54 protein-coding genes (1 of these 54 cut by a window edge) are annotated in these 57,433 nt (G+C 44.7%); 27 read left to right on the top strand and 27 right to left on the bottom strand.

The annotated features are described in order from the left end of the window. The 6 genes from TH606_RS01445 to TH606_RS01420 form a co-directional block, all read left to right on the top strand. A protein-coding gene (locus TH606_RS01445) for a phosphatidylserine decarboxylase (RefSeq protein ID WP_068540891.1) crosses the window boundary here: on the top strand, positions 1-442 show its 3' portion. The gene continues 206 nt to the left of window position 1, outside the view; only the last 442 of its 648 coding nucleotides appear in the window; its start codon lies beyond the left edge, outside the window; its stop codon occupies positions 440-442. Beyond that, positions 435-1,181 carry a CDP-diacylglycerol--serine O-phosphatidyltransferase gene (pssA, locus tag TH606_RS01440; RefSeq protein WP_157627830.1) on the top strand — a complete coding sequence of 249 codons (747 nt, stop codon included), beginning with the start codon at positions 435-437 and terminating at the stop codon, positions 1,179-1,181. The genes TH606_RS01445 and pssA overlap by 8 nt, the downstream gene beginning before the upstream one ends. A gap of 64 nt (positions 1,182-1,245) precedes the next feature. After that, a complete protein-coding gene (locus tag TH606_RS01435; protein WP_068540889.1) occupies positions 1,246-2,898 on the top strand; it encodes a 2-isopropylmalate synthase in 1,653 nt (550 codons plus the stop codon). Beyond that, the gene (locus TH606_RS01430) at positions 2,895-3,254 is read left to right on the top strand and encodes a response regulator (protein WP_068540887.1); all 360 of its coding nucleotides are present in this window, start codon (positions 2,895-2,897) and stop codon (positions 3,252-3,254) included. The genes TH606_RS01435 and TH606_RS01430 overlap by 4 nt, the downstream gene beginning before the upstream one ends. After that, entirely contained in the window at positions 3,255-6,005 is a 2,751-nt protein-coding gene (locus TH606_RS01425) for an Hsp70 family protein (protein ID WP_068540884.1), read from the top strand. It abuts the gene before it with no gap. After that, on the top strand, positions 5,998-6,282 hold the full coding sequence (locus TH606_RS01420) for an HU family DNA-binding protein (protein WP_068540881.1): 285 nt from the start codon (positions 5,998-6,000) through the stop codon (positions 6,280-6,282). The genes TH606_RS01425 and TH606_RS01420 overlap by 8 nt, the downstream gene beginning before the upstream one ends. On the opposite strand, the gene TH606_RS01415 is transcribed toward TH606_RS01420, so the two are convergent. From TH606_RS01415 to TH606_RS11460, 5 genes are all read right to left on the bottom strand, one after another. Then, positions 6,279-6,629, bottom strand: coding sequence for an Mth938-like domain-containing protein (locus TH606_RS01415; RefSeq protein ID WP_068540879.1), 351 nt, complete (start codon positions 6,627-6,629; stop codon positions 6,279-6,281). The genes TH606_RS01420 and TH606_RS01415 overlap by 4 nt on opposite strands. After that, on the bottom strand, positions 6,629-7,729 hold the full coding sequence (prfA, locus tag TH606_RS01410) for a peptide chain release factor 1 (protein WP_068540877.1): 1,101 nt from the start codon (positions 7,727-7,729) through the stop codon (positions 6,629-6,631). Before prfA ends, TH606_RS01415 begins: the two co-directional genes overlap by 1 nt. A gap of 3 nt (positions 7,730-7,732) precedes the next feature. Beyond that, positions 7,733-7,963, bottom strand: a complete 231-nt coding sequence (gene rpmE / locus TH606_RS01405; RefSeq protein ID WP_068540874.1) for a 50S ribosomal protein L31 — start codon at positions 7,961-7,963, stop codon at positions 7,733-7,735. A 59-nt stretch (positions 7,964-8,022) separates the two neighbouring features. Then, positions 8,023-9,420 carry a transcription termination factor Rho gene (gene rho, locus TH606_RS01400; RefSeq protein WP_082863454.1) on the bottom strand — a complete coding sequence of 466 codons (1,398 nt, stop codon included), beginning with the start codon at positions 9,418-9,420 and terminating at the stop codon, positions 8,023-8,025. Positions 9,421-9,491: 71 nt separating this feature from the next. Then, on the bottom strand, positions 9,492-9,644 hold the full coding sequence (locus tag TH606_RS11460) for a hypothetical protein (RefSeq protein ID WP_157627829.1): 153 nt from the start codon (positions 9,642-9,644) through the stop codon (positions 9,492-9,494). 97 nt (positions 9,645-9,741) lie between these two features. On the opposite strand from TH606_RS11460, the gene TH606_RS01395 reads away from it, so the two are divergent. From TH606_RS01395 to TH606_RS01380, 4 genes are read left to right on the top strand one after another with little or no spacing between them, the layout of a single operon-like run. Beyond that, positions 9,742-10,758 (top strand): Lcl C-terminal domain-containing protein, encoded by a 1,017-nt coding sequence (locus tag TH606_RS01395; RefSeq protein WP_068540872.1) that lies wholly within the window; start codon positions 9,742-9,744, stop codon positions 10,756-10,758. Further along, positions 10,755-11,453: a hypothetical protein gene (locus TH606_RS01390; RefSeq protein WP_068540869.1), complete on the top strand. Its 699-nt coding sequence runs from the start codon at positions 10,755-10,757 to the stop codon at positions 11,451-11,453. The genes TH606_RS01395 and TH606_RS01390 overlap by 4 nt, the downstream gene beginning before the upstream one ends. A 37-nt stretch (positions 11,454-11,490) precedes the next feature. Continuing rightward, the gene (locus TH606_RS01385; RefSeq protein ID WP_068540866.1) at positions 11,491-11,697 is read left to right on the top strand and encodes a heavy-metal-associated domain-containing protein; all 207 of its coding nucleotides are present in this window, start codon (positions 11,491-11,493) and stop codon (positions 11,695-11,697) included. 40 nt (positions 11,698-11,737) lie between these two features. Further along, positions 11,738-13,960, top strand: coding sequence for a heavy metal translocating P-type ATPase (locus TH606_RS01380; protein ID WP_068540864.1), 2,223 nt, complete (start codon positions 11,738-11,740; stop codon positions 13,958-13,960). Here the strand turns inward: TH606_RS01380 and TH606_RS01375 are convergent. From TH606_RS01375 to TH606_RS01365, 3 genes are read right to left on the bottom strand one after another with little or no spacing between them, the layout of a single operon-like run. After that, a complete protein-coding gene (locus TH606_RS01375; RefSeq protein WP_068540862.1) occupies positions 13,950-14,861 on the bottom strand; it encodes a dihydroorotate dehydrogenase in 912 nt (303 codons plus the stop codon). The two genes, TH606_RS01380 and TH606_RS01375, sit on opposite strands and share 11 nt — an antisense overlap. A gap of 52 nt (positions 14,862-14,913) precedes the next feature. Next, the gene (gene fsa / locus TH606_RS01370; protein WP_068540859.1) at positions 14,914-15,573 is read right to left on the bottom strand and encodes a fructose-6-phosphate aldolase; all 660 of its coding nucleotides are present in this window, start codon (positions 15,571-15,573) and stop codon (positions 14,914-14,916) included. A 12-nt stretch (positions 15,574-15,585) separates the two neighbouring features. Then, complete coding sequence (locus TH606_RS01365; protein WP_068540857.1) at positions 15,586-16,791, bottom strand: argininosuccinate synthase; 1,206 nt, start codon at positions 16,789-16,791, stop codon at positions 15,586-15,588. Positions 16,792-16,886: 95 nt separating this feature from the next. Between TH606_RS01365 and TH606_RS01360 the strand changes: the two genes are divergently transcribed. The 4 genes from TH606_RS01360 to TH606_RS01345 all read left to right on the top strand — a co-directional run bounded on the left by TH606_RS01360 (position 16,887) and on the right by TH606_RS01345 (position 21,173). Continuing rightward, a complete protein-coding gene (locus TH606_RS01360) occupies positions 16,887-17,870 on the top strand; it encodes a polyprenyl synthetase family protein (protein WP_068540855.1) in 984 nt (327 codons plus the stop codon). A gap of 12 nt (positions 17,871-17,882) precedes the next feature. Further along, a complete protein-coding gene (locus TH606_RS01355; protein ID WP_068540853.1) occupies positions 17,883-19,052 on the top strand; it encodes an ABC transporter substrate-binding protein in 1,170 nt (389 codons plus the stop codon). After that, complete coding sequence (locus TH606_RS01350; RefSeq protein ID WP_068540850.1) at positions 19,031-19,669, top strand: HAD family hydrolase; 639 nt, start codon at positions 19,031-19,033, stop codon at positions 19,667-19,669. Before TH606_RS01355 ends, TH606_RS01350 begins: the two co-directional genes overlap by 22 nt. 133 nt (positions 19,670-19,802) lie before the next feature. After that, positions 19,803-21,173: a sensor histidine kinase gene (locus TH606_RS01345; RefSeq protein WP_068540848.1), complete on the top strand. Its 1,371-nt coding sequence runs from the start codon at positions 19,803-19,805 to the stop codon at positions 21,171-21,173. On the opposite strand, the gene TH606_RS01340 is transcribed toward TH606_RS01345, so the two are convergent. From TH606_RS01340 to TH606_RS01330, 3 genes are all read right to left on the bottom strand, one after another. Further along, positions 21,139-22,263 (bottom strand): M20/M25/M40 family metallo-hydrolase, encoded by a 1,125-nt coding sequence (locus tag TH606_RS01340; RefSeq protein WP_068540846.1) that lies wholly within the window; start codon positions 22,261-22,263, stop codon positions 21,139-21,141. The genes TH606_RS01345 and TH606_RS01340 overlap by 35 nt on opposite strands. A 2-nt stretch (positions 22,264-22,265) precedes the next feature. Further along, entirely contained in the window at positions 22,266-22,544 is a 279-nt protein-coding gene (locus TH606_RS01335) for an acylphosphatase (RefSeq protein WP_068540843.1), read from the bottom strand. Positions 22,545-22,686: 142 nt separating this feature from the next. Then, positions 22,687-23,559: a transposase gene (locus TH606_RS01330; RefSeq protein ID WP_082863452.1), complete on the bottom strand. Its 873-nt coding sequence runs from the start codon at positions 23,557-23,559 to the stop codon at positions 22,687-22,689. 129 nt (positions 23,560-23,688) lie between these two features. Here TH606_RS01330 and TH606_RS01325 point away from each other — a divergent pair, with 129 nt between their 5' ends. Genes TH606_RS01325 through TH606_RS01315 form a run of 3 tightly spaced genes read left to right on the top strand, consistent with a single transcriptional unit; the run spans position 23,689 to position 28,130 of the window. After that, positions 23,689-25,122: a DUF4139 domain-containing protein gene (locus TH606_RS01325; protein ID WP_068540839.1), complete on the top strand. Its 1,434-nt coding sequence runs from the start codon at positions 23,689-23,691 to the stop codon at positions 25,120-25,122. Next, entirely contained in the window at positions 25,115-27,589 is a 2,475-nt protein-coding gene (locus tag TH606_RS01320) for a UvrD-helicase domain-containing protein (protein WP_068540837.1), read from the top strand. The genes TH606_RS01325 and TH606_RS01320 overlap by 8 nt, the downstream gene beginning before the upstream one ends. Continuing rightward, positions 27,579-28,130, top strand: coding sequence for a PD-(D/E)XK nuclease family protein (locus tag TH606_RS01315; protein ID WP_068540835.1), 552 nt, complete (start codon positions 27,579-27,581; stop codon positions 28,128-28,130). Before TH606_RS01320 ends, TH606_RS01315 begins: the two co-directional genes overlap by 11 nt. On the opposite strand, the gene TH606_RS01310 is transcribed toward TH606_RS01315, so the two are convergent. Next, entirely contained in the window at positions 28,127-28,747 is a 621-nt protein-coding gene (locus TH606_RS01310) for a DedA family protein (protein ID WP_068540833.1), read from the bottom strand. The two genes, TH606_RS01315 and TH606_RS01310, sit on opposite strands and share 4 nt — an antisense overlap. Positions 28,748-28,778: 31 nt before the next feature. Next, positions 28,779-28,997, bottom strand: a complete 219-nt coding sequence (locus TH606_RS11290) for an FmdB family zinc ribbon protein (protein ID WP_082863451.1) — start codon at positions 28,995-28,997, stop codon at positions 28,779-28,781. Between the two features lie 42 nt (positions 28,998-29,039). Here TH606_RS11290 and TH606_RS01305 point away from each other — a divergent pair, with 42 nt between their 5' ends. The 7 genes from TH606_RS01305 (at position 29,040) to TH606_RS01275 (ending at position 38,751) form a co-directional block, all read left to right on the top strand. Next, positions 29,040-29,516 (top strand): DUF488 domain-containing protein, encoded by a 477-nt coding sequence (locus TH606_RS01305; RefSeq protein WP_068540831.1) that lies wholly within the window; start codon positions 29,040-29,042, stop codon positions 29,514-29,516. A 219-nt stretch (positions 29,517-29,735) separates the two neighbouring features. Next, complete coding sequence (locus tag TH606_RS01300; RefSeq protein WP_068540829.1) at positions 29,736-30,653, top strand: HDOD domain-containing protein; 918 nt, start codon at positions 29,736-29,738, stop codon at positions 30,651-30,653. Positions 30,654-31,030: 377 nt separating this feature from the next. Beyond that, positions 31,031-32,524 carry a lysine--tRNA ligase gene (gene lysS / locus TH606_RS01295; RefSeq protein WP_068540827.1) on the top strand — a complete coding sequence of 498 codons (1,494 nt, stop codon included), beginning with the start codon at positions 31,031-31,033 and terminating at the stop codon, positions 32,522-32,524. After that, positions 32,521-33,795: a lipoprotein-releasing ABC transporter permease subunit gene (locus TH606_RS01290; RefSeq protein ID WP_068540824.1), complete on the top strand. Its 1,275-nt coding sequence runs from the start codon at positions 32,521-32,523 to the stop codon at positions 33,793-33,795. The genes lysS and TH606_RS01290 overlap by 4 nt, the downstream gene beginning before the upstream one ends. Beyond that, on the top strand, positions 33,788-34,510 hold the full coding sequence (locus tag TH606_RS01285; RefSeq protein WP_068540822.1) for an ABC transporter ATP-binding protein: 723 nt from the start codon (positions 33,788-33,790) through the stop codon (positions 34,508-34,510). Before TH606_RS01290 ends, TH606_RS01285 begins: the two co-directional genes overlap by 8 nt. Next, positions 34,480-37,134: an outer membrane protein assembly factor BamA gene (gene bamA, locus TH606_RS01280; protein ID WP_082863450.1), complete on the top strand. Its 2,655-nt coding sequence runs from the start codon at positions 34,480-34,482 to the stop codon at positions 37,132-37,134. Before TH606_RS01285 ends, bamA begins: the two co-directional genes overlap by 31 nt. 213 nt (positions 37,135-37,347) lie before the next feature. Beyond that, entirely contained in the window at positions 37,348-38,751 is a 1,404-nt protein-coding gene (locus tag TH606_RS01275; protein ID WP_068540820.1) for a FapA family protein, read from the top strand. Here TH606_RS01275 and TH606_RS01270 read toward each other — a convergent pair. From TH606_RS01270 to ispF, 13 genes are all read right to left on the bottom strand, one after another. After that, the gene (locus TH606_RS01270; protein WP_068540817.1) at positions 38,735-39,049 is read right to left on the bottom strand and encodes a DUF190 domain-containing protein; all 315 of its coding nucleotides are present in this window, start codon (positions 39,047-39,049) and stop codon (positions 38,735-38,737) included. The two genes, TH606_RS01275 and TH606_RS01270, sit on opposite strands and share 17 nt — an antisense overlap. 4 nt (positions 39,050-39,053) lie before the next feature. After that, entirely contained in the window at positions 39,054-39,431 is a 378-nt protein-coding gene (gene crcB / locus TH606_RS01265) for a fluoride efflux transporter CrcB (protein ID WP_068540815.1), read from the bottom strand. After that, positions 39,428-40,912, bottom strand: coding sequence for an ArnT family glycosyltransferase (locus TH606_RS01260; RefSeq protein WP_068540813.1), 1,485 nt, complete (start codon positions 40,910-40,912; stop codon positions 39,428-39,430). Before TH606_RS01260 ends, crcB begins: the two co-directional genes overlap by 4 nt. Then, positions 40,909-41,505, bottom strand: a complete 597-nt coding sequence (locus TH606_RS01255; RefSeq protein WP_197460479.1) for a phosphatase PAP2 family protein — start codon at positions 41,503-41,505, stop codon at positions 40,909-40,911. The genes TH606_RS01260 and TH606_RS01255 overlap by 4 nt, the downstream gene beginning before the upstream one ends. A 438-nt stretch (positions 41,506-41,943) precedes the next feature. Beyond that, complete coding sequence (locus tag TH606_RS01250; protein WP_157627828.1) at positions 41,944-43,302, bottom strand: hypothetical protein; 1,359 nt, start codon at positions 43,300-43,302, stop codon at positions 41,944-41,946. Between the two features lie 589 nt (positions 43,303-43,891). Then, complete coding sequence (locus TH606_RS01245) at positions 43,892-44,749, bottom strand: S66 peptidase family protein (protein WP_157627827.1); 858 nt, start codon at positions 44,747-44,749, stop codon at positions 43,892-43,894. Continuing rightward, positions 44,742-45,509, bottom strand: a complete 768-nt coding sequence (locus TH606_RS01240) for a type III pantothenate kinase (RefSeq protein WP_068540804.1) — start codon at positions 45,507-45,509, stop codon at positions 44,742-44,744. The genes TH606_RS01245 and TH606_RS01240 overlap by 8 nt, the downstream gene beginning before the upstream one ends. Before the next feature lies 1 nt (position 45,510). Continuing rightward, on the bottom strand, positions 45,511-46,317 hold the full coding sequence (locus tag TH606_RS01235; protein WP_068540802.1) for a 50S ribosomal protein L11 methyltransferase: 807 nt from the start codon (positions 46,315-46,317) through the stop codon (positions 45,511-45,513). Next, a complete protein-coding gene (locus TH606_RS01230) occupies positions 46,298-48,076 on the bottom strand; it encodes a M48 family metallopeptidase (RefSeq protein ID WP_068540800.1) in 1,779 nt (592 codons plus the stop codon). The genes TH606_RS01235 and TH606_RS01230 overlap by 20 nt, the downstream gene beginning before the upstream one ends. A gap of 97 nt (positions 48,077-48,173) precedes the next feature. Continuing rightward, positions 48,174-49,685: an ATP-dependent helicase gene (locus tag TH606_RS01225; protein WP_068540797.1), complete on the bottom strand. Its 1,512-nt coding sequence runs from the start codon at positions 49,683-49,685 to the stop codon at positions 48,174-48,176. Positions 49,686-49,726: 41 nt separating this feature from the next. Beyond that, on the bottom strand, positions 49,727-50,575 hold the full coding sequence (locus tag TH606_RS01220) for a transposase (protein ID WP_068540794.1): 849 nt from the start codon (positions 50,573-50,575) through the stop codon (positions 49,727-49,729). A gap of 64 nt (positions 50,576-50,639) precedes the next feature. Further along, positions 50,640-52,448: an excinuclease ABC subunit UvrC gene (gene uvrC, locus TH606_RS01215; protein ID WP_068540792.1), complete on the bottom strand. Its 1,809-nt coding sequence runs from the start codon at positions 52,446-52,448 to the stop codon at positions 50,640-50,642. Further along, positions 52,441-52,914, bottom strand: a complete 474-nt coding sequence (gene ispF / locus TH606_RS01210) for a 2-C-methyl-D-erythritol 2,4-cyclodiphosphate synthase (protein WP_068540922.1) — start codon at positions 52,912-52,914, stop codon at positions 52,441-52,443. Before ispF ends, uvrC begins: the two co-directional genes overlap by 8 nt. A 97-nt stretch (positions 52,915-53,011) precedes the next feature. Here ispF and TH606_RS01205 point away from each other — a divergent pair, with 97 nt between their 5' ends. From TH606_RS01205 to rpmB, 3 genes are all read left to right on the top strand, one after another. Beyond that, positions 53,012-53,260 (top strand): hypothetical protein, encoded by a 249-nt coding sequence (locus TH606_RS01205; protein WP_068540789.1) that lies wholly within the window; start codon positions 53,012-53,014, stop codon positions 53,258-53,260. Between the two features lie 238 nt (positions 53,261-53,498). Beyond that, complete coding sequence (gene dnaB / locus TH606_RS01200; protein WP_068540919.1) at positions 53,499-54,875, top strand: replicative DNA helicase; 1,377 nt, start codon at positions 53,499-53,501, stop codon at positions 54,873-54,875. Positions 54,876-54,955: 80 nt separating this feature from the next. Beyond that, positions 54,956-55,153, top strand: a complete 198-nt coding sequence (gene rpmB, locus TH606_RS01195) for a 50S ribosomal protein L28 (RefSeq protein ID WP_068540787.1) — start codon at positions 54,956-54,958, stop codon at positions 55,151-55,153. Here rpmB and TH606_RS01190 read toward each other — a convergent pair. Beyond that, positions 55,150-57,333 carry a RelA/SpoT family protein gene (locus tag TH606_RS01190; RefSeq protein WP_157627826.1) on the bottom strand — a complete coding sequence of 728 codons (2,184 nt, stop codon included), beginning with the start codon at positions 57,331-57,333 and terminating at the stop codon, positions 55,150-55,152. The genes rpmB and TH606_RS01190 overlap by 4 nt on opposite strands. Positions 57,334-57,433: the final 100 nt, after the last annotated feature.

The following is a 57,433-nucleotide window of genomic DNA, read 5'->3' as shown; positions in this document are numbered from 1 at the left end:
CAAAAAAGTAAAAGAAGATAAATTTTTGAATACCGAGGCCTACCAGATAGGTATCTTTATGAACGTGTGTGATGTCCATGTTAACCGCGCTCCAGCCACCTGCCGGGTAGTTGATATATGGCACGAGCTGGGGAAGTATCTTCCAGCTGACAAAGAAGAAGCCTTTGAAAAAAACGAAAAACGGTATTATGCTCTGGAACGTTTAGATGGAGTTCCCCTTTTGCTGGTCCAGGTAGCCGGACTCCTTGCCAGGCGCACGGTGCCTTTTGTCAAAAAAGGAGATGAACTCCTGGCCAGCGAAAGAATTGGCATGATAAAGTTTGGTTCAAGAGTTGAACTTTTTATCCCGGTAGAAAAAGCCAAAATATTAGTTAATATGGGGCATAAAGTGAGAGCCGGGGAATCTCCCCTGGTGTTATATCCCTGGGCAAGCAATGAGTAGAAAAAAGCGGAAAAATAAAAATCGTATCTATCTTCTGCCAAATCTTTTTACCACGGGTAATTTGTTTTGTGGTTTTTATGGTCTGGTGGCCGCCATTCAGGGAGACTTTTTTAAAGCCGCGGTAGCTATTCTGGTAGCCATGATTTTTGACATTTTAGACGGCCGTGTGGCCCGTTATACGGGGAGTACCAGCCGTTTTGGCATTGAATATGATTCCCTTTGCGATTTAGTTTCCTTTGGCGTTGCACCGGCTATCCTGGTTTACACCTTTGCCCTTCAGACTTATGGCCGTTACGGGTGGCTGGCGGCCTTTCTCTACGTAGCCTGTGCGGCTTTACGGCTGGCCAAATTCAACGTCCAGGCTGCTAAGGAAAGCAGTTATTTCTCCGGGCTTCCAAGCCCTGGAGCAGCAGGCCTTATGGCGTCAACCGTGCTTTTTTCCCTGTGGTTTGGTCTGGAACAACCGGTTAAACATATAGCCATTTTGATAATGGTCTATATGATTTCCTATTTGATGGTAAGCAATGCCCCTTATTTTTCATTTAAAAAGTTAACTTTTGCCGAAAAACATCCTTTTTATGCCCTGGTATTTTTCGTCTTGATTTTAACGGTCATGGCCGCTGAACCACCACTGACTCTATTTATCGGCTTTTTGCTCTACGCCCTTTCAGGGCCACTCCTTCTTGCCCTCCGCGCCAGGCGGGGGGAAGCTGTCCAGGTCTCATCTGAAATCCAGTAAATTTGACTCAACTCATTGCCTTTAACTAAATACACCGTTAATCTTGCGAACAAAGGAGGCGTATATGATTTCACGTGTTTATATTTTTGACACCACTTTAAGAGACGGGGAACAATCTCCAGGGGTCTCTCTTACCGTTGAAGAAAAAAAAGAAATTGCGAGAGCCCTTGAAAGGCTCAAGGTTGACGTAATAGAAGCAGGCTTTCCCGTAGCTTCTCCTGGTGACTTTGAAGGAGTAAAGGCCATTGCTGAAACCGTAAAAGACGTCCAGGTAGCAGCCCTAGCCCGAGCCAACCAGAAAGATATAGACACAGCCTGGGAGGCGATAAAAGGGGCTAAGGCTCCTCGCATACATACTTTTATCGCCACCTCTGACATTCATTTGCAATATAAGTTGCGCAAAAGCCGTGAAGAAGTACTGGAACTTGCGGTAGAAGCCGTCAAGTACGCCAAAAAATATACTCCTCTGGTGGAGTTTTCCGCTGAAGACGCCACCCGTAGTGATTGGGATTACCTGGCCCGGGTGGTAGTTGAAGTGATAAAGGCTGGAGCTATTACCGTAAATATTCCTGATACCGTGGGCTATACCGTTCCTCAAGAATATTATGAATTGATTAGCCATTTGGTAGAAGCCCTGAAAAAGGCCGACCTTTATGACCTCTTTGCCGAGGGCAAAGTTTGCTTTAGCGTGCACTGTCACAATGACCTGGGTCTCGCTGTGGCTAACTCTCTGTCAGCCCTTCTGGCTGGAGCAAGACAGATAGAATGTACGGTAAACGGCATAGGGGAGCGGGCTGGAAACGCCGCTCTGGAAGAGATTGTGATGGCCCTTAAAACCAGGCAGGACTTCTTTGAAAAAACTCTGGGTTATCCTCTTGAAACCCGCATTGATACTACTCAAATTGTGCCCACCAGCCAGCTGGTATCAAAATTAACTGGTATGATGGTTCAGCCAAACAAGGCCATCGTAGGGGCTAATGCCTTTGCCCACGAATCAGGTATCCATCAGCATGGAGTTATTATGCATCGTGGCACATACGAAATCATGGACCCCAAAGAAGTCGGCTGGACAGGAAGTGCCATTGTACTTGGCAAACACTCTGGGCGCCATGCGGTAAAATTTAAGCTTGAAAGCCGTGGCTGGAAGCTTTCATCTGAAGACTTAGCCAAAGTCTTTGAACGCTTCCGCCAGGAAGTTAAAGATGTCCTGCGCACGGTTCATGATGAATATCTTGAAGGCGTCTTACTTGACGAATTCTTAGAAAATGAATACCGCTATGAAGTTCAGGCCGCTTACGTATCAAGCCTTTATGGAGCTCCTTTGAAACCTCTGGCTCAGGTGGAAATTTTAGATAACAAACAGGAAAAGCGAGTAGCCTTTGAAGTAGGTGTAGGTTCTATAGACGCTGCTTTTAAAGCCGTAGCTAAAGCCCTGGGATATAACTTCATGGGAACCGCGGAAAAAGCCCTTTCATCTGAGAAAGACTTACGTCTGGTTGACTTCCACATAGACGCTGTAGGTAAAGGCACAGAGTCTTTAGGGGTGTGCGGAGTGGTAATTGAAGACTTTCAAGGGAAAAGGGTAGCTGGCCTTGGCAAAGATTACGACATTGTAGCCGCGGGCCTAAAAGCCTTGGTAAATGCGTTAAATAGGCTTGAAGCCTATCGCACCAAAGGCGAGGAATTAAAACAAAAACTGGCGCAAAAAGTAAAGTGAGTAAAAAAGAAATTCTAATAATTGAAGACGAAAAATTGATAGCAGAAATGCTTGAAGAGTTTTTTTCTATCATGGCGCCAAATTTTAAGCTCACTTTCGCCAGGACTTTGAAAGAGGCCCGCGAAATACTTTCTCAAAAAAAATTTGATTTTCACGTAGTTGATTGTCAGCTACCAGATGGCACTGCCTGTGATTTATTTGAAGAAAATCTTATAAAAGGCCCCACTTTGATAACTACCGGATACGTTGATAAAGAAACGCTAGCTAAATCCCTTAAAAGAAATGATTTTGAGATTTTACATAAGCCCTACTTACCCCAGGACTTATTAAGAAAAATAAAGGAGATTCTCAAGTAGATGCCGCGTTACGTAGTAGGCATAGACCTGGGTACTACTAATTGTGCTCTGGCTTACGCTGACCTTAAAGAAACCGGGCCAGAACTTAAAGTAAAGGTTTTCCAAATCCCGCAATTGGTAGGAGCCGGGCGTATTGGGAAAAGAGAAACGCTGCCGTCTTTTCTTTATCTCCCCGGGGAGATTGAGGCTGAAGAAGACCTCGGGCTTCCCTGGGATAGTTCACGCCGTTTTGTTGTGGGGACGTATGCCAGGGACCACGGCGCCCTTGTGCCTTCACGCCTGGTATCTTCGGCCAAAAGCTGGCTATGCCACGGAGGAGTTGACCGCACGGCCAAAATTCTTCCCTGGGGCTCAGGAGAAGACGTAGAAAAAGTTTCTCCTGTTGAGGCCTCAGCGCGCTACCTGGAGCACCTTAAAGAGGCCTGGAATTACGAAATAGCCAAAGACGACCCTGAAAAACGGCTGGAAAACCAGGTGGTAATTCTCACTGTGCCGGCCTCATTTGACGAAGTAGCCCGCGAGCTCACCCTTAAAGCCGCAGAAATAGCCGGGCTTCAAGTGGTTTTACTGGAAGAGCCAACAGCCGCCCTTTACGCCTGGCTTTCTCAAAATGAAAAAGACTGGCATGAAAAACTTAAGCCTGGTGAGCATGTACTCATCTGTGATATAGGTGGGGGCACCAGTGACTTTACCGTGGTGGAAGTGCGCGAAGGGCAAGAAGGCCCTTATCTTGAGCGCATTGCCGTAGGAGACCACATTCTCCTTGGCGGAGATAACATTGACCTGGCTTTGGCCAAGCTGGCAGAGAAAAAACTTCCTACCAAACGGCTTGACTTTGCCAGATTTCAGACTCTTACTTTTCTCTGTCGGGAACTGAAAGAACGCCTGCTTTCCCCTGACGGCCCGGAGGAAGATGCCGTAAGGCTAACTGGCCGTGGCCGAGCCCTTATAGCTGACACTTTAGTGGCAAGAATCACCCGCGAAGAAGTGCTCTCTCTTATCCTCAAAGACTTTTTTCCGGAAGTAGCCTTTAACCAGACGTTAGCCAGAGTAGAATCAGTGCCAAGAGGTATGCGTGATTGGGGGCTTCCTTACGCCCGCGAACAGGCCATCACCAGGCACCTGGGAGCCTTTCTTTACAAAAATAAAATTGAAAAAATAGATGTAATCCTCTTTAATGGCGGGGCCTTAAAACCGCCGATTTTAAGAGAACGCCTTAAAGGAGAAGTGGCCCGCTGGTTCAATCTTTCCTCATTAAAAGTCCTTGAAACCACCTCTTTAGATTTGGCAGTGGCCATAGGCGCAGCTTACTACGGTTTAGTAAGAGAGGGCCTTGGCATAAGAGTAGGCGGGGGCCTCCCCAGGGCCTATTATCTGGGAGTAGAAGAAGGGGATAAAACAAAGGCCGTCTGCCTGGCTCCTAAGGGCCTTAAAGAAGGTGAAAAGATTGAACTTCCAAAGACTTTTAAGGTTTTGACCAATCGTCCGGTAAAATTTCCCCTTTACACTTCTTCCACCAGAAAGGACTCTTTGGGAGATGTGGTTGAACTTGACGAAAGCTTTGCCGAACTTCCTCCTCTTTCCACTACCCTTAAATTTGGCCGCAAAACCGGCCTTAAAGAAATTCCGGTACGCATAGAAGTTTTCCTTTCAGAAGTAGGGGTGCTTGAAATCTACTGTTGCTCTCTTGAGACGCCTCATCGCTGGCGGCTTCAGTTTAACCTGAGGAGCCAGGAGAAAAAAGTTGCCCAAGAACCAGAGGGCGTAATTGTAGCCAAAAAGGCCGAAACCGAACCTCCTCCTGTAGAAAAAGAAAAAATAGAAATGGCCAGGCACCTGATAAAAACGGCCTTTGAAAAAGACGCCCAAATATTATCCCAGATAATGAACCTCTTAGAAGAAGCCTTTGAAATGGAACGTGACCGCTGGCCAACTGTTTTAATAAGGGAGCTGGCGGATTTCTTAATTGAAAATAAACACTGGCGCCCCAAATCAGCAGCCCATGAAGCCCGCTGGTTTAATCTTTTGGGCTTCTTTTTGAGGCCGGGTTATGGTGATGTTTCTGACCCCTTTCGCCTGAGAAAAATCTGGGGGCTTTATTTTGAAGGAGTAAATCATAAAAGAGACAAAGCCGTCCAGCTTGAATGGTGGATATTCTGGCGCCGGGTGGCTGGAGGCTTGAGTCGTGGTAAACAGGAACAACTCTTTGCTAAAATTAAGCCTTTTGTATTACCAAGCCAGGGAAAAAAGGCCCCCAGCATCTCTCCTCAGGAAAGGCGAGAAATCTGGCTTTGCGTAGCCAACCTTGAAAGGCTCTCCCCTGAAGTCAAATATGAACTGGCCCAAAAAGTGTTACCTCAGGTCCTCAAAAAAAATGACAGGCTTTTCATCTTTGTTCTTTCAAGACTTCTCGCGCGAATTCTTCTTTACGGCCCGGCTGATGCCGTGGTACCACCAGGAAAGGCCAAGCCACTGGTAGAAGAAATTCTCTCACGCCTTAAAAAACAAAAAACTTCAGAAAAAATAACCAGGCTCTGGGCAGAAGCGTTAATTAATATAGGGCGTTTGAGTGGAGATAGAGCCCTTGATTTACCAGAAGAAACCAGGCTGGCTATCAAAGAATTACTTGCTTCCTGGGATGTGCCTATGGAAAATTATCTTCCGTTAGAAAAAGTAGTGGAAATAGAAGAAACTCAACGCACTAAATTATTCGGTGAAGCCCTTCCCCTTGGCCTAAAAGTTCATGACTAAGCACGAGTTAATAACGCTTCTTTCCAAAAGGTTACGTATAAGTAAACGAGAAGCCTCTATTTGGGTTGAGGCCTTTTTTGAAACGCTTAAGTATGAACTCAAAAATGACGGCAAGGTAGTTTTTCAGGGTTTTGGCAGTTTCAAAGTCTACACCACCAGGACTAAAAATCTATATAACCCCAAACTCAAAAAGAAAATAAGCGTTTCTTCCAGAAAAAAGATTCGTTTTAAGCCAAGCCGCAAGTTAATTGAAAAGCTCAATGCACCCAAAGATTAGCAGGTTAAGTGGAAGGCACCGGCTACTTTTTCACCGCTGGCCATTAATTCATTAAATCTTTTAACAGCCTCGCTGGTTTTATAAGCCTCAAGTTTAAGGCCCTTTTCTTGACAGGCCGCCTCAACGGTTGGGTCAATTTTCATTACTCCATAAGCCCCGGTGCCAACCACCAGCACTTTACAATCTGACTCAAGAATATCGGTAATATCTTCAGGATAGAGACGATGACCTTCTTTCCGCCACCAGTTAGGCTTAACTTCCCCGTTAATAATTTTTACATCACTATTGTAAGAATTACCTTTTATGACGATGTTACCAAAGCTATAGCTTTCTATAAAAGCGCTCATCAAGCAGCCTCTTCTACCTGTTCGTGTTCTTTCAAGGCCTCGGTTTGATAATATGTAATGAGACTGTCAATGATATCGTCAAGGTCGCCGTCAAGTACTTGTTCAAGCTTATAAAGAGTCAAACCAATGCGGTGGTCAGTAATACGATTCTGGGGGAAATTATAGGTTCTTATGCGTTCACTGCGGTCTCCACTTCCTACCTGGCTACGGCGTTCGGCCTGAATCTTTTCTTCCTGCTCGCGAAGTTTTATCTCGTAAAGACGGGTGCGCAAAATTTGCATGGCCTTGGCCCGGTTCTGATGCTGAGAACGCTCGTTAGCACAGTAAACAACAATACCAGTAGGAATATGAGTAATACGCACGGCACTTTCAGTTTTGTTAACATGCTGACCGCCTGCACCGCTGGCACGCATGGTGTCAATCTTTAAGTCCTCAGGGCGAATTTCCACGTCAACCTCTTCGGCCTCAGGAAGCACCGCCACTGTAACCGCTGAAGTATGGATACGACCGCCGCTTTCGGTTTCAGGGATACGCTGGACCCGGTGAACCCCACTTTCGTATTTAAGGCGGCTATAAGCGCCCTTCCCTTTTATCATCGCTACTATCTCTTTGAAGCCGCCAAGCCCGGTGGGGTTCACGTCAAGGATTTCCACTTCCCAACCTTTACGCTCAGCATAACGGCTATACATACGAAAAAGGTCTGCGGCGAAAAGAGCTGCTTCTTCACCGCCTGTACCTGCCCTTATCTCAAGCATGATATTCTTTTCGTCGTTTGGGTCTTTAGGAACCAGCAGAAGCATAAGACGCTTCTCAAGGGCTTCCCGCTCAGCTTCAAGTTCTTTTAGCTCTTCACGCGCCAGTTTGGCTATTTCTTCGTCAGCGTCTTCTAAAAGCTCTTTGTTATCTTCAATATCTTTTAAAATTTTTTTATAGCGGCGGTAAGTTTCTACTATTTCAGAGAGCTCAGAATGTTCTCTGGCAATCTGGGTGTACTTCTCCCTATCGTTTACCACCGCTGGGTCTCCCAGTTGAGCGGTAAGCTCTTCAAAACGTTTTTCAACTTCGTCTAACTTTTTGAGATAATGAGCGGCGAAACTCATAGTTTACTTGTTTTCTTTTTCCATATTTTTGTAAAAATCAGCATATTTTTTCTTAAATTTTTCCACTCGCCCAGAAGTGTCAAGTATGCGCTGTTCTCCGGTATAAAACGGATGGCACTTAGCGCAAACTTCCACCCTTATCTCAGGAACGGTAGTACCTACAATAATTTCATTACCACAAGCACAGCGTACCACTGCCTTTGGATAATACTCAGGATGAATTCCCTTTTTCATTTCCTAACCTCCTAGCTTTTATGCCCTTAATTTAAAAAGGTTATTGGGATTTTAGCAAGCTAACGGTTCATAGCTGCCAGGAATTCGGCATTATTTTTGGTGTCTTTCATCTTGTCAAGGAGAAACTCCATGCAATCCACCGGGTTAAGAGGAGAAAGCAGCTTTCGTAAAATCCATACCCGGTTAAGCACCTCTTGTGGCACCAGGAGTTCTTCTTTACGCGTACCACTTTTGTGAATATCAATAGCTGGCCAGATGCGACGGTCAGCCAGTTTGCGGTCGAGATGAATTTCCATGTTACCGGTGCCTTTAAATTCTTCAAATATTACCTCGTCCATGCGGCTACCAGTATCCACCAGGCAGGTGGCAATAATAGTTAAGCTTCCCCCTTCTTCTATATTACGGGCTGCCCCGAAGAACCTCTTGGGCTTGTGCAGGGCATTGGCATCAATACCACCAGAAAGAAGCTTACCACTTGAGGGGACTACCGTATTGTAAGCCCGGGCAAGTCTGGTTAAGCTGTCAAGCAAAATGACCACGTCACGGCCGTGTTCCACCAGCCTTTTGGCCTTTTCCACTACCATTTCAGCTACCTGGGTGTGACGCTGGGGTGGCTCATCAAAAGTAGAGCTAATTACTTCGGCGTTAGGAACACTTCTTTCCATGTCGGTAACTTCTTCTGGACGTTCGTCAATGAGAAGAATAATCAAATATACCTCAGGATGATTACGGACAATGCCATTGGCAATATTTTGAAGTAGCATGGTTTTCCCCGTCCTGGGAGGCGCCACAATTAGCCCACGCTGACCCTTCCCAATAGGAACAAACAGATCTATTATCCTGGTTGAAAAGTTATCAGGGTCTGTTTCCAGACGCAGCCATTCGTTGGGATAAATAGGGGTTAAGTTATCAAAAGGGATTTTATAACGAGCTTTTTCAGGGTTTTCAAAGTTGATTTTCTCAACCTTAAGCAAGGCAAAATAGCGCTCACCCTCTTTAGGCGGCCTAATCAGGCCAAAAATGGTATCTCCTGTGCGTAAGTTAAAACGCCTTATCTGAGAAGGAGAAACATAAATGTCATCTGGCCCGGGAAGATAGCTGTAATCCGGGAAACGCAAAAAACCAAAGCCTTCTGGCAGGACCTCAAGAACACCTTCGCCACGAACTTCGCCGCCAAGTTCCAGATGGGCCTGAATGATAGCGTAAATTATCTCCTGCTTACGCATGGAAAGAGGGCCTTGAAGGCCATATTGTTGAGCCAGTTCCTGTAATTCAGAAAGAGACTTTTTACGTAACTCTGTAAGGCTTAACGGAGGAGGCACTTCCTTCTTTTCTTCCGATTCTTCAGTTTCTTCTGGCTTTTCTTGTGCTTCAGATTGGGTGTCCGAGAGAACTTCCTGTGATTCTTCTTTTTCGGTATTTTCTGCCTCTTTTAAAGTTTCCTGTGTTTCAGACATTGCTGACCACCTCTATTAATCTGGAATTTTCTGTTTTGATGCCTGCCTAAAAGGAAGGCTCACTGGGAGAGCTAAAATAACTTTTTTTTGGCAGGCATATAAAGCATAAAACCTTCTCCACCAATGTCAATCCCCGGCAAAAATAATTCTGTGGAAGGCTTCGCCACTTTAGTAGCTCTCAAATAACGCAAAAGAAAGTGCCCGCTATCTTCTTTTTGCCGCAATTAGTCTCGCCTGGATAGCACCTCATAAACTATACTACTCTTAACAAGAACTAATTTTGATATTAACTTAGATTAGAAATATTCTTGACAAAGATCAATGATAATTTCTTCCGGGCAAAAAAATTGTTATAATCTGGTGGGAGACATTATCCCTTGCAAAGGAACTGGCCAGGACGGGGAGTTTCGTTTCGGAGAAAACCTCTCGCCTAGATTCAAAGTAAAAGGCGAGCTAGTTAAAGACTTATTGACAGGCCTTATCTGGCCAAAAGATGCTTTGCTTTTTCCCTTTCCTATGTCCTGGGAAGAGACCCTTTTGCAGGTGAAAGAACTTTCTCGCCAAAAATTTTTAGGCCGAACGGACTGGCGACTCCCTAATCGCCGCGAACTAAGAAGTCTTCTTTATTTAGAAGCCAAAAATCCAGTTTTAGAGCCTGAACATCCTTTTGAAAATGTCTTTCACGGCTGGTACTGGACTTCTACCACTGCCGCCATTAATCCCCGCTATGCCTGGAATATTCACTTTGGCGGCGGACGCATGTTTTATAGCCGAAAAGACGAAGAACGCCTGCTCTGGCCAGTAGCTGGCAAAAACTTAAAACTCTTTGCCACCGGCCAGAAAACCTGTTTCAATGTGGATGGAAAGAAAATTTCCTGTAAGAACACAGGGCAAGACGGCGAATACCAAGCTGGCCTCTCGTGGCCTGTCCCCCGCTTTGAAAAGCAAGGCCAGGTAGTTCTGGACCGTTTAACAGGCCTTATGTGGACAGAGCTGGCTGACCTTGCTCAGGGCCTGGTAACCTGGGAAGAAGCCTTTAAAATTGTTGAAGACTTAAACAAAAAGCATTTTGCGGGATTTTCTGATTGGCGTCTTCCAAATATAAACGAACTTGAATCCCTGGTTGATTGTGCCCATTTTGACCCGGCCCTTCCCCAAGGGCATCCCTTTAAACAGGTAAAAGAATTCTACTGGTCTTCTACCACCAGTTTTTATGAGCCTACCTGGGCCTGGGCTTTATATCTTACCAAAGGAGCTACTGGGGTGGGTTTAAAGGAAGGAAAACATTTTTACGTTTGGGCGGTTAGAAGAAAACCTGGGAAAGGAGGTCTCAAATGAAAACAAAAGTGGTCATCAGGGCCAAGGCTAAAGACGCCAAGTTTATTGGCACTACCATGGGTGGAGCCCTGGTAATAGTAAAAGACTATTTAACAGGAGAAATATTAGATAAGGGGATTATCAAAGGTTCCACCGGAGACACCAAACGCATTATGGCTACCCCCTGGCAAAGAGGGGTCCCATTGTCTGATGAGAACACCGCGGGCTTTATAGCCTGGCTTGATCTTGATGAACCACGCCTGGTGGAAATAATAGCTTATGCACCGTATGGCCAGGCCCAGGCCATGGCCAAGGCCTCTATCACCACCTGGATAGTGCCAGGGAAGCACATTGAAGGCGAAGGAATTGTTCTTGACTTCCCCGGGCTGGTGGTAAGGATTTGTGAGCCACCAGCTCCTACTTCGGTGCGTGTTCCTACCGAGGTTCATTTAAAAGTACACGTGGCCCCTATGTGCGGCTGCCCCATTGCCCCTAAAACATACTGGCCCCCTGAAATGTACGAAGTTGCCGCCTTTATAAAAAAGGAAGAAAATATAGTCTCCCGGAAGGAACTTACCTTTTGTGGAAAACGCAACTGTTTTGAAACCTATATAAAACTAGAAGAACCCGGTAATTATGAACTGGTGGCCTACGCCTTTGACTCTAAAACCGGAAACACCGGAGCTGATAAAACAACCATCGTTGCCTCAAAATAGTTATTTAAGATTTAAACATTATTTTGGAGAGTAAATTATGTCAAATTTAGAACTAAAAGTTTCAGGTATGAATTGTATGCATTGTGTAAAAAGGGTTGAAAAAGCCCTTTTAGAACTACCAGGGATAAAAGAAGTCAAGGTGGACTTACAAACCGGTATGGTCTCTCTTGATAAACCAGACGATCTTTCTCTGGATGAGATTAAAGCCGCTATTAAAGAAGCCGGTTATCAGGTGGAAAGTTAAACAGATTGTTTTTCTCATGATGACACTCTAAAAGGTCCGTATGGCTATATCAAAAGAAAAAGAAATAATTTTTAAAGTAAGTGGCATGAACTGTGCTGCCTGTGCCGCTCGTATTGAAAAAGCTCTTTTAAAGCTTAAAGGAATAAAAGAAGCCCAGGTAAACTTTGCTGCCCAAACCGCTAGAGTCCTTTTTGACCCGTCAAAGCTTTCTCTGGCTGAAATTAGAGAAACAATAGAAAAAGAAGGTTATACCTTCGTAGGCCTTGCCAGAGAAGTCACCCCCTCAGAAGAAAAAGACCATCTCCAGAAACTTCGTCTTAAACTCATTTTAAGCCTGATCCTTGTTATACCTATTTTTGTGCTTTCCATGGGCAAATTCTTTCCCTTTGTGCTGGCCATCCCTGAAAAATGGCGCTTTTTGCTTTTATTTGCCCTGACCACGCCGGTTCAGTTTGTTTCAGGTTCTGAATTCCTGATAAAAGCAACCAAAACTTTAAAGCATCGTGCTGCGGACATGAATACTCTAGTTTCCATGGGGACTCTTTCGGCTTATCTCTACTCCACTCTGGTCACCTTTTATCCGAAGCCCCTTTTAGCGGCGGGTATCCCCTTACATGTTTACTACGACTCGGCCGCCATGATCATTACCTTTGTCCTCATTGGCAGATACCTTGAAACCAAGGCCAGGGGCAAAGCCAGCGAAGCCGTTAGAAAACTCCTTGACCTTACCCCTAAAACTGCTCGTTTAGTTCGCCATGACCAGGAAATAGAAGTACCAGTTGAGGCTTTAATACCCGGGGATATTGTAATTGTCCGCCCGGGAGAAAGAATTCCCGCCGATGGAGAAATTATTTCTGGGGAGAGCACCGTAGATGAGTCCATGTTAACTGGTGAAAGCCTTCCGGCTGAAAAAAAGCCAGGAGACAAAGTGATAGGTGGCACCGTCAATCTTCACGGAGTAATTAAGGTAAAAGTGGAAAAAGTAGGCCGGGATACAGTTCTTGCCACCATTGCTCGCCTTGTACAAGAAGCCCAGAGCTCTAAAGCCCGCATCCAGCGTCTGGCTGATAAAGTAGCTGGCATTTTTGTGCCGTCAGTGATAACCATATCCCTGATAACTTTTGGCATCTGGTACACCGTTGGCCCTCACCCCAAACTAACTAATGCTTTGCTGGTTTTTGTGTCTGTCCTGGTGATAGCCTGCCCCTGTGCTCTGGGGCTGGCCACTCCAGCCGCGGTGATGGTGGCTATTGGCCGGGCCGCAGGAGAAGGGCTGCTGGTAAAAAACGCCCTGGCTTTTGAAGAGGCCGCCCGGGTTAATACCTGTGTGTTTGACAAAACCGGCACCCTTACCCTGGGAAAACCCAAAGTTAAAGACCTGATTCCTGCCCCTGGCAAGAAAATAGAAACCCTTCTTCAGGTAGCCGGGGCCCTTGAAAAATATTCTGAACATCCACTCTCAAAAGCCATCTTTGAAAAAGCCAAACATTTCTCGCCTCCTGAGGCTCAAGATATTAAGGCTATCCCGGGGAAGGGAATGATAGGTCGGGTTCAGGGAAAAGAGGCCCGCATTGGAAAAATTTCTTTATTTGAGGACCTTGAGTTACCCCAAGAAATCATTAAAGGCCTTGAAAGGCTAACTAAAAAGGGACATACAGTGGTTTTAGTCTCCCTAGAGAAGGAAGTTTTAGGGATTATAGGCCTAGCTGACACCCTTAGAGATGAAGCCAAGGAAACCGTTAACGCCCTTAAAAAGCTCGGCCTTTCAGTTTACATGTTAACCGGCGACCAGGAAAAGACCGCCGCAGCCATTGCGCAAGAGCTTTCCCTTGATGGTTACTGGGCTGAGGTCTTACCGCATGGGAAACAGGAAAAAATAAAAGAACTAAAAAACAAGGGGCGCAGAGTACTCATGGTAGGAGACGGTATAAACGATGCTCCTGCCCTGGCTGAAGCAAACTGCGGGCTGGCTGTATCCTCTGGAACAGATATTGCTCTTGAGGCGGCAGATATTGCCCTAATACGGCCAGACCTCCGCGGCGTGGTAAAAGCCGTTAAACTTTCGCGGGCCACCCTGCGGATTATCAAGCAAAACCTGTTCTGGGCTTTTGGCTATAATGTTCTGGCTATCCCTCTGGCGGCTGGTATTTTTTATCCTTTTTGGGGCATCAGGCTTTCGCCAGCCATAGCTGCCGCAGCCATGGCCATGAGTTCAGTTTCTGTAGTTCTCAATGCCCTGAGGTTGAGAAAAGTCAATGTTTAGATTTAAAAAGCCCGGCGAAAAGATTTTCTAACCTGGTTTCACCAAGTTTTTCAAGCTCTTGCTCAATCTCTGCCAGGATTTTACCAGGGTTTTCAGGGTCAAGAAGGGTGGCGGTGCCCACCTGCACGGCTTTAGCTCCACAAAAAATATATTCCAGGACGTCTCTTCCCGAAGTTATACCCCCGCAACCAAAGATAGGGGCTTTTAGTTCCCGATAAAGGTCATAAACCAGCTTAAGGGTAAGAGGTTTTATAGCCGGGCCTGAGAGGCCGCCTGTTCCGCGGCCAAGGGCCAGGCGGCGATTCGTAAGGTCAACCGCAAGGGCCGGATAAGTATTGGCCACGGTTAAAGCGTCAGCCCCTGCCTCAAGCACCGTACGGGCCACCTCTAAGACCGGGCCTACTGGAGGCAACTTTACCACCAGAAAGCCCGGGTAAGTTTTTCTTAGCTCTTCCACCAGGGCTTTGACCGTAGCCGGGTCATGGCCAAAGGCAAGGCCTCCCTTGGCCACATTAGGACATGAAACATTTAATTCAAGCCCTGAAATGGGTTCGTCTTTAAGGGCTTCGGCTACAGCCAGGAATTCGTCTATAGTTTCACCAAAAATGTTTACTAATACATGGGTTTTCCAGGCAAGTATTGGTGGAAGGACATGCTTTTTAAATATTTCTACACCCGGGTTTTCAAGGCCAATGGCATTTATCAGGCCGCAGGGAGTTTCTGCAATCCTGGGTGGCGGGTTACCTTCCCGTGGTTTTAGCGAAATACCTTTGGTAACCAGGCCACCCAGAGAAGATAAGTCCAGATAATTCTTAAGCTTTTCCCCAAAACCCCAGGTGCCTGAAGCCAGAAGCACCGGATTTTTAAAGGTAAGGCCAGCTATTTTTACGGTTAAATCCATGTTACCTCTTTTGAGGCTAAACCCGTTTTAAGAAAGCGTTAACCTGGCAATGCTAAATACTTATACCTGCCTTTTTAGCGTCTTCCAGGAAGCGCTCAAGACCCTTGTCCGTCAGGGGATGGCGGTACATCTGTTTGATAACCTTAAAAGGAATAGTGGCTATATCCACTCCCAGAGCGGCACAACGGCGCACATGGTCAACATGTCTAATGCTGGCGGCAATAATCTCCGTTTCAAAGCCGTAGAAGTCATAAATATCAACGATTTCTTCCAGCACCTGCATGCCGTCGTAAGAAATGTCATCTATACGGCCAATAAAAGGAGAAACATAAGTAGCCCCTACTTTGGCGGCCAGCAGGGCCTGAAGAGGCGAAAACACAAGGGTTACATTGGTTTTTACCTTGGCCCCCTCACGGTGCATCTCAGAAATGGCCCTTAAGCCCTCTTCAATACAGGGGATTTTCACCACCACATTGGGCCCAAGTTTCGCCAGCTCCTTGGCTTCTTTCTTAATGCCTTCACAATCAGTGGCAATTACCTCAACAGAAACCGGTTTATCTGGCACTTCTTTTAAAATTTCAAGGATGGCCTCTTTCCAGGGCTTTCCAGTTTTTGAGACCAGCGTAGGGTTAGTGGTTACCCCATCTAAAATGCCCATTTCTTTGACAGCCTTTATTTCTTCAAGCACCGCTGTATCAACGAATATCTTCATATAAACCTCCCTTTAAATTAATTTCTTTTCAAGCATGGCCTTAACCTTAAGGCGAAGCCCCTGAAGCTTGATAAAACCTTCGGCGTCTTTCTGGTTGTAGAGAGTATCAGCTTCAAAAGTGGCAAGCTCCTGCAGATAAAGAGATTTAGGACTTTTTCTCCCAACCACCATAACATTCCCTTTGTAAAGCTTTAAGCGCACCGTGCCGGTTACGTTTTGCTGGGTCTCGTTAATAAAGGCCATGAGGGCTTCCATTTCTGGAGCATACCAGAAGCCATAGTAAATCATCTCGGCAAACCTGGGTATAAGGCTATCTCTAAGATGCATTACTTCGCGATCCATGGTGAGATGTTCTAAGGCCCGATGCGCCACGTGAAGCACCGTACCTCCAGGAGTTTCGTAAACACCGCGACTTTTTATACCTACAAAGCGGTTTTCTACCATATCTACCCGGCCGATGCCGTGAACTCCAGCAATCCTGTTAAGCCTTTCAAGGAGGGTGGCTGGCGATAGTTCTTCGCCGTTTATGGCCTTTGGTTCTCCCTTTTCAAAGTAAATTTCAAGGTACTCGGGTTCGTCTTTAGCCTTCTCAGGGGAGACGGTCATCTGGAACATATCGTCTGGAGGTTCCTGCCATGGGTCCTCAAGGATACCACCTTCGTAACTGGTATGAAAAAGATTGGCGTCAATGGAATAGGGCTTTTCTTTAGTCACAGGCACCGGGATGCCGTGTTTTTCTGCAAAGGCTATAAGGTCCTCGCGTCCCTTAAATTCCCACTCTCGCCAGGGGGCTATAATTTTTAAGTCCGGGGCCAGAGCCATATAAGTAAGTTCAAAGCGCACCTGATCATTCCCTTTACCAGTGGCACCGTGAGCCACGGCGTCTGCTCCTACTTCTCTGGCAATCTTAACCTGCTCTTTAGCAATTAAAGGCCTGGCCAAAGAAGTGCCGAGGAGATAACCACCTTCATATATGGCATTGGCCTTAATGGCCGGAAAAACAAAGTCTTTAACAAACTCTTCCCGAAGGTCACGAATGATGACCTCTTCAGCCCCTGTAGAAAGCCCCTTTTCTTTTACGGCTTCCCAGTCTTCCTCCTGCCCAATATTGGCACAGTAAGCCACTACTGGACAGCCGTAGGTCTCTTTGAGCCACTTGAGAATTATTGAAGTATCAAGCCCGCCAGAGTAAGCCAGGACAATTTTTTTAGGTTTCATTTTTGGCCTCCTGGTATTTCTGCCTGAAATATAGACCAACTTGAAGTTTATTTCAGCAAAAATTTCTGCTAAAGTGAGCCAAAAATGGAGGCCTTATGAGGACGAAACAAGAAATCCTAGCAGCCATTGCCCCGGACCTGGAAAAAATAGAAAAAACCCTTTCGCAAAATTTTGCCTCTTACGTGCCTTTTATAAATGAAGTTAGCCGGCATATTTTATTTGCCGGGGGCAAGCGGTTAAGGCCACTTCTCATGGTCCTTTCAGCTCGTCTTTGTGGTGAGCCAACCAGCCCCAGAACCTATCGCCTTTCAGTGCTTTTTGAATACTTACACGCCGCCACACTCCTTCACGACGACGTGGTGGACGGGGCCCAGTTCCGCCGCGGGCGTAAGGCAGCCCATCATCTCTGGGGGAACCAGGCGGTAATTCTGGTGGGAGACTTTTTGTACTCAAGGGCTATTCGTATCGCCGTAGAAGAAGGAAACATGGACGTGCTTGACGTCATTTCAGAAACCACCACACTCATGAGTGAAGGGGAAGTTCTTCAGCTTATTAATTTGGATAATGTAGAACTAACGGAAGAAAGTTATTTTGAGGTAATTTTCAGAAAAACGGCAGCGCTCATGGCTGCCGCCTGTGAGGTAGGGGCCATTCACGCCAGAGGAAATAGCTGGGAGCGCCCAGCCCTTAAGGCCTTTGGCACTTACTTAGGCTATGCCTTTCAGATAACTGACGATTTGCTTGATTACCTCGGCGCAAAAGACGAAACCGGAAAAGACATAGGCACAGACTTCAAAGAAGGCAAAGTCACCCTGCCTTACATCATCGCTATGGAAAGGGCCAATCCAGCTGATCGTGAAGAACTAATAGCCCTTATAAAAGAAAAAGAGGCCGCCACCCCTGAAAACTTTAGGCGGGCCTGTGAGCTTCTTGAAAAGTATGACGCCTTTGACGCCACTCGCCAAAAAGCCAGAGAATTTGTTGATAAGGCCTGTGAGGAGTTAGCCAGGTTTGACCATTCACCTACCAGAGAGCTTTTAACCGATATTGCCCAATATGTTTTAACCAGAAAGTCTTAAAAGGAGGTAACTATGAAAAGGCTTTTATTATTTTTCCTGATCTTACTTTTAGGCTTTAGCACGCCAATTTTGGCCTCTGAAAAGGAACCCATAAAGATAGGCGCCCTTTTTGCCCTATCAGGTCCGGCGGCTTTTATAGGCACACCCACTAAATTGGTAGCTGAAATGGCGGTAGATGAGATAAATAAACAGGGAGGAATAAACGGCCGCCCCATAAAATTGATCATGGCAGACACTGAAGGAGACCCTACCAAGGCTGTCATGGCGGTAAAGCGCCTAATTGAAGTGGAAAAAGTGGTAGCTCTCATTGGCCCTACACGTACAGGCACTGGTATGGCCATAAAACCAATTGTGGAAAAAGCCCGTGTGCCCATTGTCATGACCGTGGGTGGTGACCCGGTTATTATGGAAGGCGGACGATTTGGAACAGCAAGATTCATTTTTAAAGCTCCTCAGCGTTCATCAACAGCTGTTAAGAAAATCTATATCTACCTGCGAGAAAAGGGCCTAAAAAGAGTAGCTATACTTACGGCTTCTGATGGTTTTGGCCAGGACGGCCGGCGCTGGCTTAAAAAACTGGCTCCTGAATTTGGCTTAACCATTGTGGGCGAAGAAAGCTTTAACCCCACTGACACAGATATGAGTGGCCAACTAAGGCGTTTAGTGTCCAAAAAACCCCAGGTCATTATCTGCTGGACTATTGGCCCGGCCGGAGCCAACGTGGCCAAAAATGTTAAGCGCCTGGGTATCAAAGTGCCCCTTTTCCAGTGCCACGGCTTACCTGACCCCAAATACATTGAAATAGCCGGGCCAGCAGCTGAAGGTAACCTCATGCCCTCAACCAAACTTATGGCCTGGGAGCAACTTCCAGACTCAGACCCCCAAAAGCCGGTAATAGCTCACTTCGTTTATTTATACAAAGAAGTTTATAAGCTTGATAAAAAGTTTCCCATTAACACCCACTCGGGCTACGCCTGGGACGCGGTAAACCTTCTGGTACTGGCTATGAAAAAAGCCGGCCCTGACCGAGAAGGTATCCGCAATGAACTGGAAAAGATAAACGGTTACGTAGGAGTTTCTGGTATTTATCGTCTGAGTCCAAAAGATCACTGCGGCCTTGACGTTGATTCCATGATTATTGTCAAAATAGAGAATGGCCAATGGAAGCTGGAAGCGTATTAAAACTTTTAGTATTTGATTGCGATGGCGTCCTTTTTGACTCACGGGAGGCGAACCGGGTTTATTATAACGCCATCTGTGAGGCCATGGGGCGCCCTCCCCTTTCTGAAGACGAGTTAGAAGTGGTACACATGCAAACCGCAGAAAACTCGGTACGCTATCTCTTCAGAAACCAGCCAGAGATGATAGAAAAAGCCCTTGAGTTTCAGAAAAAGCTAAATTACGAAAGATTTATTCATCTGATGAAACCCGAACCAGGGCTCAAAGAACTAATAAAAACGATTCGCCCGCCGGTTAAAACGGCTATTTCTACCAATCGCACCACTACCATGGGACGGCTGCTGGAAATCTTTAATTATGAGCCTTTTTTTGATCTGGTTGTAACGGCCCTCATTTCACCCAAGCCCAAACCACACCCTGAGGCCCTTAAAATGATACTTGATCACTTTAGAGTGACACCGAAAGAAGTGCTTTATGTAGGAGATACCGAAGTAGATTACCAGCTGACTAAGGCCTTAAATGTACCTCTGGTGGCCTTTAAAAACCCAAAACTAGAAGCTGACTTTCATGTAAATAGCTTTTACGAATTACAAAACCTGCTAAAAGAAAAGTTTTTATGAGAGCCTTGTTAAATGAAGACAATTTCATTCTCTCATAGTGGACATTTTTTCATCCTTTGTGGATCACTTTTTTCTTACGCTGTCATTGCGAGCGAAGCAATCTCAAACTCTATAAATTTTTCTGGGTCTTTTTATGTTTAAAAGGCTAATCATTGCTTATTTTTTTCTATTTCTTTTCATCAGCATTTACTTTGCTTATACTTCTATTTCTTTCACTTCCGAAATAATAGATGAGCTGGAAACTAAAAACACTAAAAAACTGGTTTATATTGTTTTAGACCAAAACAAAGAGTTAAATGATAAAGCCATATTAAGCCTAAAAAGAATTATAGGTGGTGAAGTTTTTTTATACAATAAACAGGGAAAATTATTGTTATCTTCTTTAGAAAAAGAAAACTTGCCATCTAATTTAAAGGTTCTTTCTAAAGAAGAAACTGAAAACTTGAAAAGAGGGCCTTTAGTAAAGAAAATAAATATAAACAATAAAAAATATCGTTTTATTCTCTTTGAAGCAAACCTTACTAAAGATATCTCTGCTTATTTTGGCATCCTTTTACCAACTACTACCGAAGAACAAATAAAAGAAAACTTAATATTCGGCTTAATTTACACTTCTTTTGCTGGTCTGGTATTTATGTTGGTGGTAAGCTGGATTTTTAGCCGCTCAATCACTCAGCCATTAGAAGAACTGGCTGAAGAAACCAAACAAATTGGCCGTGGAAAATGGAAAGAAATCCCTGAAAAAGGGCCTAGAGAAGTAAAAAGCCTGGCTCAAGCCTTAAATCAGATGGCAAAGGAACTAAAAGAATATCAGCAGCGTTTACTGGAAGCTGAAAGGCTATCCACCACCGCTCAACTTGCCGCGAGTATTGCACACGAAATCAAAAACCCTCTGACCAGCCTTAAGTTGGCTTCAGAAATTCTTTGCGAGCTCGCCAAAGATAATCCAATCCTTTATAAAAAGGCCCAAATGGTGCTGGCTGAGACGGAAAGACTTGAAAAAATCTTACAAAACATGCTGGCCAAGACAAAAAAAATAGAAGTAGTACGCCAGGTAGTTGATATTAATTCTCTGGTAAAAGAAGTAACCCAGATGGCCATTAACCAGTTCAAAGCCCGCAAGCAAAAGCTATTAGTTGAACTTACGGAAAAAAATTTAAAGGTATCCGCAGACCCTGAAAAAATAAAACAGGTGCTGTGGAACATTTTAAACAATGCCTGGGAGGCTACCCCTGAAGGAGGAGAAGTGTGGGTTCACACCGAACTTACAGACAAAGGCGCAGAAATTATCGTTGAAGATACAGGCCCTGGAATCCCTGAGGACAAAGTTAAAGACCTGTTTCGCCCTTTCTATTCAACCAAGCCTGGAGGCACGGGCCTGGGGCTGGCGGTAAGCCGCCAGATAATTCTTTTCCACGGAGGGGAGCTTCTCCTTGAAAACCGCCCGGAAGGCGGCGCCAGAGTGAGGATTATCCTGCCGCCTCTTTTAGAATCTCAAGAGTAAGACGAGCTGCCAGTAAAAATTCATCAAAAGGGAGATATTCTTCAGTAGAGTGCACCTTTTTCATACCTGTTCCCAGGATAACACAGGGGAAGCCGTTTTCGTTGAAAATATTCGCGTCAGAACCACCTCCAGTGGCACAAATGCGCAGTTTCTGACCTAGGTTTTCTGCCGCTTTGAGGGCTATTTTTATAGCCGGGTGGTCTTCGCTTACGTACATGAGGGGATAGTCTTTTATTTTCTCATAGTTAATTTTTGGCAAGTCTTTCTCTTTTTGGGGATAATCTTTAACCGCTCTATCAAAGTTTGAAAGAATATGCCCCCATTGAGCCTCAAGCTTTTCCCGGCTATGGCTCCTTACTTCTCCTTCAAGGACTACCTCTTCAGGAACAATATTGGTGGCTTTACCGCCCGTTATGGTGCCAATGTTGGCTGTAGTCTCTTCATCAATGCGGCCAAGGGGAATACCCGCAATAGCCTTAGAAGCAATTTTTATGGCGTTAATACCGGCTTCAGGATTAATACCAGCGTGGGCAGCCTTGCCCAAAACCTTGATGGTAAATCTTATGGCTTCTGGAGCTTTATTGATTAATTCAAGGGGATCTTCACTATCAAGGGCATAGCCAAAGGGAGCAGAAAGCAAACTATAGTCAAAATGTTTGGCGCCTAAAAGGCCTATTTCCTCACAGGTGGTAAAAACAAACTCAACAGGGATATCAAGCCTGTTTTCTTTTATCACGTGGGCTAGCTCAAGGAATATGGCAATGGCGCTTTTATCATCAGCTCCGCAAATGGTGCGACCATCGCTTTTAAAGACTCCGTTGGCAAAAATGATTTTGGGAGAATCTGTAGGTTCAACGGTGTCCATATGTGCGGCTAAAAAGACTTTGGCCTTAGCAGAAGGGTTGAGTTTAACTACAAGGTTACCTACTTCTGAGCCAGTATGAGGGGCAGAATCATCAAAAAGGCAGCTGGCTCCCAGGGTCTTAAACTTTTCCTGGAGATAACGGGCAACCGCTCCTTCACGCCGTGAAGGACTTTCTATGTGGGCCAGATCCAGAAAGAATTGCTTAAGCCTTTCCTGGTTTATCATAGCTAGTACCTTATTTCGAATTTATCAAACTCGCCGGTGTAAGGCTCTTCTATAACCTCTACTTTTTCCACGCGAGACATGGGAGAGCCTTTGTGGCACCACTTTATCATGGCCTCAATGGCCTCTTCGTCCCCTTCAAAAACCGCTTCCACCCGGCCATCAGGAAGGTTTCTAACCCAGCCTTTGAGGCCAAGTTTTTCAGCCTCTTCCTTGGTGTAAGCCCTGAACCAAACTCCCTGGACCAAACCTGAAATATAGACATGAACCCTCTTTTTGGCCACGGCTTACCTCCTTAGTACTGAAGTGTAAAAATTTTACTTCAACTTCAAGCATTCATAAAGATTTACAAATTTTCGGACAAGCATAACGCTTAATTAACTCTGGGTAAAACACTTTTCACTACTTGGTAAAAAATATTTAAAGCTACAAAATTAACATTTCTGCTATAGCCAAACTTTTTATTTTTCTACTTTTTTTTCGTTTGAACCCTAGGAACTCTTTTAATTTGACAGCTGCCTTATTCACAAACCCTTTACTTCCTATGGCCAGGCTCTCGGTAAAATATCTGACCCTTTGCCTGAAAATTTCGCCTGTCCCTATTTCTGGCTCTCCTAGCCCGCCCTTCCCGTAAACAAACTCCCGTAAAAGCTCAAGCCTTTCTTTTTCAGACTTGTTTTCCCAGCTGGTAAGCCCTAAATTAAGCGAAAGAAAATTTTTGCCTGTCCCTCTTCTTGACCCTCTTCTTGACCGATATCCCAGCGAGCACCAGCGATAGTCCTCTGGCTTACCCACTATCCCTGCCCGCACTGGGTTTAGTTCTATGTAAGCCAAACAATTAAGGAGCGCCTCACCAGTTTCAATGATTACGGACTTAAATCTGTCCGCCCAAAAGTAGCCCTTCCTCTCAACCCGCTTGTTGTACCAGCGAGAGAAGCGCTGTTTTACGTCTTGGATGTAGCGGGAAAGGTTACCAAGTCTAGCTCGCCACTTTTTGATTAGCTCTTCGTAGAAAAAAATTTTGCGTTTCTGGCCGTAATAGAGCTTTATACGGCGTTTCACTTCTTCGTCAGAGAACTGGTCTTCAGGGAGCATGCGGCAGAGTAGATGGAAGTGATTGCCCATGATGGCAAAGCCGTAAACTTCCACGAAATAGACCTGAGAGAGCCAGCGGATGAGGTTAAGGAGGTAGTCTTTTTCTTCAGGGCCAAGGACGTTGTGCCCGGGTAAAGCCGTGCGGGAGATGACGTGATAAGCCGCTTTTGGGTCGTTCATGAAGAAACGAGGGATACGTGGCATGCCGAAACCTCCTTTTAATAATTTTGCCTATTTTGCCTGTCCCTTTTATCGGACAGATTTTGGTGAGGCTTAAAAGTTTGCCTGTCCCACAAAATAGGTTATCCTCTTGCAAAGGATGGAGGATTTACTATGAAAAGGCTTATTCTTTCTCTTTGTTTTTTGTTGTTTTTGCTAATATTCTCCTGGCCGGCTCAGGCTAGAGTGAAAGAAATACAGTTTTACCAGCATGAAGTTCTTGTTTTAGAAGAGTTCCCTCTAAAAGCAGGAACAAATATTTTAATGTTAGCGCGAGAGGTCTCACCTAGAGAAATAAGTTTTAAAGCTTCAAGTGGAGTAAAAATCTTATCACTTTCCCTAGAAAGAGGTTCCAAAAAAGATCCTTTAACCCTTAAAATTCAAGAAATCAGAAAAAAACTTGAAACCCTTAATGAAGAGCTTCAAATCATAAATCAGGAAATAAGCCTTATTGAAGAAGCCCTTAAAGGAAAAAGAGAAGTCCCCTCTCCCCAGGTTTTTGAGAGGTACCACAAACAATGGAAAAACTTGACAACTAAAAAATTAAGCAAAGAAAAAGGAATAAAAGCCCTCAAAAAACGCCTTAAAGAACTGGAAAGCCAGATAATTTCTTTTAACACTTCGGTTTTAAAGGTTATTGCTGAAGGAGATGGTTTTTTAGAAGTGAGATATCCGGCCAGAAAACTTATCTCCTGGCAAGAAAGTTATGACTGCTTTCTAAACACTCGCTCCCGGGAATTAACCATTAAAGCTCAGGCTCTAATAACTCAAAAAAGTGGCCTCTCCTGGGAGAAAATAACCCTTGCCTTTTATCCCAGAGGAGAAACTTTCGCGGTGCTAAGTCCACCCCCTTTTTCTCCCTGGATAATAGACGATTTTCCTCCTCGCCCTAAACCTTTACTTCATAAAGCCGTTGAAGCCGTAAAAGACCTTAGTGCCGAAGTAAAAAGAGAAGAAGCCCCTGGTGGGGTGTGGGAAAGAATAATTATTCAGGGCATAAATTTACCTTCTGGAAGCCCCACCGCCGTAACCCTGGAAGAAGAAACATTAAAAACAGAGAAAATTCTTCTAGAAGTGCCTCTTTATGCAGTAAGCAAAGCCTTCTTCCGGGCAGACCTTATCCCTGACAAAAGTTTTCCTCGTTTAAAAGCAAGATTTTATCTAGACGATGCTCTGGTAGGTAAAGGAAACATCGGGCCCCTTAACCCCGGCATAAAGAGCCATCTTTATTTCGGCCAGGCCCCGCTCCTTGAGGTAAAACGGGAGGTCCTAAAAGACATCAAGGGAGATAGCCTTTTTGGTAAAAAAACCCGCTTGCGCGAGTTAAAAACCCAGCTAACAAATCATTACAAGCGCCCCTTTGAGATAGAAGTCATAGATAGAGTCCCTGTAAGCCGCAAAAAAGAAGTCAAAATCAAAGCTTATGCCAATCCGCCCTGGGCTGAAAAACATCCTGATGGTAAAGTAATATGGCGCTTCAAGCTTGCCCCTCAAGAAAGGCAGGAAATATTCTTTAAAATAGAAATCAAGCGCCCGAAAGATGAATAGTCCCTGCATCCTCAGGATAGAAGCTTCAGCCGGGGCTGGAAAAACTTACCGTTTAACCAGCCGATTCCTTGAACTTTTGGCTGAGCTTACGCCCAGTCCGGCCAGTTTGCGTTCCGTTGTAGCTATCACCTTCACCAACAAGGCAGCCGCCGAAATGAAAGAGCGCCTTATAAAGGCCTTAAAAAGTATTGCTCTCAAAACTCCTGAAGGAAAACTGCTCTCAAGTGATACAAACCTTTCACCTCAAGCGGCCCTAAAATGGCTTGAGGTTATTTTTGAAAATTTCAACGACCTTCAGGTGCGCACTATTGATTCCCTAATTTTTAGCATTTTGAAGGGAGTAGCCCTTGAGGCAGGCCTTAGGCCAGACCTTGAAGCCGAACTTAAAGAAGACGTGCTATTAAACAGGGCTTACGACCATCTGCTTCTTTCTCTACGGGAAGGCAAAAATGACATACAGGATATTTTTCGAGAGGTCTTGATAACTTTTCTGGAAATAGAAACACGAAGTGGCTTTAACCCCGAAAGATCTATCCGTAAAACCTTATTAGACCTCTTCCGCCACGAACTTAAAGGTAAAGCGCTGGCCAGAAACGAAAAAGACTATCTCCTTGAAGAGCTTGCCGAAAAAGTAAAAACTAAAGCCAGCCAATTTCTTGGAGCCGTTAACCAGGAAAATCTAACTTTCAGATATCCAACGTGGGAGTCTAAGTTCCTTGACCCCATAGAAAATTTTTACGCTACCCCTTTTCATAAAAATAGCGTGAAAGAATTGTTCAAAGGCCGTTTTATCCCTGAACACCTGGAGACACTATATCAGGACTTTAGAGAAAGCCTTGAAGAATATCTTTTGGCCAAAGCCATTGTAAGACTTATTCCCTATGCCCGCCTTTACGAAAAACTAAAAGAAGAACTTGAAAGGTTGCGCCGCCAGGAAGGGCTCATTCACGGCGGCGGCTGGATAGAAGTGGTGGAGAAATTCCTTCGGGAAGAAGGAGTTCCCCTTGTTTATTGCAAACTTGGTGCAAAATTCAGACACTTCCTGATAGATGAGTTTCAGGATACCAGCCAGCAACAATGGGCTGCTTTAAAGCCTTTAGTAGAAGAGGCCTTAAGCCAGGGGGGCACTTTGACCTACGTGGGCGATATAAAACAGGCCATTTATGTATGGCGAGGAGGAGACCCCAAGCTCTTCAACCTGGTGCCTCAGGAGCTTCCAGCAGAACTAATAGATGAACCTTTGCTCTATAACTGGCGGGCTAAAGAACAACTAGTAAGATTCAACAACCAGTTTTTCAAACTCCTGGCTAAAGAAAAACACGCCCAAAACATCGCCTTAAAAATGCTTCATCCTGAAGAAACGCGTAAACGAGGCGTGTTAGTCTGCCCGCATACCGAACAGTTATCCAGCTTTATTTGCAACACCTTTTCCCAGGTAGAGCAAAAACTTCCTGAAAAAAAGCCTGGTGGTATAGTAAAAATAATTTTTTATCAGGGAGACACCCGGGAAGCCCAGGAAGAAGCTTTAAAAGAAAAGCTAAAAGACATATTACAAAAAAAAGCCTCTCTCATTGGCCAGAAAAGTCTGGCTATCCTGGTACGCACTAATGACCAGGCTGAAGAAATGGCGGCCCTTCTTTTTGAAATGGGAGTTCCAGCGGTAACAGAAAATGCCCTGAGGCTCACCAGTTCTTCTGTGGTCAAGGCCTTGATTTCGCTACTTTCCTTTCTTGACTACCCTTATGATGAAGTAGCCCTGGCAGGCTTTTTAAGAAGCCCGGTTGCCCAGGGTTTTTTCCAGATCCCCAAAGAGTTCTGGCTTAAAGCTGGCCAAAAAGCCCCCTTAAAAAACCTTCTGGCCCAATACGACCCGGAAGCTTACCAGAAATATCTGGAGCCACTCCTGGCCAAAGCTGGTTTTCTCTCGCCTTACGATCTGGTGCGTGAGATAATGTTTACTTTCAAGATCTATGAACGCTTTCAAGCCGAAGAGGCCTTCTTGCATAGATTTCTTTCCCTGGTTCTTAGTTTTGAGCAGGAAGGAGCAGGGCTTTCGTCTTTCCTTGAAAAATGGGAAGAAAAGGCCCCAGAAGAACGTCTGGGGCTTCCAGAAGAGATCTCTGCCGTGCGTATCTTAACCATTCACGCAGCCAAAGGGCTTGAGTTTGATATTGTTTTTCTACCATTTATCCATTGGGAAATAAAAACCCCTAGATTAATCTCTCTTGAAGAAGGTAGCCTGGCTTACGCCCAGAAGCCCTATCCTGGACCTATAAAAGAAAAAGTTTTACGGGAACGGGCGGCTCAAGCCCTGGAAAATCTGAACCTTCTTTACGTGGCCTTTACCAGGGCTAAAGAAGAACTTTTCGTATTCGTTTCCGAAAAAAAGGCATCCAGAGAAAAGTTTGGCACAGGAGATATTGTAAGAGATTTCTTATACGAACTGGGGTTTCAAAATGCGTCTTAATCTTCGAGTGCGTCGCTATGACCTGGAATTATTGGGAGAACGCAGCCGAGAAATAAGTTACGGTAAAATTGCCCACCAAGCCCTTTATTTTCTGCCACCTTTGCCCAGGGATTACCAGCGTAAAGAGCTTTCGCAAGCAGTTAAACTGGCCCTTAAAAGGGCTCTCGCCCTTTTTGACCCACGCTTTAGAGAAGATTTTTGGGAAACAGAAAAGCGGCTTTCTAAAATACTAACAAAAGCCCTTCTACTTAAAGAGGTAAGATCCTATTTTGAAGAAGGAGTGGAAGTCTTCAAAGAAATTGAAGTGCACGACCAGAAAGGAAAACTGCACAGGATAGACCGCCTGGTCATAACAAGCCACGGCCCGGTGGTTATTGAGTATAAACTGGGCGGCCGCCGCCGCTCCCATGAAAAACAGGTAAGCTTATACCAAGAGATTCTTCGCTCTATTTTCGGAAAAAGGCCAAAGGGCTTTCTCTTTTACCTTGAGGAACCGGCCTTTTTAGACATAGACCATCTCAAACAAAGAGCCTTACTTTAACTACTACGGCGATAGCGACGCTTAAAAAATATATAAAGGGTCACCAGCATCAAAGAAAACAGTAGCAAAAGAGCTGAGCTACGATGAAGCCATTCCTTTAAGAGAGCCTCATTGGCTCCTACCAGGTAACCGGCAGCGGCGAGGATACACACCCATATCCCTGCTCCAAGACCGGTATAAAAAGAAAAAAGGGGCAAGTTCATACGGCCTAGCCCGGCAGGAAGACTTATGTACTGGCGCACGCCTGGAATCAAACGGCCCACAAAGGTGCTAATATGGCCGTGCTCGGCAAAAAATTTCTCCATACGCGCAAGGATATCTGGCGGGAGGAAGAAAAACTTGCCGTAACGCAGGATAAGGAGTTGAAGAGCAGGCCTTCCCAGACGCATAGCCAAAAAATAATTGAACCAGGCCCCCAAAAGACTTCCCAGAATGCCAGAAGCTATAACCAGCCAGATATTAAATTCCCCCTTGGCCGCCAGATACGCGGCCGGGGGGATAATTACCTCGCTTGGAAAAGGAAAAAATGACGACTCAAGGGCCATCAACAAAATAATTCCCGGATAGCCCAGTTGAGACGTGGTTTGCAAAATAAAAGAAACTATTTTTTCAAGCATTATTTGCTGCTACCTGCAGCCTGAGCTAGGCTCAGGAAAAGCCACCAAACCCACCGCAGGAGCTTCCACCACTAAAGCCTCCGCCAAAAGAAGGAGTGCCACTTACCCGACTACTAAAAGTAGAAACCAACTTGCTTACGTTCTTACTGCCACAACGTTTACACCTAACACTTTCTACATCACGGGATGAAAAGCACAAACTTTCAAAGATATGCCGACAATCTTTACAGACAAATTCATATATAGGCATATTTTCCTCCTGACAAAATTTATGTGGTAATAAAAATAAACCATGCCAGCTCAAAGACAAGAACCTAGCAAAAAACTAGCATATACCCTGGGCACTTCTACCCGCAGCTTGGAAGACTTCCTGGATATTCTTAAAAAATATGAAATTAAACAGGTAGTTGATGTTCGCTCTTTCCCTAAAAGCCGTCGTTTTCCCCATTTTAACCGTGAGAGCCTGTCTCATCATTTAATCCAACAAGGCATAAATTATGTATGGATGGGCCAAGAACTCGGAGGCTTTAGGAGCGGTGGCTATGAAAAATATATGCAAACCCCAAATTTTTCTGAAGGCCTTGAAAATCTTATAGTGCTTATTGAAAAGGCACCTACTGTTATAATTTGTGCGGAAAAGCTGCCCTGGCGTTGCCACCGGCGCTTTATAAGCCAAAAACTGGCTGATAAAGGTATCAAAGTCATTCATATTATTGAAAAAGGCCAAACCTGGCCTTCTCTCCAAAAGCTTATCCTCAAGATTTTATAAAAAGCCTTTTAAGAATTTTAACGTAAACGTCTGTTAACCACGAAAAGCAGCGGCGCGTTAAAAGTTTGCCTGTCCCTCTTCCTTCAAAGAACAACAGGCAACCAATTTTCAAAGGTCTTACGACTTCAGCTCTTTTTGAACTTTTGTAACGATTTCCGTAATAAAAATAATTTTAATGTTTACCCTCCCTTTGCCGATTTATTGGAAAGGGAGGGAAAAATGCCAGAAACACAGACCAAAAAATTAAACTCTCAAGAGGTTTCCTCTCAGTCCGAGGTTATAAATATGATAGCCTTACGCACTCCTCAAAATAAAATCCTTGAAGTTAAAAAACTTCCCACTTTGCCTGATATAGCCTACCGGTTGCTGGAACTCCTTTCAGGAGACCCAGATATTGCTGAACTAGAAGGCGTTATAAGATACGACCAGGCCATAACAGCCAAAATACTTTCCGTGGCCAATTCTGCCTATATTTCCAGCCAGAAAGAAATTACCACCCTTGACAGGGCTATCATGTTTTTAGGGGTGCGCGAGGTAAGTGAGATTGCTTTCAGTATTTGCGTATTTAGTGTGTTCAAGACTTTGAAAAACATTAAAAACTTTGACATTCACGAATTCTGGATTCACTCTATTGCCACGGGGATAACAGCCAGAGTTATTGCCCAGGCTATAGACGCGGAAGACGAAGAACTCTTTTTCACCCTGGGCCTTTTACATGATATCGGAAGGCTTGCCATACTCCATCTCTTTCCTGATGAGTACGAAGAAATACTTACTATTCAAGAAGAAAGCGGGAAAAATCTCCTTGCTATTGAGCTTGAAGCAGGGCTGGCTCATACCTGGATAGGGCGCTGGCTTTTGCAACGCTGGGAACTTCCAGAAAAATTTGTAAAAGTAGCTAGGTTCCACCATAATCCCTTTCACAAAGGGAAATTCCTTTTTGAACCAGCGGTAATTAAACTTGCAGACCTCACTGTCCATAACCTGAAACTGGCCGAATTGCCTGGTGCCCCTCAAGAAGACCCCTCTTCCCTGCTCCAAAAACTGAGAATTGAAGAAGAACTTTACCAGACGATTATAGACCACCTTCTTTTTGTGAAGAAAAGCATTAAAGAGGTCTGGAAACAAGCCATTTAGAAACTTCTGGCTTTTAAGGCCTCTAATATTTAAGAGCACAAAATGAATGACTATTTTATTTGAGACCTTTGCCAAAATTTTAATTAACTACCTGATCTTCCCTTAATACCCCCTGAGACTGCTTCGTCGCGCCTACGCACTCCTCGCAGTGACAAAAGAGAAAAGGCTCCTCGCAGTGACAATATGGAAGTCATTGCGAGCCATGTTCCCCTTCTCGTCATTGCAAGCCACGAAGCGGCGAAGCAATCTGAACCCGTGATGACGCTTTTTAAGTAAAAAATGCCCCCTTGAATAACACAATTTCACTTTGAGGCCTTTGCGAGATGTAATAAGGGCGTTATCTTTCGCTTCAACAAAAGTTAAGGGAGGTTTTTCGCGTGAGCGAAGAAAGCCAGGTATTAAAAGTCAGACGAGAGAAAGCCGAAGAGCTTGAATCCCAAGGGATCCCCCTTTTTCCTAATCAATTTAAGCCAGAAGACAGAGCTGGAGCCATAAAAGAAATTTTTGGGAACTACTCCCCAGAGGAGCTTGAAAAACTTGAAGCCACTTTTAAGGTGGCCGGCCGTCTCATGGCCCGCCGTGATTTCGGTAAAGCCATGTTCATTCACCTTCAGGATGAAACCGGCCGCATCCAGGCCTTTATAAAAAGAGACGAACTGGGGCCGGAAAAATTCAAGTTGTTCAAAAAATATTTTGACCTGGGAGACATTATCGGGGTAGAAGGCCCTCTTTTTAAAACTAAAACCGGTGAACTAACCATTCTTGCCAAAGAAGTAGTGCTGATAACCAAGGCCTTTAGACCTTTACCAGAAAAGTATCACGGCCTTCAGGACGTAGAGCTTCGTTATCGTCGCCGTTATCTGGACCTTATTATGAACGAGCGGGTGCGGGAGATTTTTCGCACGCGCACCCGGATAGTTGAATTTTTCCGCCGCTATTTTTCCTCACAGGGTTTCCTTGAGGTGGAAACGCCGATGATGCAACCTATTCCAGGCGGAGCTACCGCCAGGCCCTTTAAGACTTACCACCACGCCCTGGAAAGGGAACTTTATCTGCGTATAGCTCCTGAGCTTTACTTGAAACGCCTTCTGGTAGGAGGTTTTGAAAGGGTATTTGAACTCAATCGCAATTTCAGGAACGAGGGTATTTCCATTCAACACAACCCTGAATTTACTATGCTTGAATTTTACGAAGCCTACGCCACTTATGAAGACTTAATGACCCGAACAGAAGAAATATTTGTAAACCTTGCCCGTGAACTTAAAGGTGACACTAAAATAGTCTATCAGGGGAAGGAAATAGACTTTACCCCGCCCTGGCCGAGAATTCCCTTCAAACAGGCCCTTATTGAGATTGGAGGGGTAGCAGAAGAAATACTCAATGACCGTGAAAAAGTAATTACCTTTGCCAGGGAAAAGGAAATAAAAATTGACGAGCGGGAACCTGTCCTTGGTAAGCTCTGGGCCAAACTTTTTGATGCCCTGGTTGAGCCCCAACTAATTCAACCAACTTTTATAATTGCTTTTCCGGTGGATATTTCGCCTCTTGCCAGGCGTAATGAAAAAGACCCAACGGTGGCTGACCGCTTTGAACTCTTTATCGCCGGGCGTGAAATAGCTAATGCCTTCTCTGAACTTAACGACCCCCGTGACCAGCGAGCACGTTTTGAGGAGCAGATAAAACAGCGTCTTAAAGATGACCCTGAAATACACCCAGAAATTGACGAAGATTTTATTAGAGCCCTTGAATACGGTATGCCACCAGCTGCTGGGGAAGGCATCGGCATTGACCGAGTAGTCATGCTTTTTACAGATTCTCCTTCTATAAGAGAAGTTATCCTCTTTCCCCACTTAAGGCCTGAGCAGAAATGATAAGCCGTTTTGAATGGTATATCGCCTTTAGATATCTGCTTTCACGCAAAAAACACAGATTCACCTCTTTTATCTCGGGAATGGCCATCCTGGGAGTAACTATAGGTGTATGCGCCCTGATTGTGGTCATTTCGGTTATGTCTGGCTTCCAAAAGGAGTTGAGGGAAAAACTCCTCGGCATAAATGCTCACGTTATCGTCCAAAAAATGGGAGGCCCTATCACTAATTATGAAGAGGTAATGCGGGAAATAAAAGGCCTTCGCCTTAAAAAACAGGGGCTATCCTCCCTGTTTGATCGTCTGCGTGGGAAAGGAGAGGTCAGGGTTGAAGATGCCCTTCCCACGGTTGTTCTTCAAGGGCTTATTTCTTCAGGTGAAGGCCAGTCAGGCGTTGTTCTAAGGGGAGTGCCAGGCAAAGACGCCCAGCGTTTTTTCAATAAGGTAAAACTCCGGCAGGGAAGCTTTCTTGAGCTTGGAGAGGGAAGCAACAACATAATCATTGGTTGGCGGATGGCCAAAAATTTGGGTTTAACCAAAGGAGATAAGGTCACGGTGATACTCCCTCAGGGGCGGGCTACCATAGTGGGATTTCTTCCCCGGATAAAAACCCTTACCATTGCTGGCATCTTTGAAACCGGGCTATACGAGTTTGATTCTTCACTGGCCTTTATCCCTTTGACTCTTGCCCAAAGCCTGGCTGACATCAAAGGCGTTTCAAATATAGAAGTGCGCCTTTCTGACCCGTTTTACGCCGGAAAATTTTCCAAACTCTTAGCCGAAAAGCTTGGCTTTCCCTACTGGGTAATAGATTGGCGCACTATGAACGCCAGCCTATTCTCTGCACTAAAGCTTGAGAAGGCAGCCATGTTCGTTATTCTCACCCTCATAATCGTGGTAGCCGCTTTTAACATTGTGGCGGCGCTGATTATGCTGGTAGGCGAAAAAAAGGCAGACATAGCCATCTTAAAGGCGATTGGCGCCTCAGACCGTTCTATCCTGCAAATTTTCATGCTCACTGGTTTTTTACTGGGTGTAACAGGGATTATTCTGGGGGTTTTTTTCGGGCTTGCTCTTTGTTTCTTTATAGACCGCTATCCCATCATCAAACTTCCAGGAGACGTTTATTTTGTGGAAACCCTTCCAGTTCTGGTGGACTTTTTTGATATATCTCTTATTGCCATTTCAGCCATTATTTTAGCCCTTTTAGCCACGGTTTATCCTGCCCGCCAGGCCGCCAAACTACCTCCAGCTGAGGTTCTGCGTTATGGCTAAGACAGCCATAGAAGCCAAAAATTTAATTAAAGTTTATGGCTCTGGCCCCCAAAGAGTTGAAGTACTACAGGGAGCGAGTTTCAAAATCGCGGCTGGTGAAAAGGTGGCCATTGTAGGGGCTTCAGGTGTAGGAAAGACCACCCTGCTCCACATCCTGGGGACTCTTGACCGCCCTGACCAGGGCCAGGTTTTTCACTTTGGAGTAGATGTCTTTTCCCTTTCTGACAGAGAGCTTTCCCGTTTCAGAAACCAAAAACTTGGGTTTGTCTTTCAGTTTCATCATCTCTTGCCTGAATTCAATACCCTTGAAAATACCATGCTACCAGCTTTAATAGCCGGAAAGTCTGTAAAAGAAGCACGTAAAATGGCTGAAGAAATTCTTGAAAGAGTGGGACTTTCACATCGGCTCAACCACCGTATCGGCGAACTTTCTGGAGGAGAAAGGCAAAGGGTAGCTATTGCTCGGGCCCTGGTTCTAAACCCACCAGTGCTTTTAGCTGATGAGCCTACAGGGAACCTTGATGTCAAAACAGCCCAGGAAATAGTTAAACTTTTTTTGCGAATTAATCAGACTTATGCTACTACCTTGGTGGTGGTAACCCATAATCCAGAGTTAGCAACCCAGATGGACCGAGTTTTTGGCCTGAGTGCCGGAAAAATCATAGAATTATCAAAGGATGAACCATGGCCCTGGAACAAGCCTTCAAAAGAGTAGTCTTCTTCTTTCTTCTACTTCTTGGGGTTTGGAACTTAGCCGGCCTCAATAAAATATGGGCTCAAGAAAGAACGGTTGTTTTTCTACCTTTGAAAATAAATGCTCCTGAAAAGGATAAAGGCGAACTTTCTGTTATCAATCAGTTATTGTTGGCATCCCTTAAAAAGAGAAATTTCAAGGTAATTTCACCTAAAAAAACTCAACCATCACCAGCCATTTACTGTCAAAAAATTCCAGCCTTGGGGACTATTTACGGCTCTTTAACTTACCTGGGAGATAAGGCCAGCCTGGATTTAAAAGTTTATCTCTGCAAAGAGAAATATCCTCAGAACATTTATCTAACAGGAGCCAAAGAAGAACTGGAAAACCTGGCCCAAAAGGCGGCAAGCCTTTTGATAAAAGCCCTTGTCGGGCAACAAATAGTGGCGGAAGTAAAAATTAAAGGCAACGTGCGCATGGATGCCGACGCCATATATCCTGTTCTTTCTTTAAAGGCCGGTGACATCTTTGACCCGAAAAAAATCCGAGAAGACATAAAGAACATTTATAAACTTGGCTATTTTGACGACGTAAGAGCAGATGTAGAGCAGACCAAAGAGGGTTTAATTGTCACCTATATTTTACGTGAAAAGCCCGTAGTAAAGCGTATTGTTTACCAGGGTAATAAGGCCATCAAAACCAAAGAACTGCAAAAAATAACCGAGCTTAAACCTTATTCCATTCTTAATCTCCAAAAGATAGACGAAGCAGCTGAGAAGATAAAGCTCTTTTATAAAGAACAGGGCTTTTATGACACCAAGGTAGAACCTCTTGTTAAGATGCTAAACCCCAGAGAAGCAAGGGTAATCTTCAAGATCAAAGAAGGCAAAAAGGTCTATATCAAGAAAATAACCTTTGAAGGGAACAAAGCCTTTTCAGACAAAGACTTGAAAAAACTATTAGAGATAAGTGAAAAAGGAACTTTTTCCTGGCTCAAGAAGATTAAAACCTTTGTAACCGGCGGCATTCCACCGGGAGTTTATAGCTATGGAGGGCTTTACCGGAGCCTCGGAAAAATTGTCGCTTTTTATCAAAACCATGGCTACATAGACGTGAGAGTGGGAGAGCCCCAGGTTAAACGCAAAGGGGAGTGGGTTTATATCACTATTCCTGTGGAAGAAGGCCCGCGTTATACCGTAGGCCAGGTGGACATAGAACAAGACCTCTTTAAAAACAAAAATTTTATCATAGAAAAATTAGAACTACCGAAAGAAAAATACTTTAACCGCGAAGCCCTGCGGCGAGACATAATGAAAATCACTGACCTCTTTGCTGATAAAGGATACGCTTATGCCCGAGTTGAACCTAAGATTGAAAGAGACCCCAAAAAACACCAGGTAAACGTGGTATTTAAGGTAGATAAAGGCCCACTTGTTTATGTTAACCGTATAGAAATCACTGGAAATACCCGCACGAGAGACAAGGTCATCAGGAGAGAATTGCTGGTAGTGGAACAACGCCCTTTCAGTGCCACTAGGCTCAAAAAGAGCGAAAATCGTCTGAGACGCCTGGGGTACTTTGAAGACGTAAGCATAAGCACAGAAAAGGGCATAAAAGAAGACCAGATGGACATAAATGTAAAAGTAAAAGAGCAACCCACTGGTACTTTTAGTATTGGGGCCGGCTACTCTTCTACAGATAAACTTTTGTTTATGGCTGAAATTTCGCAGCGCAATTTTCTGGGTAAGGGGCAGACTTTATCTTTTCAGGGATATTTTGGCGCCAGGACTACGCGCTATAACCTCTCTTTTACAGACCCTTATTTTCGCGATACTAAATTTTCCCTGGGTTTAAACCTTTATGATTGGACCAGAGAATATGACGATTACACCCGTGAAAGCAAGGGTTTTGCTATAAAGATAGGTTATCTATGGAGGCCTGATATCCGTTTCCATTTAGCCTATCGTTATGATGACTCTAATCTTACTGACTACTATTATTATGCGTCTGAAATAATCAGAGAGTCAGCTGATATACATATCACCAGCTCCATTGAACTCGGAGTAACTAGAGACTCAAGAAACCACTTTTTTGACCCGACGAGGGGTTCTTTAACTTCTATTTTTTACGAACACGCTGGCGGCTTTTTAGGGGGCGACAGTGCTTACGAAAAGATAACCGCTACCTTTAGTTATTATCACCCTCTTTTCTGGGATGTAGTGGGGCACATAAGAGTAGGAGCAGGCTATGTTACCGAAGGAAGCGGTGGAAAACTCCCAGTTTTTGAAAAATTTTATCTTGGTGGCCTTGATTCAGTTAGAGGATACCGCTACGGAGACATAAGCCCTATTGACCCTGAAACCGGGGAGCGCATTGGTGGTGAACACATGTTTTTCGCCCAAACGGAGGCTATCTTCCCCTTAGTCAAAAGCATGGGGCTAAAGGGAGTAGTATTTTTTGACATGGGAAATGTTTGGGACCAGGAGACAGGTTACCGCTTCTCAGAAGTTAGAAAATCCGTAGGTTTTGGTATCAGGTGGCTATCGCCCATGGGACCATTACGCATTGAATGGGGCTTTAACATTGATACCCAGCCCGGAGAAGAAAAAAGCAACTGGAATTTCCGTATAGGCGGCGTTTTCTAACTTTTTAAGCCAACTTTTTAACCACCACCAGCAGCATTCACCAGTATTTCTCTGCTCTAGCTCTTCTTCTGTCTAATTTTGTCATTCCTGGATTTTAAAGAGGGACAGGCAAAAATTACAGAAAGAGGGACAGGCAAAATTTTCAGGCACCTAGTCATTTGGTTTATCCAGGCTTGTTTATCTTAAGCCTGCTTTAAACCGAAAAGAAAAATAATGAGTATTAATTCAGACTTTCCAAAAGAAGGGCTTCCAGTCCTAAACGGAGACTTTTTGCTCTATTTGAGCGAGGATCACCAGTGTGTCTATCTGGAAGCGGTAGTACCTAAACGGGATATAAGTTCAGATGAGTATCAAGAATTGCTAAATATTTTAAGAGAAAAAGGCGTTGTGTACGGCCTGCTTGAAAAACCTATCTGGAAGGGTGAAAGGTTAATCCTTGCTCACGGCAAACTTCCGCAGGAAGGAAAAGACGCCTCCCTTGAATGGCTGGTAAAGTTTGAGAAAGAAGATAAAAAAGAAAGCGAAGAACAGATTGATTACAGGGAACAAAAAGGGTTTTTTTGTGTTCGTAAGGGCCAGGAAATAGCGGTTAAAAAGCCCCCTATCCCGGGAATGCCCGGTGTTAACGTGTTTGGCAAGGAAATACCTGCTAGAAACGGCCAGGACATCACCGTTAAAACAAACGAATACGTAGGGTTTGAGCCCGAAAGCCAGACTTACTTCGCCAAAAGCAGTGGTCTTCTCAAAGTCTTCAATACACACATAGAAATTCATCCTGAATTTCACATTCACGGAGATATTGATTGGGATACAGGGAATATCCACTTTTACGGAAAAAAGTTAACTGTTTCAGGAGACATAAAGCGCGGCTTTAAGGTGCTGGTGGAAGGGGACCTTGAGGTAATGGGGAATGTGGAAGATGAAACCAGCCTAAAAGTTTACGGAAATCTTTTAATTGAAGGCCTGATCGTAGGTGAAAACATTAAAATTTTCTGCTCCGGACAGGCCAGGATAGGAGCAGTGGAGTACTCAACCCTGGAGATTAAAAAAGATTTAGTAATAATGGACTATATTTTAGGAGGAAAAGTAAAGGCAGGTGGCGATATTTTTGTAACCGAAGGCATCGGAAGTCTTATAGGTGGTGAAATTTGTGCACGTGGAAGTATTACAGCCCATGTCCTGGGGAGCCGGGCCAATATAGAAACTATTATCCATGCCGGATATGAAGAAGAATTGGATACTCAAATAAAAGAAACCCAGCAAAAACTGGCAAGCCTGGAAAAACAAAAAGCCTTTTTACGAAAAGCCCTTAAAAAGGGTATAAAGTTACTCAAACAAAAAAAGCTCCCTCAGGAACAAATCAACGAGCTTGAAAAACTAAAGTCATCTTTTGAAAATTTGCTTACCCTTGAGGAAAGTTACCGGGAAGAACTAAAAAGGCTTTACGACGAAGTCTTGCTCCTGGAAAAGAAGGCCGAAATAAAAGCCCTCGGGCATGTCTTTGTCGGGGTAAAAATCGTTATTGGTAAAGAAGCCCAAAAAATTACTGAAAATTTAAAAGCCGTCAAATTCAAACTGAGAAACGGCCAAATCAGCCTTTTTAAGGCCGATGAATAACTTGCACTTCACTTATGGTAATAAGGCCTTTATGTATAATTTTTTTAAGCTCTGGCAAAAGCCCTTCAATAACCTCTTCTTTTTCAATGATTTCTATTTTTAAGGGAAGGCCTGAGCTTGCCCGCAGTAAACTCACGGTGTGAATAACCTTATCATGCCCCCAGCCAAAAACTCCTTTAAAAACCGTAGCCCCTTCTATTCCTTTTTCCGTTAAAAAGGCCAAAACTTCCTTGTATAAAAGGCCATTTTCACCTTTTTCGTCTTCGTCAATATAAATTGAAAGAAGTTTGTAATTCATAGTCCTAAATCAAAAAAGTTTTGGCTACCCATATACCAAGTCTTACTCCTATTAAACCTAAACTTAAACTTATTACCACGTTTAAAAAAGCAAGAAAAAACTGCCCACCTTCAAGCAAAGAGTTGGTTTCATAAGCAAAAGTAGAAAAAGTAGTGAAAGCACCTAGAAACCCTATGGCCAGAAACAGGCGCGTTTCTGGTGAAACCAAAAGTGTTTCACTGACAAGTGTCATTAAAAAGCCCAGGAAAAATGACCCGAGAACATTTACCAGTAAAGTGCCCAGAGGGAAGCGGGTAGAAAAATGCAAAGCCAGGCCAGATACCCAATATCTGGCCATAGCTCCCAAAAAACCACCTGCACCTACTAAAAGGTAGGTTTTCATCTTTTATCAAGGTATGGACAAGTCTTTAAATTATATCCCTTAAAAATAACAGCCCGTCGCTTTTTGCCAAATACATTTTTTTCATATTGGCCGAGAAAAACCACTTTGTCAAAGCAGGAAGAATATTTTTTGGCCTCTGCCTGCGAGGAGAGGACCAAAATGGCATTTTCCCCAAGCCTCTGGTGAAGGCCATCCCATAGGTCGTACTGGCTTTTTATGTAGCCCTGCCAGAAAGTATAGGTACGAGGCCTATCAGGCAGATAGAAAGCAAGCTCAGAGGCATAGTCTCGCCGCAGTGTAATTACCAGTTCCTGAGTTTTTCTTTCCTTTTGCACCCGGTCAGCAAAGTCGCGCCAGTCAGTAAATTTGTAAAGGAGCCTCTGGACCTTAGGCGGAAAGATCTCAGGCGTGCGTGCCAGCTGATAAGTGGCCAGCATAACCAGCATGCCGAGGATTACTCCCCCAAAAAACAGGCCCCGCAGCAAGCGCTTCTGGCTCGAGCTCCAGGCCCCTCGTAAAATCAAAGCCGAAAGCATAATAAAACCTGCTTCATAAAACGGGTAAGGCCAGTTAGCATTAACCTTTCTCAAAAAAGAAAGGGGCAGGACCAGGGCTAAAGGCAGGGCAGAAAATACAAAAAGAAACAAAAGTCTTTCATTTTGGCGCAACTTTTCTTTTACTAGAAATAAAGCAAAGACAAAAAGCATAAGGCCAAAAACTATCGGAGTGATAACTCCTGCCTGCTCTACCAGAAAGATAATGGGACCTAAAAAGTTAAGGCCTTCTTCTTCAAAGTGGTGAGAAGTGTGTTTAAAAGTAATCCAGCCGTGCCTGAAGTTCCATAGAAGGTTTGGAAAAATCATCAAAAAAACTATTAAAACTACCAGGTAAGGCTTGAAGCTTTTTAAAAGCGGTCGCTTTTCAGGGCTTACAGCCAGCCAGACAAAAAAGAAAAACAGAAAAGCCAGCATGGTTTGTTTGGTAAGAAGCCCCAGCCCTGCCACCAGGCCCAAAAAGAAAAAGTCTCTGGTCTTTTGGCTTTCAGCGGCTTGCCAGGCCAGGCAAAGGGCTAAAGCCCAGAAGGCAAAAAGGGGAGGGTCTATGGTCATCACAAAGCTATAGATGGCCGAAAGTGGGCTTGCCGCCGCGGCCACCATAGCCCAAAAACCGACTTTTTCATCAAAAAGGCGCTTACCAAGATAGAAAATAAAGGCGAGAAAGGCCGTGTGAAAAAGGGCCGCTGGCACGCGAATACCATACTCGCTTACTCCCAGAATATGTGTAGAAACATGAATGAGCCAGGCTATCATGGGAGGCTTACTGTAATAGCCCCAGGCAAGCTGCCTTGACCAGTCCCAGTAATAGGCCTCATCTGGCGAAAGATTAAGGCCTATCAGCTGGATAAAAGAAATACGCCCAGCTAAAAGCACCAATAGAATAAGACCTGCAGGACTAAAAAGAGAATTTAAAAAATTTTTCATTCTCTCAAAAGGCGCAGCACTGGTATCTTCCCAACTGCTCCAAAGAGATAGCCTATAAAAAAACCAAAAACAACATCAAAAGGATAATGCACCCCAAGATATATACGAGAATAAGCCACGGCCAGGGCAAAAAGCCAGAAAAGCCAGGATATACGGGGAAAAATTGCGGCCATTATGGTAGCGGCACAGGTTACGTTAGCCGCGTGACATGATGGCAAAGAGTAGCTTTTTGACCGGCCTTTAGGCTCTTTGGTTATATGCCATTTTTTCTGACCGTAGTTATAGACATAGACATCAGAATATACAGCCAATGGTCTCTGGCGCTGAAAAGAAGGTTTTAAGACTTCACCACAGGTAAAGTCAGTAGCCAAAACAGCCAGCCAGGTGAGAAGAGCGGCTAAAAGCCCTCGCCAGCGAAACTGATAGACGATAATGGCCCCGAAAAACAAGAAGAAAGCATAAATAAGCTTCTCCAGACTCATGTAAGGCATGAGAAAATCAAGGGCAGGATGCCTCTTATGATTGAGCCAGAAAAACAGGTCTTTATCAAGATTTGATAAGATTTTTATTATTTCCTCATGAATCGCCACCATAACGGCCATTATAATTTTCTATTCATATTTGAGGAGTATATTTTTGTTAAATTTTTTTCAAAAAATTCTCCCTTCCGACCCTTAAGCGTGACGATAAGGTAGTCATGGCAAGCCATATTTTCTTCCCAGTCATTGCGAGCGAAGCGAAGCAATCTCAGGTCCCTTCGCTACCGCTCGGGACAAGGATTACTTCATCGGCCCTTCGGGCCTCCTCGTAATGACAGGGAGAGGTCACTCACCGGCCTTTGGGCCTCCTCGGAGTGACAAGTTGGGAGTACTTCTCGCAGTGACAAATAAGGAAATCTGCTCCCCATAGTGACGAAAAGGGTCATTGCGATTCCTTCCCAGTCATTGCGAGCGAAGCGAAGCAATCTCTAAAGAACAAAATAAAAAGGGGAGCCAGACGGCTCCCCTTTTTAAAGGCAGGGCAAGATAACCTTAGAACTTGAACTTAACGCCAGTGCCCACATAGTAGAAGTCATCAGCATCACCGTCATTAGCAAGACCATTAAGGGCGTCACCAGCGATGAGATAGGTGCCTTCCACGCGGAGGCTTACGTTCTTGTTGTACTGGTAGTCATACCAGAAAGCAAATTCATAACCCATATCTTTATCTTTATGGGAGTTTCCACTATTGTCAGTCCACTCTACATCTTCAGCAGTACGGTGCCAGATGAAAGCGCCGCGGATTTTGCTCTTGTCGTCAATCTGATAAGTGCCATCAAGGATGAAACCAGTGTAACCATAGTGGGCAAAATAGGGAGCTTCACTAAAGAACATATCACAGTCGGCCAGCATGCTGTCTTTAAAGAAAGCAATGCCAATGGGCACGTCAACGTCAATGGATAGGAAGTTGTCAGCGTCTTCATCGTTAATGTCATCATCACCACTGGCGTAGGCTACGGTTCCAGTTACCTTGAACTGTTCGTTTACCTGGAAGCCAGCGGTCAAGCGGGCAAACCAGGCACTGCGGTCAACATCGTCCATATTTTCAATTTTGGTTTCACCGCCGAGGTAAATGAGGTCCCAGGCCAGCATAACAGGGTCAATGGTGGTGCTACCGGTGAAACCAATGTAGTAATCGCTAGGAGAAGCAGGATTTCCAGCAACAGTAAAGCCATTGTCCTGCATGTCGTGGTAAATGAAGAAGCCGCCAAGGGTGGTCTTGTCATCTACTTTGTAGTCAGCCTTAAGCACCCAGGCTTCACTGCCGTCAAGCAGCGCATTGTTGTCAGCTTCTACGCGGTAAAAACCAGCCATGAGCTTGAGGCAGTCGTCTTTATAGTGGTAGGTAAGACCAGGAGCGGTTTCAGTCCACACCCAGGTGTTAATCTTGGTGGGCTGAAGGCCAACACGCACATAACCAGGAAGGCCAAAAGGCTCAAGCTTAAACTGGGTATAGACAAAACGGGTCTCCACGTTTCTACCATCACCAGAGTAGGAAAAACCATTACCTCCATCACCCCAGCCAACAGTACCTACTTCCTGGCCCCAGACGAGCTTGGCCAGGCCGTCGTCAGTCATCACCTCAGCGCGGAAACGGGCTTTGGTTAAACCGTACCAGCCGCTGAGTTCATCAGTATAGGTGGGAAGACCTTTTTTAACTCCATACACATCTCCATAAACCGGAAGATAATAGTTACTTTTACCAGAAGGCTGATGCACTGTAAAAATGTCATTGTTGTTGCCGGCTCCTACCAGGTTCCACATAACACCGTGGAACTTCACCTCTACGGCATACGCCCCACTACACAACAAAAAGAACGCCGCCAAAACCATCAAAAGCTTCTTACCCATGTCTACCTCCTCCTTTATTTTTCTGAATTTTTTAATGCCTAAAATTTCCACTGTTATGCCTTTTATAGGCCATCTACCCTTCATTTGTCAACTAAAAATTATTGAAATTTTGCGACAAAACGCACAAGCTCTCTGAGCTCAGTTGAATTATTGACACTTCTTCGGCTAAAAGCAAGACAAACTTAATTCAAATATTTTGAACATCTTTTAAAGTTTTTCTTTTAGAGGCCGAGTTATTGAGACTGCTTCGTCGCGCTTACGCGCTCCTCGCAGTGACAGTGAAAAAAGACTCCCAGCAGTGACAATGGAGAAAAGCCTCCTCGCCGTGACAAAAGAGATGGCCTCCTCGCCGTGACAACAGCGGACAATAGGACAGGGGGAAGGCACTTCTCGCAGAGACTGTAGTTTTTATCAAGCACTTTAAGCTTTTTTGTAATATTGTTTGCTTCCAAGCTCTATACTCCTGTGGAATTATGCCCCCTGCCCTTTTTATAAGGTGAGGAATAGTTCCCTTCCCTCGAAGGGGAAGGTTAGGAGGATTGTTTGCTCCTCCGTCAGGGGCTAAGCGTTCCTTACCGGGCTTAACCCCCTAAAATTTCTGTAGCAAAAAAGACTGGCCAGAACTTGCCAGAAGACTTGAGCTTGCACCAATGAAAAGGGGATAGTTCTTTATACCGTGGCCCACAGGGAGACCAGCCAGTATTGGCCCGTTAAAAACTTCTAGAAATAGAGGCTTAATCTCCTGATAGCTGACCCCTTTAAACTCGCCCAGCAATAGACCTGAAATTTTTTTAAAAACCCCAGCGTGATACAACTGGGTAATAAGACGGTCCAGGCGATAAAGGTCTTCATTTACTTCTTCCAGAAAAAGAAGCTTTCCCGAAAAGTCAGGCGCCCAGCGGCTCCCAAGAAGGCTTACCAAGGAAACCAGGTTTCCGCCAATTAATATCCCCTGCGCCTCCCCTTCCCGCCACACCTCTCCTGTTAGAAAGATATTTTTCCCGCGTAAAAGGACGTTTTTTAACACCGCCAGAGTGCAAAGGCTTGTTTCAAAAAGGGAAGCCACCACCGGGGCATGGAGCGTAACCAGGCCAAAACGCGTGAAAAAGTAGTTTAAAAGGATACTTACGTCACTAAAGCCAATTATCCAGACAGGCCTTACTCTTTCAACGAGCTCGTCAAGTAAAGGTAAAAGCCGCAGAGAACCATAGCCCCCGCGCGAGGCCCAGAGAAAGGAGTAAGGCTTTTCAAGCAAGGAGGCCAGTTCAAAGGCCCTTTCTTCGTCTCTTCCCGCAAGATAACGGCATTTCTTAAAAGGGTTAACGTCTATCTCAAGGCCCCAGGTTTTTAGAAAGGCAACTCCCTTGCTAATCTTTTCTTTATCAGGAACACTGGCCGGAGAAAAGACGGCTCCTCTTGCACCTCTAAAAAGAACAGGATTATCCATTTTTTCTTTTAAACCAAATGACAAGCCCTTCTAAAGTCAGGTTTGGTTCTACCTCCTCTATTTGTAAAGATAGTTTGGCCATGAGCCCGGCCAGCCCGCCCGTGGCTATAACACGGGGTTTTCGCTCAAACTCCCTGGCCATACGGGCAATAAGCCCGTCAGTTAAAGCGGCAAAACCCAGAAGGACGCCACTTTTCATGGCAGAGATGGTATCTTTCCCGATTACCTCTTTTGGAACTTTAGAAAGCTCCATCCTGGGGAGCTTTGAGGTCTTCTTGAAAAGGGTTTCCGCCGCCGCCATCACCCCTGGCGCTATAGCCCCTCCAAGGTATTCTCCCTTTTCAGATATGCAATCAAAAGTAGTGGCCGTGCCGTAGTCAACAATTATCAGGCTCTGGCGATACTTATGCCAGCCAGCCAGGGCATTTAACACCCTGTCCACCCCAACCTCACAAGGATATCGTAGCTTTATAGGAATTCCTATTTCTTCTGGAGTGGCAAGGTGGGTGTCTTTAACGCCGTAAAGAGAGGCCATTTCCTGCCAGGTCTTAGTAAGAGGGGGCACCACTGAGCCTATAAGAATATGCTCTACGTCTCTAAGGCCCTTTCCCCTTAAACCGAGCAGGCCGTTTAAGCGTAAAGCTAACTCGTCAGGGGTTTGATTAAGGTCAGAATAAAGACGAAAACGAAAAAGTAGCCTATCTTCGTTAAAAAAAGCACAGGTGGTATTGGTGTTCCCTATGTCAACGGCCAGAATCACCTTAGACCTCGTTTTCCACAAACCAGATTACCCAGCCATCCTGCTCTTCCCGGCCTTTTATCCGGGCTTTAGGCCAAAGGGCCCTCTTAAGTTCCTCCTCCATGGCCGGAGAAAACCCTGAAAAAAGATAATAACGATTATTCCAGAAAGATGGAAGGCCGAAAAGGTCAAGCAAAAGGCCTTTGAAGAGATTGCCGATTACCAGGTCAGCCTCAAAGGGAACAAGCTTTTTAACGTCTTCACAAACCACGGTGGCCTGCTTTTCAAGCTGGTTTAAGGCCAGGTTCTTGCGGGTAAGGGCCACACAAAGGGGATTAAAGTCCGCCGCAAAGACCTGAGCCCCAAGGCTGGCCGAGAGGAGAGATAGAAGGCCTGCCCCGCAGCCAAGGTCAGCCACCTTTTTAAAAGGCCCGTACTGCTGCCACAGCTTGTATATCCAGGAAAGGCATAGTTTGGTGGTGGGGTGATTACCCGAACCAAAAACCACACCTGGATCAAACTTAAGCCCGGGGCCCTCGTCCCAGAGCGGTCTTAAAATAATGTCTCCCAACTTAAGGGGCCCAATCTTTCGGCCTTCACCCCATTCGTCGTAAGAGACCCGAGCTTTATCTTCTATGGTAAGGCCAAGATCCTTTGCCAGGCGCTCAAGCAGGGCGTCTTTGGGCTTATGGAAGAATACAATGGCCAGGCCATCTTCTTCCCAGCAGCCGATAAAGTCTTCATCGTCAATTTCGTGAAGCGCAGGATGCTTGCGGTCAAAAGAATAAAGATAAAGTTGATGATATTTTTTATGGGAGCCTCTTAGCATGGCAAAATCTTTCCTTTTGCTGGAAATAATAATCAATATTGTGGTAATAGTCAGTAGCAAGCTCGGCTCTTCTTGCCGCAAGAGTAGCGTAAAGACACGCCCTCTCGGGATTACCATTTACAAACCAGGCCTCAGCCAGGGTATCCAGATGAACAGCCGTAAGTTTTTGGGCCGTGGCTTTCTGGGCCAGTTTTAAGGCCTCCTTAGGATTTCTCAGGGCTTTATCCTTGCTAGTAGCTAAAATCCAGGCCATGTTGTTTAAAATTTCAGGGTCTTCTTCTAGGGCTATAGCTTTTTTATACCAGGCTAGGGCTTCCTTTTCACGCCCGAGTTCGTAAGCCACGTGCCCAAGCAGGGCAAAAACGCGAGTGGTTCCAAAAACTCGGGCTTCTTCCAGGAGTTCTCCGTAAGAAAGGTTTAGTTTGGCTTTCTTTTCTAAATTTTCAAGGGAGAGGCGAGAAAAAATCCCCATCAAAAGGGCTGCCAACAGCAGATAAGTTATCAGGCACAGTTTCACCTTGCGGTGATGTTTTTTTATAAGAGAGGGATCTTTTTCCGCTGCCAGGAGAAAATTTATTCTTTGCCTGATGCTGAAGTGGTGCCAGCTGGGAACGTCTTCGGTGTGCCCTGAGATAGCCGCTATTTTTTGGAAGGCCCTGATAAGGCCCTGAGCAGTGCCCAGACTCTCCAGGCAATAGAGGTCTGCCTGGCGTTCAAAGTTCCTGAGGAAAAACCCCAACAAAAAGCGAAAGTAAAACACTACACTTAAAGCCAGACCAACGGTAAGTAAGGCTTCAGGTAAAAGTAAGTTCTCCCCACCCCATAACACCAGCCAATCTGGACGAGGGAAATAAGCCAGAAAAGCAAGATAAAGGGGCATAAAGGCAAAATAAACAATCAGGCTGAAGAGAACAAAAAAGGTAAGCAACCAGAACATGTGATGGCGTTTGATATGGCCTACCTCGTGGGCTACTACTGATAGGACCTCTGCTTCTTCAAGGGTGGCCAGAAGGCCTTTTGATATTAAGAGATAACGAAAGCGAGGCACTACCCCGATGATACCTGCGGTTAAAAGCTTGCCTCTAAAAGTCTCCCAGAGATAAATACCTCCCAGACGAGCCTTTTCGCGCTGGAGATATTCTTCAATAACCCTCCTTATATTACTGGTGGGGAAGGGTTTACATTCCCAGGTTTTTACCGCTAGAGGCGGCATGAGAATACTAATAGCTCCCAGAAAACAGCCGAAGTAAAGGAGCTCGCCATAAAGGCCTTGACTCAAAGAAAAATAAGGCTCAAGAACGGCGAAAACGGCATTTACCATGAGCCAGGGTAGTAAAAAAGGAAAAAGAAGTTTGAGATGGGAGAGGACATAAGCGGAAACAGAAATATTAATGAGTGGGCTTCTTTTCTCGTAAAAGGCCGCCACTGTCCAGATAATTATGAGATAGTGAAGAAAAAGTATTATGCCAGCTATATCTTTAAAAAAAGCCGCTTTTGAAGGGATAAAAGCCGGAACTTCCAGTACTATAACATCCAAAACAAAACAACCAAAAGCAACGAACTTAAGAAAAGTCTGCGTGCTGATAAAGTCTCTGGCGCTGTAAGCTCGCTTGAATTTGTTAATAGCAAGGGTTATCAGGAAGGCCTCTTTTAATAGCCAGGCTAAAATGATTTCTGGCAAGGGGAGGGTAGCCTCAGCTGGCCAGCTGGAAAAAAGTAAGATGGCTAATATCAGGTATATGGCGTCCGTATATAGCACAAAAAGTGATTATAACTGATTCTTAACAAAGTCGAATAAGGGACAGGCGAAAAAATTGTCGCCTGTCCCTAAATTGTCGCCTGTCCCTTAAAATCCCTTAAAATAATTTTTTCTGGCGGGGCTTGGATTTAGTTTTATTTTGAGTTTTTTCTGCTAGAGGAAGGGGTTTTAAAAAAGGGCTCACTTTCCCTGAAAGTTTACGGCCATAAAGAGAACGCCCAGTTTTAACCCAGGTAAAATAAAAAGTTTCCTGAGCTCGGGTTAACGCTACATATGCAAGGCGTTTTTCTTCACCTAGGTCATAGTCATCTAAAAGAGTAAAAGGTATAAGGCCTTCTTGAGCTCCAACTAGAATGACCACTTTAAACTCAAGCCCTTTGGCCTCGTGAATGGTAAGAAGTGGAACACCGTCTTTTTTTAGAGAAATGTTTGCCAAGGTTTTTAGCATTTCCAGATGAAACAGAAAGTCTTCTAGGCCCTCACTTTTGGAATAGGCATCTTTAACATATGAAGGACTTTCAACTAAAAAAGGTTCTAAGTCTTTTAAACTAGCCGCTTTTTTAGCCAAATCTGTCAAACGAGAAATCATAGAAATTTCTTCATTTAGGTTCTCAGAGGGGATTTGAAAAGGTATACCCGCTGCAAGAAAGGCTTCTTTTATTGGTTTAAGTATGGCCCTTACCCGAGAAAGGATAGCTATTTCTACCGGGGCAAGCCCTTGTCTGCTGACTTCCATCTGAAGGCCACCTAGTAGCTCTCCCACTAACTGGGCCACTCCCTTGGCCTCATTAAATGGCCTGGCAAAAGGAAAGCCCAAAAGCTTTCCACCATTTTGGGTAGATTCAAGCGGTTTTACGGGAAAACCTTCTGTTTCTCTAAGCCTTTCAGCAAAAGAGAGAATATTTTTAGGAACACGATAGCTCTTCCGCAAAAAATAAACCCGTAGTGAAAGATAATCTACAAACTCTTTGACTATCTGGGGACAGGCACCGCGAAATCCGTAAATAGCCTGAGCAGGATCACCTACTAGAAAAAACTCAGCCTGGTTAAAGGTTTTCAAAAATTGAATAAGTTCAGCGTTAAGATCCTGAAATTCGTCTATCAAAAGATGAACATTTTCTTGTTCAAGAAAATGACCTTTTGTTTCTCTGAGAAGTAAAGAAAAGTCATATAAATCATTGACCTTTAAAGCTTCCTGCCAGATAGAAACCAGTTCCTGATGGCCTTTTTCTAAGCCTTTCACAAACTTTTGAGGAGAAAGGCTAAGCTTTCCCGAAAGCTTTTTTATAATAGGCTTGAGTTCTTTTTCGCTGGCAATACGCGGTCTTATCCCCTTGGCCTTTAAAAGCTCATATGCCAAAGCGTGGAAGGTATCTATTTTTACGCCTTTTAGGCCCAAATCAGCTGCTTTTTTCTTGAGTTCTTGAGCTGTTTTGATAGTAAAGGTGAGGATAAAAATTTTTTGAGGCGGAACGCCTTTTTCAAATAAATGAAGAGCTTTGGCCAGAAGTACTCTGGTTTTACCTGCGCCTGGGCCTGCCACAACCAGGGTGTTACCTTCTGCTCTAACTGCCTGCTCCTGGTATTTATCAAGAGAAATCTGCAGCATGAAGAGATATTACCTGAGAAAAAGCTTTTGGGCAGCAAATTTTAAAAAGAGTACATTTTGAGACCAGGAATAAAATGTTCTCGCTTTTTGGAAAAGTAATTTTTAACTTCTTTTTTGGTGTCATCTATGAAATATTTAGAACCAATAATTAAGCTTTCTGTAAAATAACGCATTTTATAAGTAAATTGCCTGGCTTTGCTAAGTTTAGTAGGTTCCCCTATTCCGCCTTTTCCGTACACAAATTCCCGATAAAGCTTGAATTTTTCCTTTTCTGACTTTTGGGCATATGAAGAAAGCCCAAGATTAAGCGAAAGGAAGTTTTTGCCTGTCCCTCTTCTTGCCCTGTATCCCAGCGAGCACCAGCGGTAGTGTTCTGGTTTTTCCACAATTCCAGCACGCACCGGGTTTAGCTCTATGTAAGCCAGGCAATTGAGCAAAGCCTCACCGGTTTCTACGATTACGGACTTGAACCTGTCAGCCCAGAAATATCCCTTCCGGTCAACCCGCTTGTTGTACCAGCGTGAAAAGCGCTGCTTTATATCTTGGACATAGCGAGAAAGATTCCCGAGTCTTGCCCGCCATTTCTTGATTAACTCTTCGTAGAAGAAGATTTTGCGCTTTGGGCCGTAGTATAGCTTTATACGTTGTTTTACTTCTTCGTCGGAGAACTGGTCTTCTGGGAGCATACGGCAGAGGAGGTGGAAGTGATTGCCCATGATGGCAAAGCCGTAAACTTCCACGAAATAGACCTGAGAAAGCCAGCGGATAAGATGTAATAAGTAGTCCTTTTCTTCTGGGCTGAGGACATCATGGCCAGGAAGAGCGGTGCGGGAGATGACATGATAGGCGGCCTTGGGATGATTGGTAAGCAGACGAGGAATTCTTGGCATAAGACCCTCCTAAAAATTTTTTCGCCTGTCCCTTTTATCGGTATCGGGAAAAAACAACCCGGGCTTAAATTTTTTCGCCTGTCCCCAGAACTTGTTTTATCTTTTGGGCTACTTTGAGGTTGAAACCGGGAAGGTTAGCTATCTCGTCAATATTTGCTTCTTTTATTCTTTCAATGCTTCCGAAGTGCTCCAGAAGTCTCTTTTTTCTTTTAGGACCAACACCGGGTATCTGGTCAAGAAGAGACTCAAAAGCTATCTTTTTACGCCTTTTACGGTGGGAACTTAAGGCAAAACGATGGGCCTCGTCTCTTATCCTTTGAAGAAAACGTAGTACTTCCGCCTGGCGAGCCAGTTTTAAAGGGTTTTTGCGGTTGGGGATATAAATTTTTTCGCCTTCTCTCTCCCTCTCTTTGGCCAGGGCACAGAAATCCACTTCTTTTAAGAGCCCTAATTCCTCGGCAGCTGCCAACGCCGCTTGAAGCTGCCCCTTTCCACCGTCTATAAGCATAAGGTCTGGAAGGTCTTTTTCAGCAAGCCTTCTATTAAGGTGCCTTAATACGGTTTCATAAATCATGGTGTAGTCATCAGGGCCTTTCACACTTTTTATATGATAGCGACGGTAGTAGTTTTTATCTTCCTGCCCCTCCCAAAAGGACACCACCACCCCTACTGGCAGTTCTCCCTGAATATTAGAGATGTCCACCCCTTCTACCCGTAAGGGAGCTTTTTTAAGACGCAAGGCAAGGGCAAGCTTTTCCGCAAGCTCTTCATAGGGCCGCTCCCCTGCCAGGCGAGCGGCCAGGGCTTCTCTGGCATTTTTCCCAGCCATTTCTAGAAGCTCTTTTTTAGGACCTCGTTTAGGCACCTTTATGATAACTTTGTGCTCAGCAAGCTCCGTTAACCATTCTTCAATAAGCTCCCTATCAGCTGGCTCACAGGGAAGTAAGATCTCGTGGGGGATATACTTGCCTTCATCATAAAATTGTTGAATCAAAGAGGCATAAAGTTCTTCCTTTTCAGTATTAAGACGACTCAAGTTAAAAGTTTTTTTCCCAAGCAATACCCCTGAGCGAATAAAAAGAACAGCGCCAGATATTTTGTCTCCCTGAGAAGCCAGGGTAAAAACATCAAGGTCTTCATCCCTGGGAAGATTTACGGCCTGGGCTTCCAGTGTGCGTTCAATAGCCAAAATACGGTCTCGTAAAACCGCGGCTTTTTCAAATTCAAGGTTTTCCGCGGCTTTCTCCATCTCCTGATAAAGAGTTTTCAAAAGTTCATTAGCCCGGCCTTTCAAAAAAGCAACTGCCCCTTCTACTATTTTTTGATAGTCTTCAGGAGAAATTAGCCCTACACATGGAGCTTTACAGCGACCAATCTGATAATAAAGACATGGCCGTTCCCGACGGTTAAATTCAGCGTTTGAACAACGCCTTAAAGGGAAAAAGCGCGAAAGAAACTTAAGAGTCTGCCTCACAGCACCAGCCGAAGGGTAAGGCCCAAAGTAAAGGGCATTATCTTTACGCCGCCTTCTTACCACGCTAAGCCGCGGGAACTTATCTTTAAGGGACAGGCGAAGTAAAGGATAAGCTTTATCATCGCGCAAGATAACGTTATAACGTGGCCGATATTTTTTGATGAGATTGGCCTCAAGCACCAAAGCTTCTTTTTCGCTGCGGGTAACAATGGTCTCTAGCTCTTCGGTTTTGGCCAGGAGAACACGGGTTTTATAAGACTCGCTAGATCGTAAGTAACTCTGTAGCCGTTTCCTCAGGTTTTTGGCCTTTCCTACATAGAGCACTTCGCCCTTAGAAGTTTTGAATAAATAGACTCCCGGTTCCGTAGGGGCCTTTTGAATTAACTCCTGATCAAGCATGGGTGATAAGGGCCACTGCGTAGGCAGCTATACCTTCACCGCGGCCGGTAAACCCCAACTTTTCGGTGGTTTTTCCTTTTATATTAATAGCTGCTAACGGACAACCAATAACCTGGGCAAGTTTTTCTTTCATGGCCGTACGATACGGACTAATCTTGGGTTTTTCTGCCACAATAGTAAGGTCAGCGTTTACAAATTTAAAGCCATTTTGAGAAAGCATTTTGATTACTTCTTCAAGAAGAATAAGGCTAGAAACGCCGCGATATTTTTCATCACTATCAGGGAAGTGCTCACCGATATCTCCCAGGCCAGCCGCTCCTAAAAGGGCGTCTATTAAAGCGTGGGTAGCTACATCAGCGTCAGAATGTCCAAGAAGTCCAAGATGGTAAGGTATCTCTACCCCACAGAGAATCAGTTTTCGTTCAGGAGCAAAACGATGAACATCAAAACCAAAACCAACTCGCATGAAAAGAAATTTATAGTGAAAAACAGGGACAGGCAAATTTTATTTATGGCACATTCTTTGCTTCTAAAAATGGTAAATCCCAATAAGGAGGTTAGCCATGAAAGATTTGCTTAAAAAAGGATTGGCAGCGACGTTTGCTTTGGGGTTGTTTTTAGTCCCACCTGTTTTTGCTGGCAAAGGCAAGGGGGGAAGAGGAGATTGTGATAGGGATCGTATTCAACAGAAACTACAGGATTGTGACTACACTCAAGATCGCTTACATCTTCGTGATAGGGACATGGACAAGGATAGTCTTTTAGACAGAGATCAGGACAGGGATAGAGATAGGGACAGAATTCACTGGTAGAAAGCTTTAAAATTTGATAATCACTTATATAAGTCCAAAAGAGCCCGCTTCATTTAAGAAGCGGGCTCTTTATTTTTACTTCGCAAAATTTTTGCTTTTTTCGCTCAATTTAATTCAAGAAAAATTTTTTCGTAAAAAATGTCGAACTGACAACCATTGTCGAAAATTCAATTTGATCTTTTCTTATCAGATAGGTCAGGTAAACTTTTATCATCATCAAATTGAGGAAGGTCAGTTCATGCCCCGAGCTAGAAAAAGAGAACAATTATTTGATAGAGTTCCACCTCAAGACTTAGAAGCAGAAAAATGCGTTTTAGGAAGCATTTTTTTAGATAACCATGCCCTTCTTAAAGTGGTTGAATTCCTAAGTCCTGGAGATTTTTATCGGGCTGCCCATGGGGCCATTTATCGCACTATGCTTGAACTTTTTAATCGCAACGAACCTATTGATTTAGTCACTGTACACGCTGCTCTTAAAGAAAGAGACTTGCTTGAACAGGTAGGAGGGGCCGCTTACCTGGCGGAGCTGGCTGAGCTTGTACCTACCGCGGCAAACGTTGTTTATTACGCCAACATCGTCCGTGAAAAATCTATCTTGCGGCGGCTTATCATGGCCAGCACCGAAATCGTCACCCGTTGTTACGAAGGCACAGACCCGGTAGATGACCTCCTGGAAGAGGCAGAGCGAGCCATCTTTGAAATCAGAGCTCAGGGGAATAAACGTAGTTTCTTCCCCATTAAAGAAGTTATCAAAGACGCTGTTCTCCAGATTGAACAACTCCATCAGCGCCGTGAAGAAGTAACAGGTGTCCCCACGGGTTTTTACGAGTTTGACCGCCTGACCGCAGGGTTACAAAATTCCGACCTCATAATAGTAGCAGGCCGCCCCAGTATGGGAAAAACATCTTTCGCTTTAAACATCGCCCATCACGCCGCGGTGGAAAACAGCATACCAGTAGCCATTTTTTCTCTTGAAATGTCAAAAGAACAGCTTGCTATGCGCATGCTTTGCGCCGATGCCCGGGTTGATGCCCAGGCCCTGCGCACGGGAAGACTTACTGATGCTGACTGGCAACGGCTTACTTATGCCGCCAACAGGCTTTCCAAAGCCCCAATTTTTATTGATGATACCGCGGCCATCAGCGTGTTAGAGCTTAGAGCCAAGGCCAGGCGTCTCATGGCAGAGCATGGTCTTGGCCTTATCATTATAGACTACCTTCAGCTTATGCGCGGTAAGGAACGCCGCGAACGCCGTGAACAGGAAATCTCTGAAATTTCAAGCTCACTTAAGGCCATGGCCAAAGAATTGAATGTTCCGGTGGTAGCGCTTTCACAGCTAAACAGGCGTGTGGAAGAACGGCCCGATAAAAGGCCACAGCTCTCAGACCTTCGTGAATCAGGAGCTATTGAGCAAGATGCCGATGTTATTCTTTTTATCTACCGTGATGAGGTTTATAAAAAAGACACCTTAGATAAAGGAGTGGCTGAGATAATTATTGGCAAGCAAAGAAACGGCCCCACAGGCGTGGTGCGTCTGGCCTTTCTTTCTCAATATTCTACTTTTGCCAACCTTGACGAAGACCACCAGCCTGCTATGGCCGCTGAGGTTTTTTAGAAAAGCTTGTCAAGGCTTGGGGTTTTGAGTATAAATTGGCCGTTACTGAAGGTTTCTAGTTCTTATAAGGAGGGTTTACCATGTCTAAAATTTGTGAAGTTTGCGGAAGAAGGCCTCATACTGGACACCAGATAAGCCATTCGGCCAAGCGTTCCGGCCGCTGGTGGTATCCCAACATTCAGCGAATTCGGGTGAAACTTCCTAATGGCCAGGTAAAAAGAATGAAAGTCTGCACCCGTTGCATTAAGTCCGGTAAGGTACAAAAAGCTGTCAGCTAGGCGGTTTTCCTTTCTACGCGGATAACCCCTTCAATTTGCTTTACAGCGGCCATAATTTTATCCAGATGGGCCCTGTTTGAAACCTCAACCACAAAGTCAAATAGGGCCCGCTGGTCTTTAGTGGTGCGCAAGTTGGCTTCAAGAATATTGGCTTCCTGAGAACTGATAGCACTTGATACTGAAGCCAGCATTCCTTTGCGGTCAAGAGTAATTACCCAGAGCTTGGCGGTATAAGTAGCCCCATCACTTGAATCCCATTTGATGTCTATTAAGCGTTCAGGGTCAAGCCCTTCAAGGTTAGGACAATCTGCCCGGTGGACAGTAATGCCACGGCCGCGGGTAATATAGCCTACCACTTCGTCTCCAGGAAGCGGCTTACAGCACTTACTCAGGTGAAAAAGCATGTCTCCGCTTCCGTCAACTGAAATGGAATCAGGAACCTTTGAGACAGTTTGTTTTTTCTTGATTTTTATAAGTTCTTCTTCAGATGGCGGAGGGGCCTCTTCTTTTTGTTTTTCGTGTAAATATTTTTTGACTACCTGTTGAGGTGTTACCTTGCCATAACCTACGGCAATTATCAGTTCTTCAACGGTTTTAAAAGAAAGTTTCTGGGCTACTTCCTGAGCTATTTCATCTTCCATAAAAGACGAAAAGGTAAGCTTGGCTTTACGAAATTCTCGGTCAAGAATTTCTTTGCCAGCGGCAAAGATGCGCTGTTTTTCCTCCTGTTTAAGCCACTGTTTGATGCGGCTTTTGGCCCGGCTGGTCTTGACAAACTTCAGCCAATCCCGGCTGGGTTTTTGCTGGCTGGTAGTAACAATCTCAACGATATCGCCAGTTTGAAGTTCATAATCAAGGGGCACCAGACGGCCGTTTACTTTGGCCATAGCACAATGATGGCCTACTTCCGTATGAATAGCATATGCAAAATCAATGGGAGTTGAACCTACAGGAAGCACTTTTATATCACCATCAGGGGTGAACACATAAACTTCATCAGGAAAAAGGTCCATTCGGAGAGATTCAATAAAATCACGCGGGTTTTTGAGCTCTTTTTGGAGTTCTACCAGACGTTCAAGCCATTCCAGTTGCTTGTGTTTGCCTGTCCCGGCGTTTATGATTTTTTGCTCTTTGTAGAGAAAGTGAGCCGCAATACCTTCGTTAGCAATACGGTCCATCTCTTCTGTACGAATCTGGATTTCCATCTGCCGTCCACCTGGACCAATAACCGTAGTATGAAGGGATTGATACATATTGGGCTTAGGGAGATTTATGTAATCTTTAAAACGGCCGGGAATGGGCTTCCAGAGAGAATGAATAATACCCAAGACCTCGTAACATTCTTTAACTTTTTTTACGATAACGCGCAGACCGATAATGTCATAAATAAGATATAGCTGGTCAATGGCCAGGTTATTACGCTGGAGTTTACGAAAGATGCTATATAAATGCTTACGCCGGCCAAGTACCCTCCCCTCAATTCCTTCTTCTGCCAGTTTTTCTTGAATTATCTTTTTTATCTCGTCGATGAAGTCCTGCCGGGCGGCTACGACCTTTTCTACCTCTTCGCGAAGGGCTTTATATTCTTCAGGATAAAGATACATGAAAGACAAGTCTTCTAATTCTTGTTTGAGCCAATCTATACCAAGGCGGCTGGCAAGAGGAGCATATATATCAAGGGTTTCCTGGGCAATGCGCCGACGCTTGTGGTCTGGCATGAACTCAAGGGTTTTCATATTATGCAGGCGGTCAGCAAGCTTTACCAGAATAACCCGTAAATCCTTGGCCATGGCCAGAAGCATTTTGCGGAAGTTTTCCGCCTGCTTATGCACCTTGCTGCGGACTGAAAGATGGGTAATTTTAGTAACCCCATCTACTATCTCAGCCACCGTGGGGCCAAAGTGTTTCTTTATGTCTTCAATGGTGATGTCTGTGTCTTCAACAGTATCGTGTAAAAGTCCTGCCGCTATGGTGGGAATATCAAGCTTCATCTGGGCCAGGATATAAGCTACCGAAAGCGGATGAGCCAGATAAGGTTCCCCAGAGCGCCTGACCTGGCCGGCATGGGCCTTGGCCGCAAAAACATAAGCCTTTTCTACTAACCTGGTGTCTGCCCCAGGAAGATAGGATTGAATCTGGTCCAGAATATCACTTAAACGAACAATATAATTAGTCCCCATTAGTCCAACTTTAAAATTATTCTTTTTTTATAAAGATAGCACTTTTAGTCTTAAAAAGGTAGGGATAAACAGGTAGTATTTCAGTAATTGTGTCCGAAAA

It is taken from the genome of Thermodesulfatator autotrophicus (genome assembly GCF_001642325.1).
GTDB lineage: Bacteria > Desulfobacterota > Thermodesulfobacteria > Thermodesulfobacteriales > Thermodesulfatatoraceae > Thermodesulfatator > Thermodesulfatator autotrophicus.
Note: the sequence above shows the minus strand (reverse complement) of the source record. Positions and strands in the feature narration are given on the sequence as shown.

Coding starts and splice junctions, on each gene's coding strand:
- pssA (WP_157627830.1), top strand. CDS start 435: ATGAGTAGAAAAAAGCGGAAAAATAAAAATCGTATCTATCTTCTGCCA.
- TH606_RS01435 (WP_068540889.1), top strand. CDS start 1,246: ATGATTTCACGTGTTTATATTTTTGACACCACTTTAAGAGACGGGGAA.
- TH606_RS01425 (WP_068540884.1), top strand. CDS start 3,255: ATGCCGCGTTACGTAGTAGGCATAGACCTGGGTACTACTAATTGTGCT.
- TH606_RS01420 (WP_068540881.1), top strand. CDS start 5,998: ATGACTAAGCACGAGTTAATAACGCTTCTTTCCAAAAGGTTACGTATA.
- TH606_RS01415 (WP_068540879.1), bottom strand. CDS start 6,629: ATGAGCGCTTTTATAGAAAGCTATAGCTTTGGTAACATCGTCATAAAA.
- prfA (WP_068540877.1), bottom strand. CDS start 7,729: ATGAGTTTCGCCGCTCATTATCTCAAAAAGTTAGACGAAGTTGAAAAA.
- rpmE (WP_068540874.1), bottom strand. CDS start 7,963: ATGAAAAAGGGAATTCATCCTGAGTATTATCCAAAGGCAGTGGTACGC.
- rho (WP_082863454.1), bottom strand. CDS start 9,420: ATGTCTGAAACACAGGAAACTTTAAAAGAGGCAGAAAATACCGAAAAA.
- TH606_RS01395 (WP_068540872.1), top strand. CDS start 9,742: ATGATAATTTCTTCCGGGCAAAAAAATTGTTATAATCTGGTGGGAGAC.
- TH606_RS01390 (WP_068540869.1), top strand. CDS start 10,755: ATGAAAACAAAAGTGGTCATCAGGGCCAAGGCTAAAGACGCCAAGTTT.
- TH606_RS01385 (WP_068540866.1), top strand. CDS start 11,491: ATGTCAAATTTAGAACTAAAAGTTTCAGGTATGAATTGTATGCATTGT.
- TH606_RS01380 (WP_068540864.1), top strand. CDS start 11,738: ATGGCTATATCAAAAGAAAAAGAAATAATTTTTAAAGTAAGTGGCATG.
- TH606_RS01375 (WP_068540862.1), bottom strand. CDS start 14,861: ATGGATTTAACCGTAAAAATAGCTGGCCTTACCTTTAAAAATCCGGTG.
- fsa (WP_068540859.1), bottom strand. CDS start 15,573: ATGAAGATATTCGTTGATACAGCGGTGCTTGAAGAAATAAAGGCTGTC.
- TH606_RS01365 (WP_068540857.1), bottom strand. CDS start 16,791: ATGAAACCTAAAAAAATTGTCCTGGCTTACTCTGGCGGGCTTGATACT.
- TH606_RS01360 (WP_068540855.1), top strand. CDS start 16,887: ATGAGGACGAAACAAGAAATCCTAGCAGCCATTGCCCCGGACCTGGAA.
- TH606_RS01355 (WP_068540853.1), top strand. CDS start 17,883: ATGAAAAGGCTTTTATTATTTTTCCTGATCTTACTTTTAGGCTTTAGC.
- TH606_RS01350 (WP_068540850.1), top strand. CDS start 19,031: ATGGAAGCTGGAAGCGTATTAAAACTTTTAGTATTTGATTGCGATGGC.
- TH606_RS01345 (WP_068540848.1), top strand. CDS start 19,803: ATGTTTAAAAGGCTAATCATTGCTTATTTTTTTCTATTTCTTTTCATC.
- TH606_RS01340 (WP_068540846.1), bottom strand. CDS start 22,263: ATGATAAACCAGGAAAGGCTTAAGCAATTCTTTCTGGATCTGGCCCAC.
- TH606_RS01330 (WP_082863452.1), bottom strand. CDS start 23,559: ATGCCACGTATCCCTCGTTTCTTCATGAACGACCCAAAAGCGGCTTAT.
- TH606_RS01325 (WP_068540839.1), top strand. CDS start 23,689: ATGAAAAGGCTTATTCTTTCTCTTTGTTTTTTGTTGTTTTTGCTAATA.
- TH606_RS01320 (WP_068540837.1), top strand. CDS start 25,115: ATGAATAGTCCCTGCATCCTCAGGATAGAAGCTTCAGCCGGGGCTGGA.
- TH606_RS01315 (WP_068540835.1), top strand. CDS start 27,579: ATGCGTCTTAATCTTCGAGTGCGTCGCTATGACCTGGAATTATTGGGA.
- TH606_RS01310 (WP_068540833.1), bottom strand. CDS start 28,747: ATGCTTGAAAAAATAGTTTCTTTTATTTTGCAAACCACGTCTCAACTG.
- TH606_RS11290 (WP_082863451.1), bottom strand. CDS start 28,997: ATGCCTATATATGAATTTGTCTGTAAAGATTGTCGGCATATCTTTGAA.
- TH606_RS01305 (WP_068540831.1), top strand. CDS start 29,040: ATGCCAGCTCAAAGACAAGAACCTAGCAAAAAACTAGCATATACCCTG.
- TH606_RS01300 (WP_068540829.1), top strand. CDS start 29,736: ATGCCAGAAACACAGACCAAAAAATTAAACTCTCAAGAGGTTTCCTCT.
- TH606_RS01290 (WP_068540824.1), top strand. CDS start 32,521: ATGATAAGCCGTTTTGAATGGTATATCGCCTTTAGATATCTGCTTTCA.
- TH606_RS01285 (WP_068540822.1), top strand. CDS start 33,788: ATGGCTAAGACAGCCATAGAAGCCAAAAATTTAATTAAAGTTTATGGC.
- bamA (WP_082863450.1), top strand. CDS start 34,480: ATGGCCCTGGAACAAGCCTTCAAAAGAGTAGTCTTCTTCTTTCTTCTA.
- TH606_RS01275 (WP_068540820.1), top strand. CDS start 37,348: ATGAGTATTAATTCAGACTTTCCAAAAGAAGGGCTTCCAGTCCTAAAC.
- TH606_RS01270 (WP_068540817.1), bottom strand. CDS start 39,049: ATGAATTACAAACTTCTTTCAATTTATATTGACGAAGACGAAAAAGGT.
- crcB (WP_068540815.1), bottom strand. CDS start 39,431: ATGAAAACCTACCTTTTAGTAGGTGCAGGTGGTTTTTTGGGAGCTATG.
- TH606_RS01260 (WP_068540813.1), bottom strand. CDS start 40,912: ATGAAAAATTTTTTAAATTCTCTTTTTAGTCCTGCAGGTCTTATTCTA.
- TH606_RS01255 (WP_197460479.1), bottom strand. CDS start 41,505: ATGGTGGCGATTCATGAGGAAATAATAAAAATCTTATCAAATCTTGAT.
- TH606_RS01250 (WP_157627828.1), bottom strand. CDS start 43,302: ATGGGTAAGAAGCTTTTGATGGTTTTGGCGGCGTTCTTTTTGTTGTGT.
- TH606_RS01245 (WP_157627827.1), bottom strand. CDS start 44,749: ATGGATAATCCTGTTCTTTTTAGAGGTGCAAGAGGAGCCGTCTTTTCT.
- TH606_RS01235 (WP_068540802.1), bottom strand. CDS start 46,317: ATGCTAAGAGGCTCCCATAAAAAATATCATCAACTTTATCTTTATTCT.
- TH606_RS01225 (WP_068540797.1), bottom strand. CDS start 49,685: ATGCTGCAGATTTCTCTTGATAAATACCAGGAGCAGGCAGTTAGAGCA.
- TH606_RS01220 (WP_068540794.1), bottom strand. CDS start 50,575: ATGCCAAGAATTCCTCGTCTGCTTACCAATCATCCCAAGGCCGCCTAT.
- uvrC (WP_068540792.1), bottom strand. CDS start 52,448: ATGCTTGATCAGGAGTTAATTCAAAAGGCCCCTACGGAACCGGGAGTC.
- ispF (WP_068540922.1), bottom strand. CDS start 52,914: ATGCGAGTTGGTTTTGGTTTTGATGTTCATCGTTTTGCTCCTGAACGA.
- TH606_RS01205 (WP_068540789.1), top strand. CDS start 53,012: ATGAAAGATTTGCTTAAAAAAGGATTGGCAGCGACGTTTGCTTTGGGG.
- dnaB (WP_068540919.1), top strand. CDS start 53,499: ATGCCCCGAGCTAGAAAAAGAGAACAATTATTTGATAGAGTTCCACCT.
- rpmB (WP_068540787.1), top strand. CDS start 54,956: ATGTCTAAAATTTGTGAAGTTTGCGGAAGAAGGCCTCATACTGGACAC.
- TH606_RS01190 (WP_157627826.1), bottom strand. CDS start 57,333: ATGGGGACTAATTATATTGTTCGTTTAAGTGATATTCTGGACCAGATT.